We start from the raw sequence: 54,275 nt of genomic DNA on the forward strand, positions 1-54,275 counted from the left end.
GGGAGGGGTCGGGGCGGCTTGGTAACTCGTTGGTAACTAATGCCAAGGCGCGTCAAATTCTATTGCAATGCACCAAACCGCAGTCCGGCACTCGGACGCTCCCCGATATCCGGGGGCCAGGATGGTGCGGATCAGCTCAGTTCATTGCGGTAATGGTGCGCGTCGGTGCGGTAGAAGCCGCGGCGCAGCTCCATGGGTTCGTCGTTGTAGGTGTAGGCCAGGCGCTCCACGCTCAGCAAGGGATGGCCGGGGGCGATGCCCAGCAGGGTGGCGGTGTCTTCGTCGGCGCTCACCGCCTTGATCTTCTCGACCGCGCGCACCATGCGCACGCCGAACTGGGTCTCGAACAGGGCGTACATCGGGCCCTTGTCTTCCGACAGCGCCTCGATCGTCAGCCCCTTGAAGGGGCCGCCCGGCAGCCAGAGCTCCTCGACGATGGCGGGTGTGCCGGCGAAGGCCAGCACGCGCTTGACCTGCAGCACGGCGTCGCCGGTGCGCAGGGCCAGCTGGCGCGCCACCTCGGCCGGCGCGCGCAGGCGGCGGCATTCGACGATGCGGCGTTCGGACTGGCCCTGGTCTTCCAGCGTACCGGTGTCGGGCAGCAGGCGCAGGAAGCGGTACTGGATGTGCTGCTCGGCATGGGTCGCCACGAAGGTGCCCTTGCCCTGGCGGCGCACCAGCAGGTTGTCGGTGGCGAGTTCGTCGATCGCCTTGCGCACGGTGCCCTGGCTCACGCGAAAGCGCGCGGCCAGGTCGAACTCGCTCGGGATCATGTCGCCCGGTTTCCATTCGCCCGCCTGCAGGCTGCGCAGGATCAGGGTCTTGATCTGCTGGTACAGCGGGCTGAAGGCCGGCGCGGTGTTCTCGAACACCGGAGCGCCGGTCTCTGCCGGTGTCGCGTCGGAGGGATTCTGGGGTGAGGTGGCCATGCGTTTGCGGGCGCCGTCGGGAGGGCGCTCATGGCTTCAATCATATCTTATATAAGACATAAGACAAATTGACGTATCAGGGTTTGCGAGGGTACACTCACGGGCTGTCCAGGGGGCTCGCCCACCTCGTCATTTCCCTCTTCCCCAACGTCCTTTTCCGGAGTTTTCACCATGAACAAGAAGCCCGTTCGCGTTGCCGTCACCGGCGCCGCTGGCCAGATCGGTTACGCCCTGCTGTTTCGCATCGCCTCCGGCGAGATGCTCGGCAAGGACCAGCCCGTGATCCTGCAGCTGCTGGAAATCCCGGACGAGAAGGCCCAGAAGGCGCTCAAGGGCGTGATCATGGAACTGGAAGACTGCGCCTTCCCGCTGCTCGCCGAAGTGATCCCCACGGGTGACCCGCTGGTGGCCTTCAAGGACGCCGACTACGCCCTGCTGGTCGGTGCCCGTCCGCGCGGCCCCGGCATGGAGCGCGCCGACCTGCTGGCCGCCAACGCCCAGATCTTCACCGCCCAGGGCAAGGCCCTGGACAAGGTCGCCAGCCGCGATGTCAAGGTGCTGGTCGTCGGCAACCCCGCCAACACCAATGCTTACATCGCCATGAAGAGCGCGCCCAGCCTGCCGCGCGAGAACTTCACCGCCATGCTGCGCCTGGACCACAACCGCGCCGCCAGCCAGATCGCCGCCAAGACCGGTGGCAAGGTCGGCGAGATCGAGAAGCTCACCGTCTGGGGCAACCACTCGCCCACCATGTACGCCGACTACCGCTTCGCCACCATCGGCGGCAAGAGCGTGAAGGACGCGATCAACGACCAGGTCTGGAACGCCGACACCTTCCTGCCCACCGTGGGCAAGCGCGGTGCCGCCATCATCGAGGCGCGCGGCCTGTCGTCGGCCGCTTCCGCTGCCAACGCCGCCATCGACCACATGCGCGACTGGGCCCTGGGCTCCAACGGCAAGTGGGTCACCATGGGCGTGCCTTCCAACGGCGAATACGGCATCCCCAAGGACGTGATCTTCGGCTTCCCCGTCACCACCGAAGGCGGCAAGTACAAGATCGTCGAAGGCCTGGAAATCGACGCTTTCTCGCAAGAGCGCATCAACAAGACGCTGGACGAGCTCAAGGGCGAGCAGGACGGCGTCAAGCACCTTCTGTAATCGGCTGGTAACCACGCCTTGGCTCCCGTCCATCCCCGACACATCCTGCTCGGTGCCCAGGCCGGCGCGTTCGCGCTGCCGGTCTGCGACCACTACAGCGGGGTGGAAGCCCGGATGCGCAAGAGCCTGGCGCTGCAGGCCGAGATGGCCGAGGAGTTCGGCACCTGCGTCTTCGACGTCACGCTGGACTGCGAGGACGGCGCGCCCGTGGGCGGCGAAGCCGAGCACGCCGCGCTGGTGACGGTGCTGGCCCTGGCCGCGGCGCCCGAGGCGCGCGTGGCGGTGCGCGTGCACCCGGTGGACCACCCGGCGTTCGACGCCGACGTGGCCACCATCGCGGCGCGCGCCGGCCATCGGCTGGCCCACCTCATGGTGCCCAAGGTCGAATCGGTGGCCGATGTGCAGCGCGCGGCGGACGCACTCGACGCCGCCGGTGCCCGGGCCTTGCCCCTGCACGTGCTCATCGAATCCCCCGCAGCGGTGCACCGTGCCTTCGACATCGCCGCCCATCCCCGGGTGCAGAGCATCAGCTTCGGCCTGATGGACTTCGTCTCGGCGCACGGCGGCGCCATCCCGGCCGACGGCATGAGCGCCGCCGGCCAGTTCTCGCACCCGCTGGTGCTGCGCGCCAAACTGGAGATCGCATCGGCCTGCCACGCGCACGGCAAGGTGCCTTCGCATTGCGTGGTAACCGAGTTCAAGCACCTGGATGCCCTGCAGCAGGCGGCCCGCAAGGCCGCCCACGAGCTCGGGTACACGCGCATGTGGAGCATCCATCCCGACCAGATCCGCCCCATCCTGGCCGCGTTCGCGCCCCAGGCGAGCGAGGTCCACACCGCCGCCGCCCTCATTGAGCGCGCCCTGGCCGCCGACTGGGCGCCGGTGCAGTTCGAAGGCCGCCTGCACGACCGGGCGAGCTACCGCTACTTCTGGCAGGTGCTGGAGCGCGCGCACCAGACCGGCCAGCCATTGCCCGACACGGTGCAAGCCCACTTCGCCGAACCCGCCGCCCTGCGGCATTGAGCTTGCTTGTACCGTCCCCACCTGTTTTCTGCCCCACGAATTTCACTTCCCCACTGGAGAACCCCATGTCCACCTTCCTCACCGACTACCGCGCCCACGCCGCCGAACGCGCCGCGCTGGGCATTCCTCCGCTGCCGCTGGACGCCAAGCAGGTCGCCGACCTGATCGAGCTGATCAAGGCACCGCCGGCCGGTGAGGACGCCTTCCTGCTGGACCTCATCACGCACCGCGTGCCGCCCGGCGTGGACGACGCGGCCAAGGTCAAGGCCAGTTTCCTGGCCGCCGTGGCGCACGGCGACGTGAAGGTGGGCCTGATCTCCAAGTCCAAGGCCACCGAGCTGCTGGGCACCATGGTGGGCGGCTACAACGTGCACCCGCTGATCGAACTGCTGGACGACGAGGAAGTGGCCAGCGTGGCGGCCGAGGGCCTGAAGAAGACCCTGCTGATGTTCGACTTCTTCAACGACGTGGCCGAGAAGGCCAAGGCCGGCAACGCCAAGGCCCGCCAGGTGATGCAGAGCTGGGCCGATGCCGAGTGGTTCACCAGCCGCCCTGAAGTCGAAAAGACCATCACCGTGACCGTGTTCAAGGTGCCCGGCGAAACCAACACCGACGACCTTTCGCCCGCACCCGACGCCTGGAGCCGCCCGGACATCCCGCTGCACTACCTCGCCATGCTGAAGAACACGCGCGAAGGCGCGGCCTTCAAGCCCGAGGAAGACGGCAAGCGCGGCCCGATGCAGTTCATCGACGACCTCAAGAAGAAGGGCCACCTCGTGGCCTACGTGGGCGACGTGGTGGGCACCGGCTCCAGCCGCAAGTCGGCCACCAACAGCGTGATCTGGGCCACCGGCCAGGACATCCCCTTCGTGCCCAACAAGCGCTTCGGCGGCGTCACGCTGGGCGGCAAGATCGCCCCCATCTTCTTCAACACCCAGGAAGACTCGGGCGCGCTGCCGATCGAAGTGGATGTGAGCAAGCTCGAAATGGGCGATGTGATCGACATCCACCCCTACGACGGCAAGATCACCAAGGGCGGTGCCACGCTGGTCGAATTCCAGCTGCGCAGCGACGTGCTGTTCGACGAAGTGCGCGCCGGTGGCCGCATCAACCTCATCATCGGCCGCTCGCTCACCGCCAAGGCGCGTGAGTTCCTGGGCCTGCCCGCCAGCACGGTGTTCCGCCTGCCGCAAGCGCCCGCCGAAACCAAGGCCGGCTTCACCCTGGCCCAGAAGATGGTGGGCCGCGCGGTCGGTCTGCCCGAAGGCTTCGGCGTTCGCCCCGGCACCTACTGCGAACCCAAGATGACCACCGTCGGCTCGCAGGACACCACCGGCCCGATGACGCGCGACGAACTGAAAGACCTGGCCTGCCTGGGCTTCAGCGCCGACATGGTGATGCAGTCCTTCTGCCACACCGCCGCCTACCCCAAGCCGGTGGACGTGAAGACCCACCGCGAGCTGCCCGCCTTCATCAGCAACCGCGGCGGCGTCGCCCTGCGCCCGGGCGACGGCGTGATCCACAGCTGGCTCAACCGCCTGCTGCTGCCCGACACCGTGGGCACCGGCGGTGACTCGCACACCCGTTTCCCGATCGGCATCAGCTTCCCCGCCGGCTCCGGCCTGGTGGCCTTCGGCGCCGCCACCGGCGTGATGCCGCTGGACATGCCCGAATCCGTGCTGGTGCGCTTCAAGGGCCAGATGCAGCCCGGCGTGACCCTGCGCGACCTGGTGCACGCGATCCCGCTGTACGCGATCAAGGCCGGTCTGCTGACCGTGGCCAAGGCCGGCAAGATCAACATCTTCTCGGGCCGCATCCTGGAAATCGAAGGCCTGCCGGACCTCAAGGTCGAACAGGCCTTCGAGCTGAGCGACGCCTCGGCCGAACGCTCGGCCGCCGGCTGCACCATCAAGCTCAACCCCGAGCCGGTGAAGGAATACCTCACCAGCAACGTGGTGCTGATGAAGAACATGATCGCCCAGGGCTACGCCGATGCCCGCAGCCTGAAGCGCCGCATCGAGAAGGTCGAGGCCTGGCTGGCCAACCCCAGCCTGCTCGAAGCCGACAAGGACGCCGAGTACGCCGCCGTGATCGAGATCGACCTGGCCGACATCAAGGAACCCATCCTCTGCTGCCCGAACGATCCCGATGACGCCAAGACCCTGTCCGACGTGGCCGGCACCAAGATCGATGAAGCCTTCATCGGTTCGTGCATGACCAACATCGGCCACTTCCGCGCCGCGGCCAAGCTGCTGGGCGGCCAGCGCGACATTCCCGTCAAGCTGTGGGTCGCACCGCCGACCAAGATGGACGAGAGCGAGCTGATCAAGGAAGGCCACTACTCGGCGTTCGGCACCGCCGGTGCCCGCACCGAAATGCCCGGCTGCTCGCTGTGCATGGGCAACCAGGCGCAGGTGCGCGAAGGCGCGACCGTGGTGTCCACCTCCACCCGCAATTTCCCGAACCGCCTGGGCAAGAACACCAACGTGTACCTGGCCTCCGCCGAACTCGCCGCCATCGCCTCCAAGCTGGGCCACATCCCCACCGTGGCCGAGTACCACGAGGCCATGGGCGTGGTGAACAAGGACGGCGCTGCGATCTACCAGTACATGAACTTCGACCAGATCGAAGAGTACGCCGAGGCCGCGAAGGGCGTCACCGCATAAAGGGCTCCCCCCGCGCCGCCTTCGGCGTCACCCCTCAGGGGCGGCGCTGGAGGGCCGGCGGAGCCGGACCCTCGGCGCCCTGGATTCAAAAAAGCCGCTGCGTTCGCAGCGGCTTTTTTTATCCGGCCAGCGTGCGCCGGTTCCAGGGCATGTGCATCAGCACGCGGGCCAGGCCGCAGAAGCCCGACGCACCCGCGAACACCAGGCCCGCCCCGACGAAGCCCGAGAGCGCATGGAACCAGGGCGAGACGGTGGCGCCCAGCACCGCGCCCAGCACGATCAGCGAGCCCGCCGCGATCTGCACCTGCCGCTGAAGCTCCAGTGGCTGGGCGCTGTCGGTCACGACCGGAAGCCCCGCCTTCTTCCAGGCATCCAGCCCGCCTTCGAGCACATAGGCCTCGCACGCCGTGCTCGCGCCCAGCGCGGACGCGTTGACCTGCGTGCGGTTGCCCGAGCGGCAATGGAAGATGACGGCCGACGCGCCGTCCTCCAGCCGCAGGCCGCTGTTCTTCAGTTGCTCCATGGGCGCATGGCGCGCCAGCGCGATGCGCTCGCGGGCATGCTCGTCGGCGGCCCGGATGTCGATCAGGACCGCGCCCTGTTTCACGAGTGCCTGCGCGGCTTGAGGAGAGAGGGGCTTCAAGGACATGGTGGGATTTTTCAAAGCAAGGTCAGGGACAGAAGATGGACTTGAGCGTGGCGATGAGCCGGGCCACGTCGGGGTTTTCGATGCGGTAGTGCAGGGTCTGTGACTCGCGTCGGTAGGCCACCAGCCCCTCGTCGCGCATCTTGGCGAGGTGCTGGGACAGGGCGGACTGGCTCAGGGGCACCTGTTCGAGCAGCGCCCCCACCGTCATCTCCCCGTGTTCGATCAGCAGGCAGAGCACCAGCAGCCGGTGTTCGTTGCCGACGGCCCGGAGCAGGGCGGCGGCCTGGGCGGCCCCGGTCTGAAGAAATTGAGCGTCTTTGCGGGTGGCCATGGCGTTTGTATTTAAGTTGTTTCTAATTTAGCATAAACTAATAAATAGTCCAGCCCCCCATCGATGCGAGACACACCATGCCTTCTTCCGCGCAGATCCAGGCTTTCTTCGACGAAGCGACCCACACCGTCACCTACCTGGTGGCCGATCCTGCTACCCGGCAGGCGGCGGTGATCGACCCGGTGCTCGACTACGACCACCGCAGCGGCAAGGCCTCGACCGCATCGGCCGACCAGGTGCTGGCGGCGGCGCGCGAGCAGGCGCTGCAGATCGCCTGGATCCTGGAAACTCATGCCCATGCGGACCACCTGAGCGCCGCGCCGCACCTGAAGGAGCGCACCGGTGCCAAGGTCGCCATCGGCGAGCACATCCGCGAGGTGCAGACGCTCTTTCGCCCGGTGTTCAACCTCGACGATGTCTCGGGGGACGGCCGCGAGTTCGACCGCTTGCTGCGCGACGGCGAGACGCTGGCCATCGGTGCCCTGACCGTGGGCGTCATGCACACGCCAGGCCACACCCCCGCCTGCGTGTCCTACCGCATCGGCGATGCGGTGTTCGTGGGCGACACGCTGTTCATGCCCGACTACGGCACCGCGCGCGCGGACTTTCCCGGCGGCAGCGCCCGCACGCTCTACCAATCGATCCAGCGGCTGCTGGCCCTGCCGCCGCAGACGCGGCTCTTCATGTGCCACGACTACAAGGCGCCCGGGCGCGATCACTTTGCCTGGGAGACCACCGTGGCCGACGAGCGCGCACGCAACGTGCATGTGCATGACGGCGTGAGCGCCGACGAGTTCGTCGCCCTGCGCCAACGCCGCGACGCGACGCTGGCCGCGCCCACGCTGCTGTTGCCGTCGATCCAGGTCAACATCCGGGCCGGCCGGTTGCCCGAGGCCGAATCCAACGGCGTGCGCTACCTGAAGGTCCCCATCCGCCTGTCCGCCTGAAGCGGCGCGCCTTCACGCCCGCGCGGCGAGCGAACGCAGCAACGCCGCCGAAGCCTCGTCGCCCGGGAAGAAGGTCTCCAGCGCCAGCTCCTGCAGGGTGATGTCCACCGGCGAGCCGAACACCGTGGTCGTGCTCACGAGGTTCAGCACGCCATGGCCGGTGTTGAACTGGAAGGGCATCAGCACACCATGGTGCTCGCCCGGCAGGGTGCCGGCGTCGTTGCCGAACGATTCCGGGTAAGCCTTGAGCTCGGCCAGCAGCGCAGCCAGCGTGTCGTCGCCGGTGGCGTGGATCTGCTGGCGCAGGCGCTCGAACAGGTGCTCGCGCCACTGCCGCAGGTTGGCGATGCGCGGCGCCAGCCCCTCGGGGTGCAGGCTCAGGCGCAGCACGTTGACCGGCGCCTGCAGCAGCGCGGGCGAGGACCCGGCCATCAGCAGCGGCACCAGCCGGTTGGCCATCACCAGGTTCCAGTGCCGGTCCATCGCCAGCGCCGGCCAGGGCTCGTGGCAGTCCAGGATGCGCTTGACCGCCGCGCGCGCCGAGGCCATGTCGGGCGCGTCCAGCGAGCGCTCGCGGTACATGGGCGCGTAGCCGGCAGCCTCCAGCAGGGCGTTGCGCTCGCGCAGCGGCACCTCGAGCCGGTCGACCAGGCGCAGCACCATGTCGCGGCTCGGGCTGGCGCGGCCTGTTTCCACGTAGCTCAGGTGCCGCGTGGACACATCGGCCACGTGGGCCAGATCGAGCTGGCTCAGGCGGCGGCGCTGGCGCCAGTGGCGCAGGCGTTCGCCGAACGGGGAGGGGGTGGACAGGGCGTTCATGGGCGGCATGGTAGGGCACCTGGGCGCCGCCCGGCCATGACCTGCCACGTCATGGACGCCGCGCACCCGCCCACCGACCATGCACCCCGGATGCCGTGAATCCCATCCGTCCTCACCACACCAAGGAGTGCACCATGTCCCTCATCGCTTCCCTCACATCCCCCGCCGGCCTGCGCCGCGTGCTCTGGGCCGATGCCCTGTCCGGCTCCGGCACCGCCGTGCTGCACCTGGCCCTGACCGGTTCGCTGTCTACCCTGCTGGGCCTGCCCGGCGCGCTGCTCAGCGCCTCGGGCATCCTGCTGCTGCTCTACGTCGCCCTGGCCGGCGCGCTGGCCCTGCAGGCTGCGCCGTCGCGCGCGCTGCTCGGCGCGCTGGTGATCGGCAACTTCGCCTGGGCGGCGGCCTGCCTGGCCTTGCTGTTCGGCGGGCGGGTGGCGCCCACGATGCTGGGCGAGGCCTACCTCGTCGTGCAGGTGGTCGCGGTGCTGGTGCTGGCCGAGCTGCAGTGGATGGCGCTGCGGCGCCAGCGGCCGGCTGCCCTGGCCTGAGGCGTGTGCGCCAGCGCACAGATCTGCGCACCCCGAGCGCCTACGCTGGCTGTCCCGGCCTTCTTCCAAGAAAAGGACAACAACCATGACGCTCGGAACCATCCTCCTCATCATCCTCATCCTGATCCTGCTCGGGGTCTTCCCCACCTGGCCCCATAGCCGGGGCTGGGGCTACGGGCCCAGCGGCGTGCTCGGGGTGGTGCTCGTCATCGTGATCGTGCTCTTGCTCACCGGCCGCCTTTGACGGAATTCATGGCCGTCAGCACGGAATAGCGGGCTCCTGACAGAATGGACCGGTGTTTCACCGATTCCGTCAGGAGCCCCCCATGCCCACGACCAGCCATTTCGCCCATCCCTTCGCCTCCACCGTCAAGACTTTCAAGACCGCTTCGGGCAAAAGCGGCCGCTTCTACTCCCTGCCGGCGCTGGCCAAGCAGTACCCCTCGGTCAAGCGCCTGCCGGTGTCGCTGCGCATCGTGCTGGAGAGCGTGCTGCGCCATTGCGACGGCGAGCGCGTGACCCCCGAACACGTGGCGCAGCTGGCGCAATGGCAGCCCAACACCGCGCGCACCGACGAAATCCCCTTCACCGTGGCGCGCGTCGTGCTGCAGGACTTCACCGGCGTGCCCCTGCTGGCCGACCTCGCCGCCATGCGCAGCGTGGCCCAGCGCCTGGGTCAGGACCCGAAGAAGATCGAACCCCTGGTCCCGGTGGACCTGGTGGTGGACCACTCCGTGATGGTCGACCACTACGGCAACAAGCAGGCGCTCGACCTCAACATGAAGCTGGAATTCCAGCGCAACAACGAGCGCTACCAGTTCATGAAGTGGGGCATGCAGGCCTTCGACACCTTCGGCGTGGTGCCCCCGGGCTTCGGCATCGTGCACCAGGTGAACCTGGAGTACCTGGCGCGCGGCGTGCACATGAAGGGCGGCATGTACTACCCCGACACCCTGGTGGGCACCGACAGCCACACCACCATGATCAACGGCATCGGCGTGGTGGCCTGGGGCGTGGGCGGCATCGAGGCCGAGGCCGCCATGCTGGGCCAGCCGGTCTACTTCCTCACGCCCGACGTGGTGGGCTTCGAGCTCACCGGCCGCCTGCGGGAGGGCGTGACCGCCACCGACCTGGTGCTCACCGTCACCGAAATCCTGCGCCGGCACAAGGTGGTGGGCAAATTCGTCGAATTCTTCGGCGAAGGCACGGCCTCGCTCTCCCTGCCCGACCGCGCCACCATCGCGAACATGGCGCCTGAGTACGGCGCCACCATGGGCTTCTTCCCGGTGGACGAGAAAACGCTGGCCTATTTCAAGGGCACCGGCCGCAGCCCGGCCGAGATCGAGGCCTTCGAGGCCTACTTCCGCGCCCAGGGCCTGTTCGGTGTGCCCGCCAGCGGTGACATCGACTACTCCCAGGTCGTCAAACTCGACCTCGGCCTGGTCACGCCCAGCCTGGCCGGCCCCAAGCGCCCGCAGGATCGCATCGAACTCGGCCAGGTGGCGCGCCAGTTCGCCGAGCTGTTCAGCAAGCCCAACGCGCAGAACGGCTTCAACCGCCCGGCCGAGCTGCTGCACACCCGCTACCACGCGATCGACAGCGAGATCGCGCCGGTGCCGGTGCCCTCGGCCAAGCCCACGCCCGAGGGCGCGCCGCGCTTCGAGGTGGAAATGGTGGCCAACCGGCCGGTGCGCGCCAGCGCGCCGGTCAAGGAGCCGCGCGGCGACCTCACCATCGGCAACGGCGACGTGCTGATCGCCGCCATCACCAGCTGCACCAACACCAGCAACCCCGGCGTGCTGCTGGCCGCCGGCCTGCTGGCCAAGAAGGCGGTCGAAGCCGGCCTCAAGGTGCAACCGCACATCAAGACCTCGCTGGCCCCCGGCTCGCGCATCGTCACCGAGTACCTTACCCAGACCGGCCTGCTGCCTTACCTGGAGAAACTGGGCTTCGCGCTCGCGGGCTACGGCTGCACCACCTGCATCGGCAACGCGGGCGACCTCGCGCCCGAGCTCAACGCGGTCATCACGCAGAACGACCTCATCTGCGCCGCCGTGCTCTCGGGCAACCGCAACTTCGAGGCCCGCATCCACCCCAACCTCAAGGCCAACTTCCTCGCCAGCCCGCCGCTGGTGGTGGCCTACGCCATCGCCGGCAACGTCATGAAGGACCTCATGACCGAGCCGGTGGGCAAAGGCAAGGGCGGCAAGCCGGTCTACCTCGGCGACATCTGGCCCAGCAGCGACGAGATCTACCAGCTCATGAAGTTCGCGATGAACGGCAAGGCCTACCGCGAGAACTACGCGCGCGTGGCCAGTGAGCCCGGCAAGCTGTGGGAGCACATCAAGGGTGTCTCGGGCAACGCCTACACATGGCCCAAGAGCACCTACATCGCCGAGCCGCCGTTCTTCGAGACTTTCAAGCTCGCGGCCGCGGCGAGCACCGAACCGCCGGCCGTGCGCGGTGCGCGTGTCATGGCGCTGTTCGGCGACTCCATCACCACCGACCACATCTCGCCGGCCGGCAACATCGCCGAAAACTCGCCCGCCGGACAGTGGCTGCTGGCGCGCGGCGTGCTCAAGGCCGACTTCAACAGCTACGGCGCGCGCCGGGGCCACCACGACGTGATGATGCGCGGCACCTTCGCCAACGTGCGCATCAAGAACCTGATGCTGGCGCCCCTGCCCGACGGCTCGCGCGAGGAGGGCGGCTGGACGATCTACCAGCTCGACGGCGTGGGCCAGGGCCAGAAACTGAGCATCTTCGACGCCGCCATGCGCTACCAGGCCGCTGGCGTGCCCACCGTGGTGTTCGCGGGCGAGGAGTACGGCACCGGCTCCAGCCGCGACTGGGCCGCCAAGGGCACCCAGCTGCTGGGCATCAAGGCCGTGGTGGCGCGCAGCTTCGAGCGCATCCACCGCTCCAACCTGGTCGGCATGGGCGTGCTGCCCCTGCAATTCAAGGCGGGCGACTCCTGGGAAAGCCTGGGCCTGGCGGGCGACGAAACCGTCGACGTGGTGCCGCACCCCGACCTGCTGCCGCAGAGCGAGGCCCGGCTGGTGATCACCCGCGCCAACGGCGAACGCCGCGAGGTGAGCGTCATCCTGCGCATCGACACCCCGGTGGAGGTGAACTATTACCGCGACGGGGGAATCCTCCCCTACGTCCTCAGGCAATTGTTGAGCGCTTGAGCCCGATGCCGCAACGCGGCATGATGTGTTTTCGTTCTGCCCTTCGGGAGTCGCCATGCGAAAGCCTGCCTTGTACAGCCCGTCCACCCGCCCCGGGGTGCCGAAGGCGGGCGCGCAAGGCGGCGAGTCGGCCGCCGAGGCACCGGCGGCACCCGCCCCCCGCCGCCGCTGGCGGGCCGCCGCCGCCCGCTGGGCCGCCAGCCCGCGCGTCATGTGGTCGGCCCTGGCGCTGCTCGCGGCCCTGCTCGCCGCCAGCGCCTGGCAGAGCGGTGCGAACGGGCCCAAGGCCCTGACGCAGAAAGACATCGACGCGGCCGTGCTGCGCACCCTCACCACCCAGAACCTGCCGTCCCGGGCCGCGCGCGCGGCGGAGAAGATCCGCCCCGCCGTGGTGCGCGTCATGTCCTACGCCAAGGACAAGAAGGGCGAGGAGCAGGAAATGGGGGTGGGCACCGGCGTGGTGATCGTCGACAAGGGCATCATCCTGACCAACCTCCACGTGGTGCAGCACGCGCAAAGCATCAAGCTGGTGTTCGCCGATGGCACGGAATCCGGCGCCAGCATCACCGGCGTGCAGGCCCAGAACGACCTGGCCGTGCTGCAGGCCCACACCATCCCCGACGACCTCATCGCCGCCACCATGCGCTCCACCGGCGACCTGCTGCCCGGTGACGAGGTAGTCGCCGTGGGCTTTCCCTTCGGCATCGGCCCGTCCACCTCCTCGGGCGTCATCTCCGGTTTCGACCGCGCCTTCAAGTCGCCCGAGGGCGAGCAGGAGATCGGCAACCTGATCCAGTTCGATGCCGCGGCCAACCCCGGCAACTCCGGCGGACCGCTGGTCACCATGGACGGCGAGGTCGTCGGCATCGTCACCGGCATCCTCAACCCCACCAGCCACCGCACCTTCCTTGGTATCGGTTTTGCAGTGCCGATCGAGAGCGCCGCCAGCGCCGCCGGTCTGCCCCCGTTCTAGTTCCCCTTTCTTCACAGGAGCGCTCCATGGACCAAAGCACCGCCCCCGACACCGCCCAGCTCATGGAGCAGATCCTGTACGAGGTCAAGCGCGTGGTGGTCGGGCAGGACCGGTTCCTGGAGCGCGTCATGGTCGCCATGCTGGCCCAGGGCCACCTGCTGGTCGAAGGCGTGCCCGGCCTGGCCAAGACCCTCACGGTCAAGACGCTGGCCAGCGTCGTGCAGGGGCGCTTCAAGCGCATCCAGTTCACACCCGACCTGGTGCCCGCCGACCTCGTGGGCACGCGCATCTACAACCAGAAGACCGGCGACTTCAGCACCTCGCTCGGGCCGGTGTTCGCCAACCTGCTGCTGGCCGACGAAATCAACCGCGCTCCCGCCAAGGTGCAGAGCGCGCTGCTGGAGGTGATGCAGGAACGCCAGGTCACCATCGCCGGCGAAACGCACAAGGTGCCCAACCCCTTCCTGGTGATGGCCACGCAGAACCCGATCGAGACCGAAGGCACCTACCCGCTGCCCGAGGCGCAGGTCGACCGCTTCATGATGAAGGTGATGGTGGACTACCCGACGGACGAAGAAGAGTTCGTCATCGTCGAGCGCGTCACCGGCCCGGCGGTCAACGTCAACGCCGTGGCCACCACCGACCAGCTGGCCGCGCTGCAGGCGCAGTGCCGGCAGGTGTACGTCGATCCCTCGCTGGTGCAGTACGCGGTCAAGCTGGTCTCGGCCACGCGCGCACCCGAGAAGCACGGCATCAAGGACATGGCGCACCTCATCACCTTCGGCGCCAGCCCGCGCGCCACCATCGGCCTGGTGGAAGGCGCGCGCGCCCTGGCCATGCTGCGCGGGCGCACCTATGCGCTGCCCGAAGATATGACCGACCTCGTGCCCGACGTGCTGCGCCACCGCGTGGTGCTGTCCTACGAAGGCCTGTCCGAAGGCCTCACCAGCGAGGCCCTGATCGGCCGCGTCATGAAACACATTCCCGCGCCCGCCCGGCCGCTGGAACACGAAAAGAAAGTGGCCTGACCATGTTCGCGCGGCTGTTCGGCAGGAAGGGCGGGGCACCGGCGAACGCCGCGGCCGCCGCCACGCCGGTCGCGCGCCGGGCCGAGGCGCTGCTGCGCCGGCTTGAGTGGACCGTGCTGCGCCGGCTCGACGGCCTGCTGCAGGGCGACTACCGCACCCTCATGCGCGGCAGCGGCCTCGATCTTGCCGACCTGCGCGAGTACCAGCACCACGACGACGTGCGCCACATCGACTGGAACGTGACGGCGCGCCTGCAGACGCCGCACGTGCGCGTGTTCACCGAAGACCGCGAGATGGCCGCCTGGTTCCTGCTCGACCTCAGCCCCTCGGTGGACTTCGGCTCGGGCGAGCAGCGCAAGAGCCAGGTGCTGCTCGACTTCACCGCCGTGCTCGCGCGCCTGATCGGCCGCCACGGCAACCGCGTGGGCGCCGTGCTCTACGGCTCGCGCGGCCAGCCCGTGGTGGATGCGGTGCTGCCCGCGCGCGGTGGCCGCACCCAGGTGCTGCGGCTCATGCAGATGGTGCTGCAGCCGCCCGTGCACGCCGCCGCGAAGAACGGCGTCACCCAGCTCGCCGACCTGCTCAGGGCCGCCGTGCACACCGTGCGCCAGCGCGGCACCGTGTTCGTGGTGTCCGACTTCATCAGCGAGCCCGGCTGGGAGAAGCCCCTGGGCGAGCTCGCGCGCCGGCACGACGTGGTGGCCGTGCGCCTGCTCGACCCGCTGGAGCTCGACCTGCCCGACCTCGGCCTGATCCCGATCCGCGACGCCGAGACAGGCGAACAGCTGATGGTGGACACCCACGACGCCGGCTTTCGCCAGCGCTTCGCGCGCATCGCCGCGCAGCGCGAGGCGCAACTGCGCGAGAGCCTGGGCCGCGCCGGTGTCGACACCCTGGAGCTGTCCACCGACGACGACCTGGCCGAGGCCGTGCTGCGCTTCATCGACCTGCGCAAGCGCCGCCTGCGCGAGACACGCAACGGGACCGGCGGGCGCCACGTGCCCACCCAGTTGCCCACCCGGGACCGCCGCAGCCTCGTCGGTGTCCCACGCGAAGGAGCCCGTCCATCATGAACCACTGGCCCGTCACCTTTCTCTGGCCGCAGTTGCTGTGGCTGCTGCTCGCGCTGCCGCTGCTGGTGCTGCTCTACGTGTGGCTGCTGCGCCGGCGCAAGCAGGCCGCGCTGCGCTACGCCAGCCTGTCCATCGTGCGCGAGGCCATGGGCAAGGGCCCGGGCTGGCGCCGCCACGTGCCGCCGGTGCTGCTGCTGATGGCCATCGCCGTCATGCTGCTGGCCTCGGCCCGTCCCATGGCCACCATCGTGTTGCCTTCGACCCAGCAGACCATCATCCTGGCGATGGACGTCTCGGGCAGCATGCGCGCCGAAGACGTCAAACCCAACCGCCTGGTGGCCTCGCAAAACGCGGCCAAGGCCTTTCTGGCCGAACTGCCGCGCCACGTGAAGGTCGGCATCGTGGCCTTCGCGGGCTCCGCGCAGGTGGTGCAGCCCGTCACGCTCAGCCGAGAAGACCTGGTCACCGCGATCGACAAGTTCCAGCTGCAGCGTGCCACCGCCATCGGCAGCGCCATCGTGGTCTCGCTCTCCGAGCTGTTTCCCGAACAGCGCATCAACCTCGGCGACATGACCTACAGCCGCAACACCGACCCGTTCGCGCCCAAGGGCCGCTCGCTCGACCAGCCCAAGCCCGACGAGAAGACCTTCACGCCGGTGGCGCCGGGCTCCTACACCTCGGCCGCCATCATCCTGCTCACCGATGGTCAGCGCACCACCGGGGTGGACACCGCCGAAGCCGCCAAGATGGCGGCAGAACGCGGCGTGCGCGTCTACACCGTCGGCGTGGGCACGGTGGATGGCGAGATCATCGGCTTCGAGGGCTGGTCCATGCGCGTGCGGCTCGACGAGGAAAGCCTCAAGGAAGTGGCGCGCACCACGCAGGCCGAGTACTACTACGCCGGCACCGCCGAGAACCTCAAGAAGGTCTACGAGACCCTGAGCTCGCGCCTGACGGTGGAGAAAAAGGAAACCGAAATCTCCGGCCTGCTGGCCCTGGCCGCGTCGCTGCTCGCGCTGCTGTCGGCCGGTCTCTCGGTGCTGTGGTTCAACCGCATTCTCTAGGCGCCGCGCGTCAGAGGTGCGCGAAAAACGCGGGCGCGGACTGCCAGCGGTCGTTCAGGCCGTCCACGTACGTGATCGGCACCTTCGACAGCTCTTCGTCTGTCACATCGGTCAGGCAACCGAGGTTGACGCCGATCATCTGGCCGATGGGGGTGTCGTTGCCAATGCCGAAGCTGCGCACGCCGCAGTGCCTGCAGAAGAGGTGGTGGTTCTTCGTCGTGTTGAACCGGTAGAGCGTGAGCTCGGACTCGCCCGTCAGCAGGCGGAAGTGCTCGGGCGTCGTCACGGCCGGCCAGAAGCGGTTGCGGCGGCAGATCGAACAGTTGCAGCGGTAGCTGCTCTGCGTGAGGTCCAGGTCGGCCTCGAAAGTGACCGCGCCGCAATGGCAGCTGCCGTGGTAGGTCTTGAGCATGACGACTCCTTCGGCGGGAATATAGCCCTGGCCCGCACGGGACGCCATGTTCCCGGGGGGACGGCACAATCGCCCGCATGAACCAACAAGTGATCGTGGCGGGCGGTGGCATTGGTGGACTGGCCTGCGCCCTGGCGCTGGCCCGCGCGGGCGTGCCTTCGGTGGTGCTGGAACAGGCCGAAGCCTTCGGGGAGGTGGGGGCCGGCCTGCAGCTCGGGCCCAACGCGGTGCGCGTGCTGACCGAGTGGGGCCTCATGGACGCCCTGCAGGCCTGCGCGGCCTTCCCGGAGGCGCTGCGCGTGCGCGACGCGCACCGGGCGAACCAGCTCGGTCACCTGCGCCTGGGCGCCCTGGCCCTGGCGCGCCACGGGCAGCACTACGCCACCCTGCACCGGGCCGACCTGCACGGTCTGCTGCTCAGCGCCGTGCAGCGGCGCCCCGAAGTCAAGCTGCGGCTGGGCGCCCGGCTGGCGAGCTGGACCGAGACCGGCGAAAGTGTGCAGGTCGCGCTGGAAGACGGCGAAACCTTGGCGGGCGACGCCCTCATCGGCAGCGACGGCCTGTGGAGCCGCGTGCGCGCCGGCCTGCTCGGCGAACAGCCGGTGCGGGCCACCGGCCATCTGGCCTACCGGGGCCTGGTGCGCTCGGTGGACCTGCCCGCGCCGCTGCGCGCCAACCTGATCACCGCCTGGCTCGGCCCGCGCCTGCACGTCGTGCACTACCCGGTGAAGCAGGGCGACTGGTTCAACCTGGTGGCCGTGGTGCACGGCAGCCTGCCGCCCGGCGGTAACCCCCAGGGCTGGACGCACGAGGCGCATGCCGGCGACCTGCGGCGCGCCCTCGGCTCGGCCTGCGGCGAACTGTTGGCCATGATCGCGGCCGTGCCCGACTGGACGCTCTGGCCGCTGAACGACCGGCCCGCCCTGCGTGGCCCGCAGGAACACGCGCGCGGCCGCGTGGCCCTGCTGGGCGATGCGGCCCACCCCATGCGGCCCTACTTCGCGCAAGGCGCCGCCATGGCCATCGAAGACGCCTGGACCCTGGGCCGCCTGGTGCAGGACCGCGAGGCCGGCAGCGACTGGGCGGCGCGGCTCTCGCGTTATGCCCGCACCCGCTGGCAACGCAACGCGCGCGTGCAGAAACTCTCGCAGCGCAACGGCACCGTCTTCCATGCCCAGGGGATGCTGCGCTGGGGGCGCGACACGGCCATGGGCCTGCTCGGCGAGCGATTGCTGGACAATACGTGGCTCTACGACGGACCGCCCGAGCCGCAGCCCGCACCCTGAATCCTTCCAGCAACCGAGGCAGACATGACTTTCCAGAACACCCCCATCACCCGCCGCCAGGCCCTGGCCACCGCCGCCGCCCTGGCCGCCACCACCGCGCTGCCGGCCGCGCACGCCCAGGCCTGGCCGAACCGGCCCCTGAAGATCGTCGTGGGTTTCCCCGGCGGCTCCTCGCCCGACCTCACCGCGCGCCTGCTGGCCGAGCCGCTGCAACAGGCCCTGGGCCAGCCGGTGGTGATCGAGAACCGGCCCGGTGCCGGCGGCAACATCGGCGCCGCCCAGGTCGCCCGCGCCACCGACGACCACACCATCGGCCTGATGATCAACGGCAACATGACGATCGCCAAGATCCTCAACCCGGACACCACCTACGACCCCCTCACCGAACTCGCCCCCGTCTCGCTCATCGCCGTGGCGCCCCTGGTGCTCAGCGTGCCCGCCAACGTGGCCGAGAGCGGTGCGGCCTACATCGCCGCCGCGCGCGCGGCCGGTGACAAGTGGAACTACGGCACGCCCGGCGTGGGCACCGTGGCCCACCTGGGCATGGAACTGCTCAAGAGCCGTGCCGGCATCGCGCCGGTGCACGTGCCGTACCCGGGCAACCCGCAGGTGATCACCGCCATGCTCGGCGGCCAGGTGCAGATGTCGCTGTTGCCCCCGGGCCTGGTCCTGCCGCAGGTGGCCGCCGGCAAGCTCAAGGCCATCGGCGTCACGTCCACCGGCCGCAGCAGCCTGGTGCCCGGTGTGCCCAGCCTGAGCGAGGCCGGCGTGCGCGACTTCCAGCTCGAAATCTGGAACGCCGTGGCCGCCCCCACCAGCATGCCCAAGGCGCACGTCAACCGCCTGGCGACCCTGCTCACCGAGATCGTGCGGCGCGAAGACATCCGCCAGAAGATCTTCGGCCAGGGCTGGCAGGTCGCCGGCACCGGCCCCGAAGGCCTGGCGCGCCGCATCAAGAGCGACACGGCCGCCATGGCCGAGGTCATCCAGCGCAACCAGATCCGTCCGGGCTGACCGGACACCCCCGCCGGCCGGCGGGGTCTCGCGGGTGGTGGCGCAAACGCCCGCGAACTGCTAATGTGGCGCTCTCATGAGTGAACACGCTCCGCCCGCGCCCGCTGGTGTCCGGCTCCACGCGCTGGACAACCTGCGTGCCATCCTCATGTGGCTGGGCATCGTGCTGCATGTGTCGGCGGTCTACGCCACGCACCCCATGCCCAACGTCTGGCTGGACGAGCAGCGCACGGTGGTGGCCGACGCCCTGATCACCGTGATCCACGTGTTCCGCATGCCCGCCTTCTTCATCATCGCGGGCTTTTTTGCGGCGCTGCTCGCGCAGTCGCGCGGTCCGGGCGGCCTGCTGCGGCACCGGCTCGCGCGCCTGGCCCTGCCGTTCGCGATCTTCTGGCCCATCCTGTGGCTGCTGACCAGCCTTTCGGTGCTGCTCTTCCTGAACCGCCTGGCCCTCAACCAATGGGGATTCGACCTGGCCGTGGCCGCGAACGTGCCCGACAAAGGCATCAGCACCATGCACATGTGGTTCCTGTGGCTGCTGCTGTGGTTCTGCGTGATCACCTCCGTGTTGATGCGCCTGCCCCGGCGCTGGTTCGCGCTCGCCGGTGCCGTGCTCGCGTGGGTGGCGCGCCGGCCCTGGGGCTTTGCCTTGCTTGCGCTGCCGCTGCTGGCCGCCACCGCCGCCTACCCTCGCGGCTTCATCGTCAATTCGGGTTCCTTCCTGCCGCCCTGGAACGAGTGGGTGCACTACGGCGTGTACTTCGCTTTCGGGCTGATGCTCCACGGGCAGCAGGCGGTCCTGTTCGAGCAATTTCAGCGCCGCTGGACCCTGTTCGCGGGGATGGGGCTGGCGTTCTTTCTCCTCTCGGTCATGGCGACGCAGCGCCACGGCCCCCTGCTGCTGGGCGCCTACAGCTTCCACTGCGCGGCCTGGCTCTGGAGCTTTGCCTCGATCGGCCTGGCCCTGCGCTTCCTGCAGTCGCGCCACAAGGTGCTGGGCTACCTCTCGGACAGCGCCTATTGGGTCTACCTGGTGCATTTCCCCTTCACCATCCTCTTCGGCGCCCTGCTGTACCAGCTGCCGCTGCCCGCCCTGATCAAGATGGCCATCAACATCACGGCCACCACCCTGGTCTGCCTGGGCAGCTACCGCCTGTTCGTGCGGCACACCTGGATCGGCGTGCTGCTCAACGGCCGGCGCCACCCGAGGCCCTCGCCCGATCTGTCCATCACCGCCGACGGCCGGGTCTGAGGGTAGCGGTTCTATCTGTCTTTGAGAGAGGGCTGAGGTACCACGTGCTTCAGCAGAAATTGCTGCTGCAGGCACCAGCTCTTCATCTTTGCGGGTGAGGAGGATTTGGGCTCTTCCCTCAGGCACGCCTTGTATTGCAGGTGCAGCGTGCCGTCGATGCCCGATAACGCTGTTTCGGCTTTCTGGATGCCTCTTTCGTCGAACCTGTCCCATGCGCGGGACAGTTGCTTGAGGACCTCCTTGACGGCTGTGCGGGTGTCGGGGGACATGTGCATGAAGCGCTCCTTGAGCGCCTGGGCGTGCGCCGTGTCCACTGGCGTGAACTTGGCCTGCGGGAGGTCCATCCTCGGGTGCCGTGTCCAATGCCCTTCTGCCAGCAATTCTTGCTGGAGTTCTTCCCAGACCATTGCCTGATCGCCAGGCGTTCTGTCGAGGTCACTGGCTTGCACGGTGGGGCGTTGCGTTTTCCTGCCCAGGAAAGTCTGTGGCGAGGCCTCCGGCATCGCGAGGCTCCTGGCGCCCGTCTGCACAGAGCCCACGGGGATTTCCGAGCGCATGTCCTCCTCGCTGTCGGAAAGAGGGTCAACGTCATTGAAAAAAGACGGGTTGAACGAGCGGCCTGAAATGGAGTTCATCGCGGCGTTTCTGGCACCTTGGGTGCGCGTGGTGTGAAACATGTCCTAGTGCGAGTGTGGGTGCATTGGTTCGGCTCGCGTGGGATTCAGTTCATGCCATGTTGGCATGGCAACACCACTGAATTTTTCCCACGCGGGTTGCACTGAAAAAAACCAGGCATCCGCCTGGGGACTATTTCTTTGTATGACACCCCTACCGTTTTCCAGCCTGGGCATCCAGAGCCAGGCGCGCTTTACCCTTGCTCCGAATTCAGAAAAATCCATCGTTGCCGAGCTGCGGCGTGCCTGGGCCAGTGGTGCCGAAGGCGCGATTGCTCAGGCCGAGGTCAAGCTTTCAGATCGCCATCCAGGCCTGTACGCCGAATACCGTGGCTTCATCGAAGCCAACCCGAAGGCCCACCTGAAACTCAAGGCAGACCTGTGGTGCCAGCAAGAGATCGAGGGCCCACTGGACGCTTCGACCATGTCCCTCCATGGCGAGCCCATGCTGGTGTTTCACCAGAGTCCCCGCTTGTTGAAGAAGCGGCGGCGTTCTCCCGATCTGCCTGTGATCGAGCGCGCTGCGAAGGAGTTTGAGTTCAAACGGCCCAAGCCGGTGAAGCGCGCCCAACCCGAAGGTTTGAAAGCGGTCGATGCGCTGGTCCGGCGGCAGGGCGATGCCTGGGTCTTCGTGTGGCTTCACCAGGCCATGGCCTTCGAACTCGAGCAACTCCGGCACGTCGCCCAGGTGGCGAGCCAGCGGTTCATGGACCGCTTCCGCTAGGCCTGGCGTGTCGCTCGGCGCGCTGGAGGGGCGCCGATGACCGGCAAGGTCTGCTCACGATTCACGCACTTCGCTGCAATGGCGCCGCTTGCAGGCGCACACGCTGCGGCCGCTTGTAGCGCGCCAGCCGCTGTTCCACGAACGCGATCAGCTCGGCCTCGGTGGCGGTCGCGCCGGCCCGAAGCGCGCAGGCCGCGTGCACGGCTTCGCCCCACTTCTCGTCGGGCTGGCCGAACACGTAGGCCTCGGCCACGGCGGGGTGTTCGAGCAGCACTTGCTCGACCTCGGCCGGGTAGACGTTTTCACCACCGCTCTTGATGAGCTGCTTGTGCGCCGCGCGGCCGGTGAACCACAGCCAGCCGTCTTCATCGAGGCGGCCCAGGTCGCCGGTGCGGTGCCAGGGGTCGGCGGGCTTGAAGGGGCGTTGTTGTGCCGCGTCCCAGTAGCCCAGGAACACGGTCGGGCCGCGCACGGCGATCTCGCCTTCCATGCCGGTGGCCACGGGCTGGCCGGCCGCGTCCTGGATGCGGATCTGCGACGGCGGCACGGCGCGGCCGGCGGCGCCCGGGCGCTCGCTCTGCAGTCCCAGGCACACCATGCTCGACACCTCGGCCTGTCCGTAGGCTGACCAGAAGCCGGCCCCGGGGCACAGCGCGGCCAGGCGCGCCTGCGTGGCCGGCGGCTCCAGGCCCATGCCGATGCGCAGGCTGGCGAGCGAGGCGCCGCTGGCCTGCGCCGCATCGAGCAGGGCGCCGAGCATGGGTGCGAAGGTGGCGCTCACCGTGACCTGGTGCTGTTCCACCGCCGCCGCGGCGGCGGCAGGGTCGAAGCGCGGCAGCAGCACGCAGGTGCCGCCCGCGGCCAGCAGCGCGAGCGAGAGACCGATGCCGGCGGCGTGGAACAGCGGCAGCACGCCGAGCCAGCGGTCGTCCGCGCCAAGCGACCACACCTCGCCGATCTGCCGGGCCGAGGCGGTGAGCTGCGACTGCGCCAGCACCGCGCCGCGCGCGTGGCCTTCCACGGCGGCGGTGAACAGCATGAGCACGCCGAGCGCCGGCGCGTCCTGCCGCGCCACCGGCGGCGCGGTGGTGGGGCCGGCACAGGCGAGCGAGGGCCAGTTCGCCGCGCCGAGCGCCACGACGGGCACTCCGGGCATGCCCTCGGGCCAGGCGGCCTGCGTGGCTTGCCACAAGGGCGCGCAGGCGGCGTCCACCACGGCCAGCACCGGCGCAGCGTCGCGCGACTGCTGGGCCATCTCGGCGGGCGAGAGCCGCAGGTTCAGCGGCACCAGCATCGCGCCCAGCCAGGCCACCGCGCCCAGCATCACCAGCACCTCGGCGCGGTTGCCCGCGACCAGCACCACCCGATCGCCTTGCCCCACCCCCAGGGCCGACAGCGCGGCCGCCTGCCGCTGCACGGCGTCGCAGAGCATGGTGTGGGATTGCGGCGCGCCGTCGTCGATCACGGCGGGGCGGTCCGCGTGGGCCACGGCGTTGTGCGCGAGCAGGTCGATCAGCGTGGGCAGGGCGGAGGTCATGGGGTCATCCTTGAAAACGGGTGGGGCCGGCGGGTGCGAAGCCCAGGCCGCGCTGGCGCGCGGCATCGTATTGTTCGGCCAGTTCGTCCACCAGCGCGGCGACGGCTTGCACGCGGTGCACACCGGCCACCGAGTGGCCGGCGCTGAAGAGCTCGGTCCAGCGCCGGGGGCGCTGCCGGGTGTCCCGCGTGCCGTAGAGCTCGGAGGCGTCGGCCTTCAAGGCCTGGGCGTCGAGCGCATCGGGGTCCAGGCCTGCCGCCACGAGGGAGGCGCGCAGCCAGTTGACGGGCAGCCCGGTGAACGCGCTGGACGGCACGATGTCGTCCCAATCGGCGTCCACCAGCATGCGCCGGTGGGCCTCGCTCGCCAGGCTCTCGGGCGTGGCGATGAAGCGCGTGCCCATGTAGCCGAGGTCCGCCCCCAGGGCCTGCGCGGCCCACAGCGCGTGGCCGTCGCTCAGGCCACCGGCGACCACCAGCGGGCCGTCGAACAGCGCGCGCAGCGAGCGCACGCCGGCGAAGGGGCTTACCCAGCCGGTCTGCCCGCCCGCGCCCGCGCACAACAGCACCAGGCCGTCCACGCCTGCGGCCAGCGCCTTCTCGGCGTGCGCCAGCGTGGCCACGTCGGCGAAGACGCGGCAGCCCGCGCCGTGCAGCGGCCCCACCAGCGCGGCCGGCGAGCCCACGCTGGTGATCACCAGTTCCACCTTCTCGCGGATCACGCAGGCCAGGTCGTCGGCCAGCGTGGCGCTGCGCACGATGAGGTTGACGGCGAAAGGCGCGGCCTGGGCCGTGTCGCCGATGGCCTGGCGGATCTCCGCGATCCACGTGGCCAGCTCACCGTGCCGGCGGCAGTTGGCGGCCGGGAAGGCGCCGATCACGCCCGCGCGGCAGGCGGCTGCCACCAGCGCCGGCCCGGACACGTGCAGCATCGGCGCCGCGATCAGCGGCAACCGCAGGCGCGTGCGCCACTCAGCGGGCAGGGCCATGGCGACTCAGCGGCCGGTGAACGCGGGCCGGCGCCTGGCCACGAAGGCCGAGGTGCCTTCGCGCGCATCGGCGGTGCGGGCACAGGCCTTGAGCAACTGCTGCTCCAGCGAGAGGTAGGCCTGCAGCGAGAGCGCGGGGCCTTCGAGCGAGAGCCGCTTCATGGCCGCGAGCGAAGCCGGCGCCGAGGCGCACAGGCGCTGCACCAGGGCCTGCGCGGCGGCCTCCAGCGCGGCGGCGGGGTGCACCTGGTCCACCGCCCCGGCGGCCAGGCATTGCGCGGCGTCGATGGGGTCGCTGAGCATCAGCCACTGCTGCGCGCGCACCGCACCCACACGGCGCGACAGGAAGTAGGAGGCCCCCACGTCGGGCGAGAGGCCGATCGCCGCGTACCCCGTGCGCAGCTTCATGCTGTCGCTGGCGAGCACGAAGTCGCCGCACAAGGCCAGGCCCACGCCCGCGCCGCCCACCGGGCCGCCGACCACCGTGACGATGGGGCAGGTGGCCTGCGCGAGCTTGAGGTAGCCCGGCAGCAGCTCGTCGAGGATCTCGTCCACGAGTTCGTCGAGCCGGTCGCCCGCCTTCACGAACTCGCGGATGTCGCCGCCCGCGCAGAAGATCGGCCCGCGCGCCTCGATCACGATCACGCGCGGTTGCCCCGCGAGCACCTCGTCGATGGCGCGCACCAGCGCGGGCGCGTTCGACGGCCCCAGCGCGTTGTTGTGTTCGGGCCGGTTGAGCACGATGTGCCCCACGCCCTGGCCGTCCACGTTCCATTCGATGCCATTCATGTCGGCCATGTGTTCATCCCAGCCAGCGCTTGCGCCGGCGATAGTGTTTGACTTCTCGATAGTTCCGACGCTCGCCGCTGGCCTGGTGGCCCAGGTAGAACTCCTGGATGTCCTCGTTGGCGCGCAGCTCGGCGGCCGTGCCTTCGAGCACCACGCGGCCGTTCTCCAGGATGTAGCCGTGGTCGGCCAGCTCCAGCGCGGCCTGGGCGTGCTGCTCCACGATCAGCAGCGACACGCCTTCGCCGCGCAGCTTGGCGAGCAGGTCGAAGATCTCTTTCACCATCAGCGGCGCCAGGCCCAGCGACGGCTCGTCGATCATCAGAAGCCGGGGCCTGGCCATCATGGCGCGGCCGATCAGCAGCAGCTGCTGTTCGCCGCCCGAGAGGTAGCCGGCGGTGCGCGTGCGCAGCTCGGCCAGGCGCGGGATCAGGCCGTAGACCCGCTCCAGGCCTTCCTTCACATCGGCCATGCGCGTGAGCCGGTGCCCGCCCACCACCAGGTTCTGCTCGGCGGTCATGTGGCGCAGCACCTTGCGGCCTTCGACCACGTGCACCACGCCGTCGGCCACCATCTGCTCGGCGCTGGCGCCGGTGATGTCCTGGCCCAGCATGCGCACGTTGCCCGAGGCCACCCGGCCTTCCTCCACGTCCAGCATGCCGGAGATGGTCTTGAGGGTGGTGCTCTTGCCGGCCCCGTTGGGGCCCAGCAGCACGGTGCAGCCCCCCGAGGCCACGGCCAGCGTGATGCCTTTGAGCGAAAGGATCACGTCGGCGTAGAGCACCTCGACGTTGTTGAGAGCGATCAGCGGTTCCGACACGGCGCTGCTCTCGCTCACCACTTCGCCAGCTTGGGCACCGGCACGCCCTTGGCCACCGTGGTCAGCTTGCCCCCCACCACCTGGCCGATGTTGACGCGCGGGTCCTTGATGGGGAAGGGGGCCTCCACCGAGAAGTCGATGTCGCCGCCGCCGGTGAAGCCGTAGAAGTCCTTGGCCGGGAAGTGGGTCTCGATCAGCGTGTTGTAGAGCATCTCGCCGGTGAGCTTGTCGCCGCCGTTCTTCTTCGCCGCCGCCTCCACCGCGCGCACCAGCACCAGGGTCTGGTTGATGCCGATGGTGGTGATCGAGTGCCAGGGCGCCTTCACGCCGTACTTGGCCACCAGCATGTCGTAGAACTTCTTGGCCTCGGTGTCTTCGTCGGTGGCGATCACGCCGGCGTGCACCTCGTAGTCGCCGTCCATGGCCGACAGGCTGCCCAGCAGCTTCTGCAGCATGGCGGGCGAGTTCTGCAGGCTGTAGACGATGGGCACGTTCTTGCCCAGGGTCTGCATGGCGCGCTTCACCGCCACCGCCTGCTGGATGTTGGAGGGCACCAGCACCACCTCGGCACCGGCGTTGAGCACGCGGCGCAGCTGCAGCGTCACGTCGGCCGGCTGCGGCTCCACGTACACCATCTCGACCAGGGTCACCACGTTGGGGTTGGCCTTGGCGTAGGCGATGATGCCCTTGCCCATGTCGGCGAAGGTGGGCGAGGCTTCGGTGGTGAACATCGCCACCTTGGCCGGACGGCCCGGGGTCTTGGTCTTCTGGAACCAGTCGATGAAGCCCGAGACTTCATGCACGAAGGTCGGCCGCGTGGCCAGCACCCACTGGTTGGGGCGCCAGCCGAAGCCGTTGGCCGCCGAGCCCAGGATCATGGGCACCTTGTCGGTGGGCAGGCGCTGCTGCAGGGCCGAGGTGTCGGGGCCGCCGAGCGACAGGCCGATCACCGGCTTGGTGGCCAGCACGCCGGGCCACAGGCTGGCGGTCTGCGCGGTGTCGTAGCGCGTGTCGTAGGTCTTGAGCTCGAGCTTCACGCCCAGCTTGGTGCCCACCTCCGCGTTCCACCAGTTCACCACCCCTTCGCGGCCCGGGCCCACCATGGGCATGATGGCCGCGAACGGCCCCGAGTAGTCGGACAGCGCGGGGATCTGGTACACGGTCTGCGCGCCGGCGGGTGCGATGGCCGAGGCGGTGATGCCCGCCAGCAGGGTGGCTTGCGCCGCCCAGTGTTTCAGTGCTTTCATGACGTCTCCTGGTTGGTATGAAGGTCTGCGGAAAAAGCGGCTCACCACTTGCCCAGCCTGGGCACGGGCACGCCCTTGGCCACGGTGGTCAGCTTGCCACCCACCACCTGGCCGATGTTGATGCGCGGGTCCCTGGTGGGGAAGGGTGCCTCCACCGAGAAGTCGAGGTCGCCGCCGGTGAGGCCGAAGAAGTCCTTCGCGGGGAAGGTGGTCTCGATCAGCGTGCTGTAGATCAGCTCGCCCGTGAGCTTGTCGGGGCCGTGTTTCTTCGCGGCCACCTCGATGGCGCGCACGGCCAGCAGCGTCTGCGTCATGCCCAGCGAGGTGATGGCGTGCCAGGGCACCTTCATGCCGTGCTTGGCCACCAGCAGGTCGTAGAAGCGCTTGGCTTCGGTGTCTTCCTCGCTGGTGATCACGCCGCCGTGCATCTCGTAGTCGCCTTCCATCGCGGCCATGCTGCCCACCAGCTTCTGCAGCATGCCGGGCGAGTTCTGCAGGCCGTGCACGATGGGCACGTTCTTGCCCAGGGCCTGCATGGCGCGCTTCACCGCCACGGCCTGCTGGATGTTGGTCGGCACCAGGATCACTTCGGCGCCGGCGTTGAGCACGCGGCGCAGCTGCAGCGTCACGTCGGTGGGCTGCACGTCCACGAACACCATCTCCACCAGGTTCACCACGTTGGGGCTGGCCTTGGCGTAGGCCGACACGCCCTTGGCCATGTCGGCGAAGCTGGGCGAGGCCTCGGTGGTGAACATCGCCACCTTCACCGGGCGGCCAGGCGTCTTGGTCTTCTGGTACCACTCGATGAAGCCGGCGATCTCGTGCACGAAGGTGGGCCGGGGCGTGAGCACCCACTGGTTGGGCCGCCAGCCCGAGCCGTTGGCCGCCGAGCCCGAGATCATCACCACCTTGTCGGTGGGCAGGCGCTGCTGCAGCGCGGCGGTGTCGGGCCCGCCGGCCGACAAACCCACCAGCGGCTTGGTGGCCAGCACGCCGGGCCACAGGCTGGCGGTCTGCGCCGCGTCGTAGCGCGTGTCGTAGCTCTTCACCTCGATCTTCACGCCCATCTTCGCGCCCACCTCGGCGTTCCACCAGGTCGCCACCGCCTCGCGGCCGCCGGCCATCATCGGCATGATCGACGAGAACGGCCCCGAGAAATCGGACATCGCGGGCACCTGGTACACGGTCTGCGCCGTGGCCGGCAGGGCCGCCGACAGGCACAGCCCGGCCACGGTGGCGGTGCGGGCCGCCCAGCTCTTCAGTGTTTGCATGTTGTCTCCTGTTGTCGTGATGGGTGCCGCCCTCTGGCGGTCAGTACGGGAACGGCCAGAGTCGGTACGCCTGCTTGGTGATCTGCACGCGGTGCATCACGCCCTTGGGCTCGAAGAGCAGGAAAAGAATGATCACGGTGCCCAGCAGCACGTTCATGGCGGCGAAGACGAAGTCCTGCCCCACGGCGGGCACCCACTGGATGACGCTCGGGCCCAGGCTGGTCACGCCCTCGCGCGCCAGCTGGATCAGCACGGTGCCGATCAGCGCGCCGACGATGGAGCCCAGGCCGCCGACGATCATCATGGCGATCATCCAGATGGCGTTGAACAGCGTGAACTGCTCCACCGACACGTGCCGCAGCGCCACCACCCACAGGCCGCCGGCCACGCCGGCGTAGAAGGCGCTCACCAGGAAGGCGCGCGCCTTGGTGGCGGCCACGGGGATGCCCATCATCCCGGCGGCCACGTCGTCGTCGCGCACCGCCTCGAAGCTGCGGCCGTGGCGCGAGCGCACGATGCCGAAGGCCCCGATGGTCATGACCACCAGCACGATGAACGAGAAACCGTAGATCGCGCGGTCGTTGTTCAGCGAGATGCCCAGGGCCGTGGCCGACTCCACGTGCAGGCCGCCCGCGCCGCCCAGCCAGGCCTGCGGCAGGTTCAGCACCAGGAAGTGGAACAGCGCCTGCGCCGCAATGGTGGTGAGCGCGAGGTAGAAGCCCTTGATGCGCGCCGCCGTCAGGCCGAACATCACGCCGAAGAGGGCCGCGCCCGCGCCGCCGATGAGCAGCGCCGCGAGCGCGTCCCACCCGGCCGACATGGCCAGCGCCGCGCCGTAGGCGCCCACGCCCATGAAGGCCGACTGCCCCAGGTTGATCTGGCCCGCGTAGCCGGTGCAGATCTGCAGGCCGATCACGGCCACGGCGGTGATGAAGGTGGTGTAGCCGATGCTGACCCAGCGGTCCGAGGCCCACCAGGGCAGCGTGGCCAGCACCAGCAGCAGGGCCGCCAGGCAGACCCACTGCGCGCGCGTGCGGATCAGGGAGCGGTCGCCCGCGTGGCTGGTAAAGAAAATGCCGGACGGGTCCATCACACACGCTCCACATGGCGCCAGCCGAACAGGCCGGTGGGGCGCACCAGCAGGATCAGCAGCATGAAAACAAAGGGCACGATGGACGAGGCCGAGCCGCCGATCGCAGGGTCCACATACGCCGCCACCAGGGCCTGCACGATGCCGACGATGGCACCGGCCAGGATCAGCCCGCCGATGGATTCCAGGCCGGCGAGCAGCGCCACCGGCAGGGCGGCCAGGGCCACGTCGGCCGTGCCCACCGTGAGCGAGCGGCCGCTGAGCAGCACGATGGCGCCGGCCGTGGCGATCACCGAGCCCATCATCCAGGCCAGGGTGACGGCGCGCTTGACCGAGATGCCGAGCGAGATGGCCGTGGTCGGCTCTTCCGCCACCGCGGTCAGCGTGAGGCCGGCGCGGGTGCGGTTGAAGAACCACGACATGCCCACCGTCACCACCAGTGTGAGGATGGCGCCGATCACCAGCGAAGACGGGAAGATCATGTCGCCGACGATGAAGGGCGTGGGCGGCAGCAGCACCGGGAACTGGCGGTCCGCCGCGCCCCACACCACCAGCACGATGCCGCGGATCAGGATCACCAGGCCGATGGTCACCATCACCATGGAGAACACCGACTCGCCCACCAGCCGCTCGAAGAACAGCCGCTCGATCAGCCAGCCGTAGACCAGCGCGCAGACGAAGGCCAGCGGGATCGCCAGCCAGGGCGGGAGGTTGGCGCCCAGCGTGAGCGTCCACACCGCGTAGGCGCCGAGCATCATCAGCTCGCCCTGCGCGAAGTTGAACACCTTGCTGGCGCGGTAGATCACCATGAAGCCCAGCGCCAGCAGGGCGTAGATCTGGCCTTGCAGGAAGCCGTTGAAGAGGTAGTTGAAGAAGTCGGTCATGGGGTCAGGTCTCCTGGGCGCGCGCGGCCGGCACATGGCCGGTGGTCACGTCGGCGCGCAGCACGCCGGCGCGGCCGTCCTGGTAGCGCACGGGGATTTCGATGGTCGTGCCGGGCCGCTCGCCGTACATGGCGTCGATCAGCGCGCCGTAGCGCTGCTCGATGAAGTCGCGCTTGAGCTTGCGGGTGCGCGTCAACTCGCCCTCGTCGGCGTCCAGCTCCTTGGGCAGGTTCACGAAGTGCCTGAGGCGTACGGCCTCGGGCAGGGCCTGGTTGACGCTCGCGATCTCCTTCGCCACCTGAGCCAGCACCTCGGGGCGCTGCGACAGGTCGGTGAAGGTGGTGAACGACACGCCGTTGCGCTCGGCCCAGCGGCCGAACACGTCGCCGTCGATGTTCACCAGCGCGGTCACGTGCGAGCGCGTCGGGTCGCCCACCACCATCACCTCGCGGATGTAGGGCGAGAAGCGCAGCCGCACCTCGATGAACTGCTTGGAGAACAGGTGGCCGCCCTGCAGCCGGTTCATGTGCTCCACGCGGTCGTAGTAGATGAGCTCGTTGCCGCTGGGGCCCTGGCCCACCGCGTCGCCGGTCTGGAACCAGCCTTCGTTCATCTTCTCGGCGCTCTTCTCGGGCTTGCCCCAGTAGCCCGAGAAGCCCGCACCGCCGCGCACCTCCAGCCCGCCGCCGTCGGTCACGCGCCACTCCATGGGAACGCCCCAGGGGCTGGCCATGGCCACGGTCTCGCCGATGGTCTCGGCGTTGACGCGCTCGCCCTGGTGCACCGTGATCAGGCCGAACTCGCTGCAGCCGTACACGTTGCGCAGCATCACGCCCATGGCCGCGAACAGGCGGAAGATGTCGGGCGCCACCGCCGCGCCGCCGGTGAAGGCGATGCGCGCGCGTTTCAGGCCCAGCTGCTCGCGCAGCGGGCGCAGCACCAGCGCGTCGGCCAGCGGCAGCTGGGCGCGCACCCACCACGAACGCGCGCGGGTGTCCATCTGGTCCGCGCGCGCCAGCTTGCCGATGCGCAAGCCCCAGTCCACCACCTTCTGGCGCCAGGGCGCGGCGTCGAGCATGCGGGCATGCACGCGCGCGGCCAGGCTCTCCCACTGGCGCGGGCCGAAGAACACCATCTCGCAGGCCAGCTCGCGGATCGCTTCCTGGATCTGGTCCGGCCGCTCGGCGAAGTTCACGCGCAGCGGGCGCATCAGGCCCATGGTCACGCCCACCCACTGCTCGGTGGCCCACGAGAGCGGGATGTACGAAAGGTACTCGCCGCCCTCGGGCACCTGCATGGTCTGGCCGATCAGCTCGGCGTTGTGCATCAGCGAGGCGTGCGTGGTGATCACGCCCTTGGGCGCGCCGGTGGTGCCCGAGGTGTAGGACAGCACGGCGATGTCGCTGGCCTGGCCCTGCATCACCGCCTGCTCGAACCAGGCCGCGTCCTGCGCCGGCGCGCGGAACGCGTCCCAGCCCAGCAGGCCTTCGTGCCGGTACGACCACAGGCCGCCCGACTCCCACCACACCACGGTGTGCAGGCCGCCGTGGCGCGCCATCACGGGCAGCACCTTGTCCACCTGCTCCTGGTCTTCGGCGAACACGCAGACCGCTTGCGCGTCGGCCACGATGTAGTCCACTTCCGATTCGGCCGCGTCGGGGTACAGCGCCACCACCTTGGCGCCCACCGCCATCGCGGCCCACTCGGCCCAGTACAGCTCGGGCCGGTTCTCGCTCAGCAGCACCACAGTCTGGCCGCGCTGCACGCCGCGCGCGCGCAGGCCCAGGGCCAGGGCGCGCACTTCGTCGCGCACGTCGGCCCAGGTGAATTCGTGCCACACGCCGTCGCGCTTGTGGCGTTGCGCCACCTCGCTGCCGCGCGTGGCGGCGTTGTGCAGCAGCCATTGAGGCAGGGTCTGCGGGGTCTTGTTCAGGGTCGCGCTCATGCGTGGGCCCCCAGGTAGGCGGAGATCACGTTCTCGTCCTTCTGCACGGCGGCGGGCGAGGCGTCGGCGATCTTGCGGCCGAAGTTCAGCACGATCACGCGGTCGGCGATGTCCATCACCACACCCATGTCGTGCTCCACCAGCACCACCGGGATCTGGCGCGATTCGCGGATGTCCAGGATGAAGCGCGCCAGGTCTTCCTTCTCTTCGGTGTTCATGCCGGCCATGGGCTCGTCCAGCAGCAGCATGCGCGGCTCCATGGCCAGCGCGCGGCCCAGGTCCACGCGCTTGCGCATGCCGTAGCCCAGCGTGCCCACGGTGTGGTGGCGCAGGTGCTCGAGTTCGAGAAAGCCCAGGATCTCCTCGGCCACGGCGCGGTGCGCCACCTCTTCGCGGTGCGCGAACGGGTAGTAGAGGAAGGCCGTGGTCAGCGTGCTCTTCATGTGCATGTAGCGGCCCACCAGGATGTTGTCGAGCACGCTCATGTGCGGCAGCAGGTGCGTGCCCTGGAAGGTGCGCGCCAGGCCGGCCTGGGCCACGCGGTGCACCGGCCAGCGGCCGATGTCCTGGCCCTCGAAGCGCACCGTGCCGGTGCTCGGGCGGTAGAAGCCCGAGAGCACGTTGAGCAGCGAGCTCTTGCCCGCGCCGTTGGGGCCGATGAGGGCCACCAGCTCCTGGTGGCCGATGTCCACCGAAATCTCGGACAGGGCGGTGACGCCGCCGAACTTCAGCGTGAGGTCGCGCGCCTCCAGCATGGCGGCGTTGGCACGCCGGGCTTCAGTCATGGGTGTGGGCCCCTTGCAAGGTGGTGAAACGGGGTGCGGCGCCGGTGCGGCGTTCGCCCGACGGCGTCGGCGCGTACAGGCCGCGCACCACGTTGTGCGGGTGGCGGGCGGCCTCGTCCAGCGAGAGCACCGGGGCGAAGCAGGCGTCCGTGCCTTCGAGCAGATCGCACCAGTGCTGGCGCGGCTGCGCGAGGAAGAGGGTGCGCAGGCGCTCTTTCAGGGCCGGCCAGGCGGCGGTGTCGAACTGGGCGGCCGGGTCCACATCGGTGAGGCCGAGCTTGTGCACCAGCAGCGCGTAGAACTGCGGCTCGATCGCACCCAGCGTGATGAAGCCGCCGTCTGCGCAGCGGTACACGTCGTAGAACGGCGAGTCGTGGAACACGCTGGGCTTGGGGCCACCCAGGCCGCCGGTGCCGGCGATCCATTGCGCCAGGCCACCCAGCATGGCGACCACGTCCACGATGGCGGCGTCCACCACGCAGCCCTGGCCGCTCTGGCGCGCCTGCAGCACGCCGCTCACGATACCCAGCGCCAGGCCGAGCGCGCCGCCGGCATCGCCCAGCACCGTGGGCGGCGACACCGGCACCTGGCCGTGCACCGCCGACAGCGAGAGCATGCCGCTGAGCGCGACGTAATTGATGTCGTGCCCGGCCGCCTGGGCCAGCGGGCCCTGCTGGCCCCAGCCCGTCATGCGGCCGTAGACCAGCTTTGGGTTCACCGCCGCGCAGGCCGCGGGGCCCAGGCCCAGGCGCTCCATCACGCCCGGGCGGTTGCCTTCGATCAGCGCGTCGGCGCTGGCCACCAGGCCCAGGGCCTGGGCCACGTCGTCGGCGTGCTTGAGGTTGAGTTCGACGACGGTCTTGCCTTCGCGCAGCGGCGGTTGCCCGCCGCCCGAGAGCTTGTCGACCACGGAGGAGGTGCCCGGCCGCGCGATCACGGTGACGCGCGCGCCCAGGTCCGCCAGCACCCGGCCGCACAGCGGGCCGGGGCCGATGCCCTCGAACTCGATCACATGGAGGTGGTTCAGCGGTTGCATCAGCCGAGCACCTTGCGCGCGATCAGGTCTTTCATGATCTCGTTGGCGCCGCCGTAGATGCGCTGCACGCGCGAGTCGGCGTAGAGCCGGGCGATCGGGTACTCGGCCATGTAGCCGTAGCCGCCGAAGAGCTGCAGGCATTCGTCCGTCACCTTGCCCTGCTGCTCCGAGCACCACCACTTCGCCATGTAGGCGGCCTCGTTGTCCAGCGTGCCGTCCAGCTGGCGCTGGATGCAGTCGTTCACGAAGGTGCGCACCACGTGCGCCAGCGTGGCGCACTCCGCCAGCTTGAAGCGCGTGTTCTGGAAGTCGGCCAACGCCTGGCCGAAGGCCTTGCGCTGTTGGGTGTAGTCCACCGTGAGTTCCACTGCGCGCTCGATCACCGCCGCCGCGTTCACCGCGAGCAGCAGGCGCTCGTAGGTGAGCTGGCTCATCAGCTGCTTGAAGCCTTCGCCTTCCTGGCCGCCGAGCAGTTGCGAAGCCGGCACGCGCACGCCGTCGAACGAGAGTTCGGCGGTGTCCGAGGCGTGCTGGCCCAGCTTCTCGAGCCGCCGGCCGACGCTGAAACCTGGCAGGTTCTCGGTTTCCATCACGATCAGCGACACGCCCTTGGCGCCCGCCTCGCCCGTGCGCACCACCACCACCAGCAGGTTGGCGGTGAAGCCGTTGGTGATGAAGGTCTTGGCGCCGTCCACCACGTAGTGGTCGCCGTCGAGCCGGGCCTTGGTGCGGATGGCCTTCAGGTCCGAGCCGGCGCCGGGTTCGGTCATGGCGATGCCGGCCAGCATCTCGCCGCTGACGAGCCTGGGCAGCCAGCGCTGCTTCTGTGCTTCGGTGCCGTAGTCCAGGATGTAGTGCGAGGCGATGGAGTGCACGCCGGTGTTGGCCGGGATCTCCTGCTTGGAGAGCTCGTCCTGCACCACCAGCTGGTAGGCGATGCTCGCGCCCGGGCCACCATAGGCCTCGGGCATCTCGGGCAACAGGAAGCCCAGCTCGCCCAGGGAACGCCAGGACTCGCGGGGGATGAAACCCTGGCGGCGCCAGGCATCGAGCTTGGGTGCGAGCTTGTCCGCCACGCAGCGGCGGACCTGCTCGCGAAAGCCTTCGATGTCGGCATCCATCCAGGGATGCTGGTGCAGGCGCGGCAGCATGCTCACATGCCCGTCAGGCCGCCGGAGCAGATCAGCGTCTGGCCGCTGACGTAGTCCGACTCGGGGATGCAGAACAGGTACACCGAGCCCGCGGCTTCTTCCGGTGTGCCGCCACGGCCCAGGGGAATGGTCTGCTCCATCATCGACAGCAGGCCGGGGTTCACGCCCACCTTGATGTCGCGCCCGTCGATGTTCGTGGTGGCACCGTCGGCGGTGCTGCCGGTCAGCCGCGTCTTGATGAGGCCGAAGGCCACGCAGTTCACCGTCACGTTCATGCGGCCCCATTCCTTGGCCAGCGCCTGCGTCACGCCCATGATGCCGGCCTTGGCGGCGGAGTAGTTGGTCTGGCCCACGTTGCCGAACACACCGGCCATGGACGAGATGTTCACCACCTTGCGCACCTTGCGCACGCCGCTGTCCGTCTCGGCTTTGGAGAGGGCACGGATTACCGGCTGCGCCGCGCGCAGGATGCGGAAGGGCGCGGTGAGGTGGCAGTCCATGATGGCGTACCACTGCTCGTCGGTCATCTTCTGGATCACGTTGTCCCAGGTGTAGCCGGCGTTGTTGACGATGATGTCCAGGCCTTTGAAGTGCTCCACGGCGGTGCCGATGAAGCGCTCCGAAAAGTCGGGCGCCGTCACGCTGCCCACGCAGGCCACGGCCTCGCCGCCAAGGGCCTTGATGGCCTCCACGGTTTCCTGGGCCGGATCGGCGTCGAGGTCGTTGATCACCAGGCGCGCGCCGTCCTTGGCGAGCTTGAGGGCGATTTCACGGCCGATGCCGCGCCCCGAGCCCGTGATCAGGGCCACCTTGCCGTCGAGTTTCTTGCTCATGCTGTGTCTTTCCTCTTGTTGGGGTGTTGGTTCAGGCCAGGGCGACGATGGCCTCGCCGACGATCTTGTTCTGGCCGTATTGATTGGATGAACTCACGGCCACGCGCGCGCAGGCCTCGCCGTCGAGGTCCATCAGCTCCACCACCTCGCCACTGCAGGTGATGGCGTTGCCCAGGTGGGTGATGCCGGCGAAGCGCGCGTCGTACCGGCGCAGGCGCGACTGCGGCGCCCATTGCGTGATGAGCCGGCCCACCCAGGCCATGCCCAACATGCCCTGCGCGAACACGTCGGGCATGCCCGAGCGGCGTGCGAAGTCCAGGTCGATGTGGATGGGGTTGTGGTCGCCCGAGGCGCCGCCGAAGAGCGCGAGCGTGGCGCGGTCCACCGGCGGGAGTTGCAGGGCGGGCAGGCGGTCGCCGACCTTGATCGATGCGGTCATGGTGTTCTCTTCCCTTTCAGTGGCGGACCACGAGCACGGTGCGCAGCTCGGCGACGAGTTCCTCGCGCTGGTTGGTCACCTTGGAGTCCTTGACGGCGAATTCCAGCTTGCCGCCCTTCTTGTCGTAGATGTCGGTGATGGTCGATTGCACGGTCACCGTGTCGCCCGCGCACACCGGCTGGAGGTAGCGGAACGACTGCTCGCCGTGCAGCAGCTTGGCCAGCGGAATGTCCAGATCGGCGAGCAGTTGGTCGTTCGCGCCACTGTCGAGCTCGGCGGCGAACAGGAAGGTGGGTGGTGCCGGCACGTCGGCGTAGCCGGCGGCCTTCGCGGCGGCCGGGTCCACGTAGACCGGGTCTTTCTCGCCGATGGCCTTGGCGAAGAACTGCAGGCGCGTTCGGTCCACCGTGAGCACCGAAGGCTTCAGCTGATAGCCGATGAATTTCCTGTCGATCATGCGGCCACCTTTTCGTACATCGTGATCACGCAGGCGCCGCCCAGGCCCAGGTTGTGCTGCAGCGCGATGCGCGCGCCTTCCACCTGGCGCTTCTCGGCCTGGCCGCGCAGCTGCTGCACGAGCTCGGTGCATTGCGCGAGACCCGTGGCACCCAGCGGGTGCCCCTTGGACAGCAGACCGCCCGAGGGGTTGGTGACCACCTGGCCGCCGTAGGTGTTGTCGCCGTCTTCCACGAACTTCTGCGCGCCGCCGCGTTCGCACAGGCCCAGGGCCTCGTAGCTCAGCAGCTCGTTGTGCGCGAAGCAGTCGTGCAGCTCGACCACCTGCACGTCGCGCGGGCCCAGGCCCGCTTCGGCGTACACCTGCTCGGCGCAGGCCTTGGCCATGCTGAAGCCCACCACCTCGCGCATGTCCTTGGCCTCGAAGGTGGCGGGGCCGTCCGTCGTCATGGCCTGCGCGCGGATGCGCACGGCCGTGTTCAGGCCGTGCTTCTTCGCGAAGGCTTCCGAGCACACGATGGCCGCCGCCGAACCGCAGGTGGGCGGGCAGGCCATCAGGCGCGTCATCACGCCCGGCCACATCACCGGCGCGTTCATCACCTCTTCTTCCGTCACCACGGTGCGGAACAGCGCCAGCGGGTTGTTCGACGCGTGGCGGCTGGCCTTGGCGCGGATCTTGGCGAAGGTGTTCAGCGGCGTGCCGAACTCCTGCATGTGCGCCAGGCCCGCGCCGCCGAAGTAGCGCAGCGCCAGCGGAATCTCGCCATGGCCCACCAGGGCTTCGGTGGCTTCGTCGAAACGCTCGAAGGCGCTCGCGCGGTCCTTGAACACCGAACCGAGGGCGCCCGGGTTCATCTGCTCGAAGCCCAGTGCCAGCACGCAATCCGCCGCGCCGCTCATCACCGCCTGGCGCGCCAGAAAGAGGGCGGTGGAACCGGTGGAGCAGTTGTTGTTCACGTTCACGACGGGAATGCCCGTCATGCCCACCTCGTACAGCGCGCGCTGGCCGGCGGTGGAGTCGCCGTACACATAGCCCACGTAGGCCTGCTGCACCTTGGCGTAGTCCAGGCCCGCGTCGCGCAGCGCCGCGTTCACCGCCTTGGCCGCCATCTGCGGATAGGGCTCGCTCGCCCCGGGTTTGGTGAACGGCACCATGCCGACCCCCACGACATACACGTCTTGCTTCATGAACGGTCCTTTGTGCGATGGGCCGATGGCCCCGAAAAAAATTGTGCGGAAGACGGGGCGGATGCTAGGCTCCGCCCCATTTCCAAGCGATAGCCGAACACCCTGAAACCATGGCAAAAGACCTCAAACGCCGAAAACCTCGGGAAAACCCTGGGGCCTTCATCGCCCCTGTTTTCGTCTTCGGCATGCTCTCCGGGCCGGAAAGCAAGGGCATGAACATGGATGGCTATCTACGTCAAGTCGGGGTAGACCCGCATGCCCTGCGGCAACCCGGTTACCAGGGCGTTACGCCGATGCAATACGTGGCGCTTTTCTATGCCTTGCTCAACGACATGAAGGACGAGTGCATGGGCCTGTTTTCGCGCCCGTTCAAGCCCGGCAGCTTCGCGCTGACGGCGCGCGAAGGCCTTTCGGCGCAGGACCTGCGCAGCGCGCTCAAGCGCATGAGCGCGGCCCTCAACCTGCTGCAGGACGACATCTTTTTCTCGCTGCAGGTCAACGGTGAAGAAGCCGGCCTGCACATGCAGACCGTGGACCCCGAGCACCCTTCCCCCGTGTTCGCCCAGGAAACCATGGTGCGCGTGCTGTGGCGCCTGGCCGCGTGGCTGCTGAACGCGCCGCTGCCCATCCGCCACTTCGACTTCAGCTACCCCGAGCCCGACGGCCAGGAGGGCTACAACCTCGTGTTCCCCGCGCCCCGGCGCTACGGGCAGGCGGCCTTCGGTTTCTGGTTCAAGGCCTCGGAACTGCAGACGCCGGTGAGCCGCGACGAGCCGGCCCTGCGCGTGTTCCTGACCGATGCGTACACGCAGGTCATCTCGCCGCCGCGCGACTTCGGCGCCGTGGCGCAGCGGGTGCGCAACCACCTCATGCGCAGCTACCCGCAATGGCCCTCGCTGGAAGACGTGGCCGAGCACCTGCACACCTCGCCGTCGAGCCTGCAGCGGCACCTCTCGGCCGAACACACCTCGCTGCAATGGCTCAAGGACGACCTGCGGCGCGACCTCGCGATCTCGCGCCTGTCGTCATCGCGCGTGTCGCTGGTGCAGCTGGCGAGCGAGCTCGGCTTCAGCGACAGCCCCACCTTTCAGCGCGCGTTCAAGAAATGGACGGGAAAACACTGCGGGGCCTATCGGCGGCGCTGAAGTCGCGTCTATACTTCTTTCGTCGTACAAAAGTGCGATCAGGATTGGCGTCCTGCTGACAGCTTGCGTTTTGAGATGGCTGCAATGTTTCGGCGTTGCGGCCATCATCTTCTTCGTCTGTGCTTTCCTGTTTATGGTGGCCCGGATGGGGAGACGCAAGTCTCGCCGATGGTGCAAGCTGTCTCGGTACGCCAACCTGTTCGGGCCACCGCCACCTCACAAGGGTGGCGGTGGAACTCATCGCAACAGGAAGGCCCATGAAGCAAGCACCGTTCTTTTTCCCCCGACCGCTCCGACTCGCGTTGCTGATCGACGCCGAGAACATGAGCTGGACATGCTGCGAACCCCTGATGAAGCTCGCGGCCGAGCGCGGCAACGTCGTCATCCGCCGGGCCTACGCCGACTGGACCAACCCGCACGTTGCTTCCTGGCGCAAGGTGCTGGAAGCCCACGTGATCCGCCCGGTCCAGCAGTTCCACTACCGCCACGGCAAGAACGCCAGCGACTCGGCCTTGATCATGGACATGATGGAGATGCTGCACGCCCGGCAACGCAAGGTGGACGGCTTCTGCATCGTGTCATCGGACAGCGACTACACGGGCGTGGTCACCCGTGCGCGCGAGGCCGATGTGCCGGTCTATGGCTTTGGCCGACAAGATGCCGCGAAGAGTTTTGTGGCGGCTTGCAATGGGTTTGCGTTTCTGGATCACGGGCCGATGACAGACACGATGCCGCTCGCTCGCCCAGTGCGAGCTACAGCGACCCGCCCGCCCAGTTCTCCTGAAGAAATTCCAGCAGCGCCTTCACCCGCGCCGTGCCCATCTTCCTGCGCGGCACATAGGCCTTGAACCAGTTCTCCTGTGGCTCGTGCCTGGGCAGCAAGGGCACAAGGGTTCCCTTGGCCAGCTCGGCCCCCGCGATGTAGCGCGGCAGCAGCGCCACGCCCAGGCCTTGCAGCGCGGCCCGCAGCACGGTGCGGTTGTCGTCGGCGAGCAGGCGCGGGTGCACATCGACCGTCACCACGCCGCGCGCGCTCTGAAAGGCCCAGCTGGTGCCGGTGGGCGCGAAGGCGATGCAGGCGTGGTCCGCCAGGTCCCGCGGGTGCGTGGGTGTGCCGCGTTCTTTCAGGTACGCCGGCGACGCGCACAGCACCGGCTGCACGGGGCACAGCGGCACGTCCACCACGCCTTCGTAGCTGGCGGCGCGCCCGCTGATGGCGAGGTCGAAGCCGGCCTCGGCCGGGTTGGTGGACCGATCGACCAGCGACAGTTCCAGCGTGATGCGAGGGTGCGCGGCGAGGAAGGCGCAGAACACGCCGCCCAGCTGTTCCACGGTGAGCGTGGTGGGGGCCATCACGCGCAGGTGGCCTTCGGGTTTGCCTTCGTCGCGCCGCACGGCGTGCAGCAGGTCCTCGAACTCGGCCACCACGCCGGCGGCGCGCAGGTGCAGCCTTTCGCCGGCGTCGGTCAGCGTCACCTTGCGCGTGGTGCGCTCGAACAGCCGGGCCTGCAGTTCGGCCTCCAGCTGGGCGATGCGCTTGGCCACCACCGAGGGCACCACACCGAGCTGCCGGGCGGCTTCGGAGAAGCCGCCGCAGCGCACGACCTCGACGAAGGTGCGGATGTGGGTGGTGGTGTCCATTTGTTCTTTATAGAGTCAAGTGATAACCAAAATTGAGTTCAATTATCTTTTATTTAGATCAATAAAATTCGCCTGCCCCATTCGAATCCCAGGAGACAGACATGAAGAGACACCAGTTCCTCGGCGCGTTGCTGGCAGGCGCCGCCGTTCACCTGCTGCCCGGTGCCGCGCTGGCGCAGAGCGGCTACCCGGCCCGGCCGATCCGGATCGTCACGCCGTTCCCGGCGGGCCAGGGGCCGGACGTGCTGTTGCGCAATCTGGCCGAGAAGCTGGGCCCGGTGCTGGGCCAGCCGGTGCTGATCGAGAACAAGCCGGGTGCGAGCGGTTTCGTGGCCTTCCAGGCGGCGCGCCTGGCGCCGGCCGACGGCTACACGCTGGTGCACATGGACAGCTTTCACATCGGCACGCAGCCGCACCTGTTCAGCAAGCTGCCCTACAGCGCCACGCAAGACTTCGATCCCGTCACGCCGCTGGTGCGCAACTACTTCTTCGTGGTGGTGCCCACCGCGTCCAAATGGCAGACCATGGGCGACCTGATCGCCAGCGCCAAGGCCAAGCCCGATGGGGTGACGTATGGCTCCTGGGGCGTGGCCAGCCCGGCGCACCTGGGCGGCCTGATGCTGGAGTCGGCCACCGGCACGCGCATGACGCACGTGCCGTACAAGGAGTCGTCGCAGCTCTACACCGGCGTGGCCAATGGCGAGCTGGACTGGGCGATCGGCTCGGCCGCTTCGGCCGGCGCGATGCTGCAGGCGGGCAAGGTGCGCTTCCTGGCCGCCGCCGCGCCCACGCGCATCGCGGGTTACGACAAGGTGCCGACCGCCGCCGAGACCGGCGCCCCCGCGCCGTGGGCGGTGGGTGGGTGGAACGGCCTGCTCGCGCCCAAAGGCACGCCCAAGGACATCGTGGCGAAGCTCAACGAGGCCATCGCCAAGGTGATGCAGTCACCCGACATGCGCAGCAAGCTCACGCTGTTCACCTACGAGCCCTACACCATGTCGCCCGCCGAGATGGGCAAGCTGATGGAGCAGGAGGTGGCGGCCTGGGGCCCGCTGATCCAGAAATCCGGCATCAAGCTCGACTGAGGCTTCGACCATGGCACGGCCCAACTTCGACGTGCAGGTCAGCGCCGTGCGGCAGCTGACCGACCGGGTGCGCGAGTTCCTGTTGACCCGGGTGGACGGCAGCCCGCTGCCGTCGTATGCCGCCGGGTCGCACATCGCGCTGCACACGGTCTCACCCGAGCGCGGGCTGATCGTGCGCCACTACTCGCTGGTGGGCGGCGCGACGCTGGACGACGATGCGCGCCACACCTACCGCATTGCGGTGCAGCGCGAAGACCACGCCCGGGGCTCGGCGCACATCCATGCCACGTTCGAGGTGGGCACGGGCCTGCGGGTCGGCCCGCCGGTGAACAACTTCCCGCTCGACCGGCGCGACCAGAACGTGTTGCTGATCGCGGGCGGCATCGGCATCACGCCCATCTTCTCGATGGCGCGCAGCCTGGCCCGCCGCCGCTGCGACTACCGCGTGTTCTACGCCGGCCGCGAGGCCAACGGCATGGCCTACCGCGACGAATTGGCGCAACTCGCGGGCGAGCGCGTGCGCTTCCACCACAGCGACGCGCAGGGCACGCCCGATCTGCAGGCGCTGCTGCAGGCCCAGCCCGCGGGCACCGCCGTGTACGTGTGCGGCCCCAAGCCGATGATCGATGCCACACATGAAGCGGCTGCCGTTCTCGGGTGGGCGCCGCAGCGGGTGCGCAGCGAGCGCTTCACCGCTGCGATCTCGGGCGACGCGAAGCCCTTCAGCGTGCACCTGCAGCGCACGGGCAAGACCGTGCAGGTGGGGCCCGACGTGAGCATCCTGGATGCCCTGCTGGCCGAGGGCATTCCCGTGTTGTGGGACTGCCGGCGCGGCGAGTGCGGGCTGTGCCCTTTGCCGGTGTTGAAGGCCGAGGGCGGCATCGAACACCACGACCACTACCTCACCCCCGAAGAGAAGGCCGCTGACGAATCGCTGTGCATCTGCGTGTCGCGCGCATGCGGCTCGTCGCTCGTGCTGGACGCCTGAACGCTGGAAAGACATCCCATGGACATGATTGTTGAACGCCCCGTCGAGTTCGAGGTGGAGCACCCGCGCGAGTTCGTGCCGGGCGGTTTCGCCGACCACACCACGCCGCTGGTGCGCAACTGCTGGTATGTGGCCGCGCTGGCCGGCGAGGTGACGCGCGAGATCATCAGCCGCCGCCTGCTGGGTGTGGACGTGGCGCTGTACCGCACGCTGGCCGGTGAGCCCGTGGCGGTGCGCAACCGCTGCCCGCACCGGTCGTTTCCGCTGGCCAAGGGCCAGCTGGTGGGCGACGTGCTCATGTGCGGCTACCACGGCATGCAGTTCGACCCCTCGGGCCGCTGCGTGCACATGCCGGCCATGCCCATCGTGCCGACGAACGCCAACGTGCGCAGTTTTCCCACGGTGGAGCGCGGCACGCTGATCTGGATCTGGATGGGCGACGCCGACCACGCGGACGAATCCCTGGTGCCCGACACCGGCTGGCTGGGCAGCCCCGAGTGGAAGACGGTCAGCGGCGGTTTCCATCTGAAATCCGACTACGTGGCCATGCACGAGAACCTGCTGGACCAGACGCATTTCCCGTTTCTGCACCCGGGCGCCATTGGCACGCCGGAGTACGCGCGCTCGCGGCTGAAGGTGCGCGAAGAGGGGGGCATGGTGGTCATCGACCGCGAGCTGCGCGACTCGCCGCCGCCCGGCGTGTACGCGATGCCCACGGGCCTGACGGGACAGCCGGTGGACCGGTTCTCGGACGCGCGTTTTGTCTCGCCCGCGCTGCACACGGCGTATGCGCGCATCGTGGACCACCGCGACCCGAGCGGGCAGCCGCGCACCTACCGCTTCAACATCAGCCACATCTTCACGCCCGAGACGAACCACTCGATCCACTACTGGTGGTTCTGCAGCCGCAACTTCAAGCTGGACGATGCCGCCATCGACGAGCACCTGCACAGCGCGTCAACCAAGGCCTACCAGGAAGACGTGGACGCGCTGGAGTGGATCATGGATGTGGTGCGCAACGACAGCGAGCCGCAGTTCGACCTGAACTTCGCGCCGGACAAACCGGGCCTGATGATGCGGCAGATTCTGTACCGCCTGGCCGCGGCCGAAGCCGGTGCGAAGCGCTGAGGCTGTGCTTCAAAGATCGGTGCGCAGGCGCCAGATTTCCGGGAACAGCACCACGTCGAGCATCTTGCGCAGGTAGCTCACGCCGCCCGTGCCGCCGGTGCCGCGCTTGAAGCCGATCACGCGCTCCACCGTGGTCACGTGCCGGAAGCGCCAGAGGCGGAAGGCGTCTTCCAGGTCGGTGAGTTTTTCGCCGAGCTGGTACAGGTCCCAGTGGTTCTTGGGGTCGCGGTACACCTGCAGCCAGGCCTGTTCGACGGCGTCGTTGGCTTCGTAGGGCTGGGTCCAGTCGCGCTGCGTGTGGCTCGCCGGCACGGCCAGGCCGCGCCGCGCCAGCAGGCGCAGGGCTTCGTCGTAGAGCGAGGGGGCTTCGTAGGCGGCCTGCACGACGGCCAGGCGCTCGGGGCTGTGCGCGTGCGGCTTGAGCATGGCCGCGTTCTTGTTGCCCATGGCGAATTCGATGCAGCGGTACTGGTGGCTCTGGAAGCCGCTGGACTGCGCGAGGTAGGGCCGCAGCGCGCTGTATTCGGGCGGGGTCATGGTGGCGAGCACATCCCAGGCATGCACCAGCTGTTCCATGATCTTCGAGGTGCGCGCGAGCATCTTGAAGGCGGGTTGCAGTTCGTCTCTGGCGATGCTGTCGATGGCGGCGCGCAGCTCGTGGAGCATGAGCTTCATCCAGAGCTCGCTGGTCTGGTGTTGCACGATGAAGAGCATCTCGTCGTGCGCGGGCGAGAGCGGTTTCTGCGCGGTGAGGATGGCGTCGAGCTGCAGGTAGTCGCCGTAGCTCATGTCGCGGCTGAAGTCGAGCTGGGCGCCTTCCTCGCGCACGATGTCTTCGGGCTTCGAGGCCGGGTCGGTGTGGTGCGGGCACATGGTCAGGTCACCGCGTGTTGGGTGTTGAATTCGGCGCGCCGCCACTCGCCGGTGTCCAGCACCTGGCGCAGCTGTTCGGCGGCGTTCCACACGTCTTCAAAGCCGATGTAGAGCGGCGTGAAGCCGAAGCGAAGGATGTCTTTGTGGCGCCCCCCGTTACCCGCGCGGAAGTCGCCCACCACGCCGCGCGCGATGAGCGCCTGCACGATGGCGTAGGCGCCTTCGTCCTTGGTCAGACACACTTGCGAGCCGCGCTCGGCCGGGTCCAGCGGCGTGGCCAGGCCGATGCCGTGGCCCTGGCAGCCTTCGTCCACGAGTTCGATGAAGAGGTCGGTGAGCGCGAGCGACTTGGTGCGCAGCGCGGCCATGCCGCCATGGGCTTCGGCGGCGAGCAGGGTGTCCACGCCGCATTCGAGCGCGGCCAGGCTGATCATGGGCTGGGTGCCGCACTGGTAGCGCGTGATGCCGGGCGCGGGCCGGTAGTCGGGCGTGAATTCAAAAGGCGTGGCGTGGCCCCACCAGCCGGCCAGGGGCTGCCAGAAGCGGTCGGCGTGGCGCGGGTTGACCCACACAAAGGCCGGCGCGCCCGGGCCGCCGTTGAGGTACTTGTAGCCGCAGCCCACGGCGTAGTCGGCGCCCGCGCCGGTCAGGTCCACCGGCACGGCGCCCGCGCTGTGCGCGAGGTCCCACAGCATGAGCGCGCCGGTGGCGTGCGCGGCGGCGGTGATGGCGGGCATGTCGTGCATGGCGCCGGTGCGGTAGTTCACGTGGGTGAGCATGAGCACGGCCACCTCGGGTGTGAGGGCGGCGGCGATCTCTTCGGGCTCCACCAGCACGAGCTCGAAGCCGTGCTGCTGGCACAGGGCTTCGGCGATGTAGAGGTCGGTCGGGAAGTTGCTGCGCTCGCTCACGATGCGCCGGCGCTTGGGGTGATCGACGCTGGCGAGGTCCATCGCGGCCGAGAGCACCTTGAAGAGGTTGACCGAGGTGCTGTCGGTGGCGACCACGGTGCCGGGTTCGGCGCCGATGAGGCGCGCGATCTTGTCGCCCACCTTTTTCGGCTGGGCGAACCAGCCGTGCTTGTTCCAGCTCTGGATGAGGTCGGTGCCCCATTCCTGCGTCACCACCTCGGCCACGCGCGCGGGGGCGCTGCGCGGCATCGCGCCGAGCGAATTGCCGTCGAGGTAGATGGTGCCTTCAGGGAGGAAGAAGAGGTCACGCAGGGCGCGCAGCGGGTCTTGCGCGTCGAGCGCGCGGCAGTCGGCGAGGGTGGGGGTGTTGGCGTTCATGGGAGTGGGCGCAGCACGGCGCGCACGGGGCTGGCGTCGGCGGTGGTGAGTTTGAGGGGCAGGGCGATGAGTTCGTAGTCGCCTTCGGGCACGCCGTCGAGCAGCAGGTTCTCCAGCACGCGCAGGCCGCGCCGGCGGATGGTCTGGTGGCTGTCGAGCGTCTTGCTGCTGGCGGGGTCGATGCTGGCGCTGTCGATGCCGATGAGCAGCACGCCGAGGTCGGCGAGCTGTTCCACCGTTTCAGGCGCGAAGGCGGGCAGGGCGTCGTCGAAGCGGTCCTGCGGCTGGCGTTCGTACACGCGCACGAGCACGCGCTGGGGAAGGTCGGCGAGGGCGTGCGCGATGTGCTCGGGTTTCACCAGCGGGCCGCAGCCGATGGCGTGGATCACGCGGCAGGGGCCGAGGAAGGCGTCGAGCGAGACGTGGCCGATGGCGGCGCCGTCGGCGTCGTAGTGCAGCGGCGCGTCGGCGTGCGCGCCCACGTGGGGCGAGAGCGTGATGGCGCTGACGTTGACCGGGCAGCCCGGGCCGATGGTGGCGGCCCACTGCTGGGTGTAGGCGGTGTCACCCGGAAAAACCGGGGCGCCGGCATGCACCGGCGGGGAGATGTCCCAGAGCTGTTTCATGGTGCATGGAAGGTAGCACCCTGAAAAAATCCGTGGTGTCGGTTATTGCCAACAGACCCGGAAAATAGTTGAGGCCTGAATCAAATAAGGGCCGGCAGGCCGTGCCGCTGGCGGGCGCGGGCGCAGGCGTCGCTGCCTTCCTCGAACTCGCGGCAGGGGGAGGGCCGCCATTCGTAGATACCGCAGACCGCTTTCTGGCCGACCTTGCCGGTGAGGGCGGCGCAGCGGGGCGGCGAATGGTCGGTGCCGCGCAGGCGGGCGGTGTGGTCGGTGACCTCGACCGCCAGCCCGGCGGGCACGCTGCCGCCCATGTCTTCCGTTTCATGGACGGAAAAATCGACCCGGAAACAGGCGCAGCAGGCGCCGCAGCTGGTGCAGGCGCTCATGCTGCTCTGGGCGCGAGCGCCGGCGCGCGGTAGACCAGCACCTTGAGCGCGCGCTCGGGCGAGGCGTCGGCAAAGGCTTCGGGGTTGGGCAGGCGCTGCTCGAACACCAGCTCGGGCGCGGCTTCCTGCATCTGTTGTTGCAGAAAGGCGGTGTCGAGCTCGGGCGCGTTGAGGCAGAGCAGCACCCGGCCGTCGGGCCGCAACAGGTCGGGCAGGCGGCGCATCAGGCGCAGGTAGTCCTTGGTGGCGACGAAGCTGCCCTTCTGGAAGCTCGGCGGGTCGACGATGACCAGGCCGTAGGGGCCGCTGCGGGTGATCTTGCCCCAGGTCTTGAAGATGTCGTGCGCGAGGAAGCTGGCACCGCCGGCCAGGCCGTTGAGCGGGTGGTTCTGCTGGCCGATGGCCATGGCGCCGCCGCTCATGTCCACGTTGACCACCTGTTTCGCGCCGCCCTGCAACGCCATCACCGAGAAGGCGCAGGTGTAGGCGAACAGGTTGAGCACCTTCTGGCCCTGGGCCTGCTCGCGCACCCACTGGCGGCCTTCGGCCATGTCCAGGAACAGGCCATGGTTCTGGCCCTTGAGCACGTGCACCAGGAAACGCGCGCCGCGCTCGCTCACCACGTGGGGTTCGGGCACGGCGCCGGCCATCAGGCGGGTTTCGGTCTGGCTGTCGTGCCGGCATTGGAAGACCCAGTTCAGCGGTTCGCCGGGCGCCACCTGGGCCCAGCGCCCGGCCAGCGCGGTGTGCAGCACGGCCAGGGTGGCGTCGTCCACGGGTTGGAAACTGGTCAGGACCCAGACCGGGGGGAAGGCGTCCAGCGCCCACTGCTCGCAGCCCGGGTGCAGGCCGCCCCGGCCATGGAAGACCCGCCGCGCTTCGGCGGCGGGTTCGAGGCGCGCGATGGCGTCGAGCAGGGCTTGCATCAGGCCAGGCGGCCGAGCAGCAGGTACTCCATCAGGGCCTTCTGGACGTGCATGCGGTTCTCTGCCTCGTCCCAGACGACGGACTGCGGGCCGTCGATCACCTCGGCGCTGACCTCTTCGCCGCGGTGCGCGGGCAGGCAGTGCATGAAGAGGGCATCGGGCTGGGCGGTGCGCATCATGTCCTCGTCCACGCACCAGCGCTTGAAGGCGGCGCGCCGCACCTCGTTTTCGGCCTCGAATCCCATGCTGGTCCACACGTCGGTGGTGACGAGGTGGGCGCCTGCACAGGCTTCGAGCGGGTCCTTGAAGACCTTGTAGCAGTCCGGGTTGCGGATGCCGGCGAGCACCGGGTCCACCTCGTAGCCGCTGGGGGTGCTCACGTGCACCGTGAAGCCCAGCAGTTCGGCGGCCTGCAGCCAGGTGTTGGCCATGTTGTTGCCGTCGCCGACCCAGGCGACGACCTTGCCCTGGATGGAGCCGCGCCGTTCGATGAAGGTGAACAGGTCGGCCAGGATCTGGCAGGGGTGGAACTCGTTGGTCAGGCCGTTGATGACCGGCACGCGCGAGTGCGCCGCGAAGGCTTCGATCTTGCTCTGCTCGAAGGTGCGGATCATCACGATGTCGACCATGCGGCTGATCACGCGCGCGCTGTCTTCGATGGGTTCGGCGCGGCCGAGCTGGCTGTCGCCGGTGGTCAGGTGAACCACCGAGCCGCCCATCTGGTACATGCCGGCCTCGAAGCTCACGCGGGTGCGCGTGCTGGCCTTCTCGAAGATCATGGCCAGCGTGCGGTCGGGGTCCGCGAAGGGCTGGTACTTCTCGACCGCCTTGAACTTGCGCTTGATGAAGGCCGCGCGCTCGAACAGGTAGGCGTAGGTGGCGGCGTCGAGGTCCTTGAACTGCAGGTAGTGCGGGATCGTCATGGCGGGGGCGGCGGTCATTCGGCCAGGAAGGCGTGGATCAGCGGCAGCAGGATGGCGGCCACCTCGTCGGCCTCGGCCGTGGTCATGATCAGCGGAGGCACCATGCGGATCACGCTGTCGGCCGTGACCGAGAGCAGCAGGCCGGCGTCGGCGGCGCGCTGGGTGATCACGCCGCAGGGCTTGGTGAGCTCGATGCCGATCATCAGGCCCTGGCCGCGGATCTCTTTCACGCCGGCCTTGCCGATCAGGTCCTTTTCCAGCAGGGTGCGCAGGTGCTGGCCCACGCGGGCGGCGTTGTCCAGCAGGCCTTCCTCTTCCATGATGCGGATGGTCTCGACCCCGGCGCGCATGGCCAGCGGGTTGCCGCCGAAGGTGGTGCCGTGGTTGCCGGGCTGGAAGATGTGGGCGGCCTTGGGGCCGGCCACCACCGCGCCGATCGGCACGCCCGAGCCCAGGCCCTTGGCCAGCGGCATCACGTCGGGCACGATGCCGGCCCACTGGTGGGCAAACCACTTGCCGGTGCGGCCCATGCCGCACTGCACTTCGTCGATCATCAGCAGCCAGTCGTTGGCGTCGCACAGGGCGCGCACCTCTTTCAGGTACTGCGCGCGCATCGGGTTCACGCCGCCTTCGCCCTGGATGGTCTCGAAGAACACGGCGACCACGTTGGGGTTGCCGGCCGTGGCCTGCTTGAGCGACTCGATGTCGTTGAGCGGCACGCGGATGAAGCCTTCGACCAGCGGGCCGAAGCCGGCCTGCACCTTGGGGTTGCCGGTGGCCGAGAGGGTGGCGATGGAGCGGCCGTGGAAGGCCTTGTCGTAGACCACGATCTCGGGGCGCTCGATGCCCTTGTCGTGGCCGTACTTGCGGGCCAGTTTGAGCGCGGCCTCGTTGGCCTCCAGGCCGGTGCTGCAGAAGAACACGTTGGTCATGCCCGAGCGTTCCACCAGCATCTGGGCGAGCCGTTCCTGGTCGGGCACATGGTAGTAGTTGCTGGAGTGGATCAGCTTGGCGATCTGGTCCTGCAGGGCGGGCACCAGTTTGGGGTGGCCGTGGCCCAGGGTGTTGACGGCGATGCCGCCCAGCGCGTCGAGGTACTCCTTGCCGTTGGTGTCCCACAGGCGCACGCCTCGGCCGTGTGACATCGCGATCGGCAGGCGGCCGTAGGTGTTCATCACGTGGGGCGAGGCGACGGGCTTGAGGGCGGCGTTCATGCAGGGACTCCGGTGGGAAGGGCCAAAAAGAAAGCGGCTCAACGAAGGTTGAGCCGTTGAAGCGCGATTTTAGGGGCAGCGGGCAGGCATCATCATTGCTTGTTGGGCATTGCTGAAATGCGCCCGGTGTACGCTCAGGGGTCCGGGTTATCCCTCGTTCCAAGTCTTATATAAGATAGAATACCTGCCTCCTTCCCCGGCGAGCGATCCTCGTTCCGGCGGTGGTCTTTTTCCAGTCGAGCCCTCCATCCGAAGGCCTCTCCCCCCGATGGTTTCACCGACAGCCAAACAAGTTTTCATCCAGGGTGTCACGAAGGACGGCCGCACGTTCCGTCCCAGTGACTGGGCCGAGCGCCTGGCCGGGGTGATGAGCTCGTTCCGCCCCGGCGGCGCCACGCCTGGCAGCCACCTGAGCTATTCCCCCTGGTGCGTGCCCAACAACATCAACGGCGTCAAGTGCGTGGTGGTGCATACCGACCTGCGCGAGTCCGAGCCCATGGCCTGGGATTTCTGCATGAACTTCGCGCGCGACAACGGCCTTCAGGTGGTCGAAGCCTGCCTGCTCCCCGATCCCCCGTCCAAGACCTGATCCCCCCGCTTTTGGCGCGGGCAACAAAAAAGCCGTCTTGCGACGGCTTTTTTGCTTTTGCTGGCAGCGCACCCGTTTCAAACGGCGGGCCCTGGGGGCCCGGGCTGGTGGTCTGGCGGGGCCAGACCGGGGGAAGTTCAGGCAGCGGCGGCTGCGAGACCCTTGACTTTGGCCGACAGGCGGCTCTTGTCGCGTGCGGCCTTGTTCTTGTGGAAGATGCCCTTGTCGGCGACGATGTCGACGACCTTCTGCATCTTGGCGAACAGTTCGGTCGCCTTGGCCTTGTCGCCGGTCAGAACGGCTTTTTCAACGTTCTTGACGGCGGTGCGGTATTTGGAGCGCAGCGAGGTGTTGGCTGCATTGATCTTGACGTCCTGGCGCACGCGCTTGCGGCCAGACGCCAGACGGGGGTTCTTTTTCTTCGGCTTGGTTGCCATGGTGAGTTCCTTCGGTGTTTGGGGATGATGCCAGCAAAGCCCGCAATTTTAGCACGGGCCGCCGGTCTGGCAAACCCGGCCCGCCGGGCGGGGGAGGGGGCGACCCCGGTCGTTACACTCGCCGCGTGACCCTGTTCAAGTCCGCCTCCCTCGTTTCGCTGCTCACGCTGGCATCCCGCATCACCGGCCTGGTGCGCGAATTGCTGATGGCAGCGATGTTCGGCGCCAGCGCGCTGACCGACGCTTTCAACGTCGCTTTCCGCATCCCCAACCTGCTGCGCCGGCTGTTCGCCGAGGGCGCGTTCAGCCAGGCTTTCGTGCCGGTGCTGGCCGGCGTGCGGGAAAAGGAGGGCGACGACGCCACCCGGGTGCTGGTGGACCAGATCGCCACCGTGCTGGCCTGGGCGCTCACCGTCACCTGCGTGCTGGGCGTGGTGGGCGCACCGGTGCTGGTCTGGGCCATGGCCAGCGGCCTGGACGACCCCGGTTTCGACGCCGCCGTGTTCATGACGCGCTGGATGTTCCCCTACATCGCCTTCATGTCCTTCGTGGCGCTGTCGGCCGGCATTCTGAACACCTGGAAGCGCTTTGCCGTGCCGGCGGCCACGCCGGTGCTGCTCAACGTGGCGATGATCGCCGCCGCCGGCTGGGGCGCGCCCTGGTTTGCTTCGCTGGGCATCGAGCCCATCTACGCGATGGCCGGGGGCGTGCTGCTGGGCGGGGCCCTGCAGCTGGGCGTGCAGATCCCGGCGCTGCGCCGGCTGGGCCTGCTGCCGCGCGTGAGCCTGCGCTGGTCGGCCCTGAAGACGGCCTGGCACCATCCCGGCACGCAGCGGGTGACCACCCTCATGCTGCCGGCGCTGCTGGGCGTGAGCGTGGCCCAGATTTCCCTGCTGATCAACACCCAGATCGCCTCGCATCTGGGCGCCGGGAGCGTGAGCTGGCTGACCTACGCCGACCGCCTGATGGAGTTCCCCACCGCCATGCTGGGCGTGGCGCTGGGCGTGGTGCTGCTGCCGCAGCTGGCGGCGGCCAAGGCGTCCGACGACACCGACCGTTACAGCGGCCTGCTGGACTGGGGCCTGCGCCTGGTGGTGCTGCTGGCCGTGCCCTGCGCGGTGGCGCTGCTCACTTTCGCACAGCCCCTGGTGGCCGTGCTGTACCACTATGGGGCCTTCACCGCCGCCGACGTGCAGCGCACCGCGACCGCCCTGATGGGCTACGGCGCGGGCCTGATCGGGCTGGTCGCCATCAAGGTGCTGGCGCCGGGCTTCTATGCGCGGCAGGACATCCGCACGCCGGTGAAGATCGCCATCGGCGTGCTGGTGCTCACCCAGGTGCTCAATTTCCTGCTGGTGCCCCGGCTGGCCCACGCCGGGCTGGCCCTGGCGATCGGCATCGGTGCCATGGTCAATGCCCTGTTCCTGCTGGTCGGGCTGATCCGCCGGGGCGCCTACAAGCCGTCGCCGGGCTGGGCCCGCTTCGGCATGCAGGTGCTGGCGGCCAGCGCCTTGCTGGCGGTGTTCCTGATGTGGGTGGCGGCGCGCTTCAACTGGCTGGGCTTCGAGGGCCAGGCCCTGCAGCGCGTGGGCCTGCTCACGCTGTGCGTGCTGGGCGGGGTGTTGGTCTATTTCCTCACGCTGCTGCTGGCGGGGTTGAACCTGAGGCAGTTCGTCAGAAAATGACGTAATCTGCGGAAACCGGATTTCCCCACCATGCCGACCGCGTACGAATACCCCGCGCCGACCCCCCTGGGCTACTTTGCCGCTCTGGTGGGGGATGACGACGCCTTGCCGCTGTTCGAGGCGGCCACGGCCATCGCCCAGGACGAGTACCCCGATCTCGACGTGCAGCAGGTGCTGGGCGACGTGGACCAGATGCTGGCCCGCGTGCGCCGGCGCTGCGCCGCCGATGCCGGCCCGCTGCAGCGGCTGCGCACGCTCAACCAGTTCTTCTTCCGCGACATGGGGTTCGGCGGCAACGTCAACAACTACTACGACCCCGACAACAGCTTTCTCAACGCCGTGCTGCGCACGCGCCGGGGCATCCCCATCACGCTCGCCGTGCTCTGGCTGGAGCTGGCGCAGGGCCTGGGCCTGAAGGCGCGCGGGGTCAACTTTCCCGGCCATTTCATGGTCAAGGTCAACCTGCCCAACGGCCAGGTGGTGATCGACCCCTTCACCGGCCAGTCGCTCAGCCGCGAAGACCTCTCGGAGCGGCTGGAACCTTACAAGCGCCGCAACGGCCTGGTGGACGACTTCGACGTGCCGGTGGGCCTGTACCTGCAGGCCGCCACGCCGCGCGAGATCCTGGCGCGCCTGCTGCGCAATCTGAAGGAAATCCACCGCACGCAGGAAGACTGGCTGCGCCTGATCGCCGTGCTGGACCGCCTGCTCATCCTGCTGCCCGACGCCTGGATCGAGTACCGCGACCGGGGGCTGGCCTGGGCCGAGATGGGCGATGTGCGCTTGGCCGTGGGGGACCTTGAAACCTACGTCGAGCACGCCGACGACACGCTGGACCGCGACGCCATCGACCAGCGCCTGCAGGAACTGCGCCGCGCGCTCAGCTGAGGGCGCGATCGCCGGCACGGGCCGGGATGTGTCGCCATGTAATTCCGTTTGACGCAAGCGGTTGGCACAGGGACCATGCGCGCCAACCCCCGCCGATCCGGCGCCAATAAAAAGCGATTGCATGAAACAACTGATGCTGGTGGGCGCCACCGGACTCGTGGGCAGCCACGTGCTGCAGAAGGCCCTGGCCGACCCGGCCATCGAGCGCGTGGTCGCACCGACGCGCCGGCCGCTG

The 54,275-nt window shown here is 68.7% G+C and carries 55 protein-coding genes (1 of these 55 running past the window's edge); 24 read left to right on the forward strand and 31 right to left on the reverse strand.

Going from position 1 to position 54,275, the window contains the following annotated elements; translation table 11 throughout:
* Positions 1-131: 131 nt before the first annotated feature.
* Positions 132-929 (reverse strand): GntR family transcriptional regulator, encoded by a 798-nt coding sequence (locus tag AC07ZS_RS17320; RefSeq protein WP_494799766.1) that lies wholly within the window; start codon positions 927-929, stop codon positions 132-134.
* A gap of 171 nt (positions 930-1,100) precedes the next feature.
* On the opposite strand from AC07ZS_RS17320, the gene AC07ZS_RS17325 reads away from it, so the two are divergent.
* From AC07ZS_RS17325 to acnB, 3 genes are all read left to right on the forward strand, one after another.
* On the forward strand, positions 1,101-2,087 hold the full coding sequence (locus AC07ZS_RS17325) for a malate dehydrogenase (RefSeq protein WP_494799767.1): 987 nt from the start codon (positions 1,101-1,103) through the stop codon (positions 2,085-2,087).
* 18 nt (positions 2,088-2,105) lie between these two features.
* Complete coding sequence (locus tag AC07ZS_RS17330; protein WP_494799768.1) at positions 2,106-3,110, forward strand: HpcH/HpaI aldolase/citrate lyase family protein; 1,005 nt, start codon at positions 2,106-2,108, stop codon at positions 3,108-3,110.
* Positions 3,111-3,175: 65 nt separating this feature from the next.
* Positions 3,176-5,776: a bifunctional aconitate hydratase 2/2-methylisocitrate dehydratase gene (gene acnB / locus AC07ZS_RS17335; protein ID WP_494799769.1), complete on the forward strand. Its 2,601-nt coding sequence runs from the start codon at positions 3,176-3,178 to the stop codon at positions 5,774-5,776.
* Positions 5,777-5,894: 118 nt separating this feature from the next.
* On the opposite strand, the gene AC07ZS_RS17340 is transcribed toward acnB, so the two are convergent.
* Together AC07ZS_RS17340 and AC07ZS_RS17345 are read right to left on the reverse strand one after the other, a co-directional pair.
* Positions 5,895-6,425 (reverse strand): rhodanese family protein, encoded by a 531-nt coding sequence (locus AC07ZS_RS17340; RefSeq protein ID WP_494799770.1) that lies wholly within the window; start codon positions 6,423-6,425, stop codon positions 5,895-5,897.
* A 22-nt stretch (positions 6,426-6,447) separates the two neighbouring features.
* Positions 6,448-6,756 (reverse strand): ArsR/SmtB family transcription factor, encoded by a 309-nt coding sequence (locus tag AC07ZS_RS17345; protein WP_494799771.1) that lies wholly within the window; start codon positions 6,754-6,756, stop codon positions 6,448-6,450.
* Positions 6,757-6,833: 77 nt separating this feature from the next.
* On the opposite strand from AC07ZS_RS17345, the gene AC07ZS_RS17350 reads away from it, so the two are divergent.
* Positions 6,834-7,703: an MBL fold metallo-hydrolase gene (locus tag AC07ZS_RS17350; RefSeq protein ID WP_494799772.1), complete on the forward strand. Its 870-nt coding sequence runs from the start codon at positions 6,834-6,836 to the stop codon at positions 7,701-7,703.
* A gap of 12 nt (positions 7,704-7,715) precedes the next feature.
* Here AC07ZS_RS17350 and AC07ZS_RS17355 read toward each other — a convergent pair whose 3' ends face one another.
* Complete coding sequence (locus tag AC07ZS_RS17355; RefSeq protein WP_494799773.1) at positions 7,716-8,522, reverse strand: MmyB family transcriptional regulator; 807 nt, start codon at positions 8,520-8,522, stop codon at positions 7,716-7,718.
* 134 nt (positions 8,523-8,656) lie between these two features.
* Between AC07ZS_RS17355 and AC07ZS_RS17360 the strand changes: the two genes are divergently transcribed.
* The 7 genes from AC07ZS_RS17360 (at position 8,657) to AC07ZS_RS17390 (ending at position 16,399) form a co-directional block, all read left to right on the forward strand.
* Positions 8,657-9,070, forward strand: coding sequence for a hypothetical protein (locus AC07ZS_RS17360; RefSeq protein ID WP_494799774.1), 414 nt, complete (start codon positions 8,657-8,659; stop codon positions 9,068-9,070).
* A gap of 85 nt (positions 9,071-9,155) precedes the next feature.
* Complete coding sequence (locus AC07ZS_RS17365; RefSeq protein ID WP_494799775.1) at positions 9,156-9,314, forward strand: DUF3309 family protein; 159 nt, start codon at positions 9,156-9,158, stop codon at positions 9,312-9,314.
* An 82-nt stretch (positions 9,315-9,396) separates the two neighbouring features.
* Positions 9,397-12,261, forward strand: coding sequence for an aconitate hydratase (locus AC07ZS_RS17370; RefSeq protein ID WP_494799776.1), 2,865 nt, complete (start codon positions 9,397-9,399; stop codon positions 12,259-12,261).
* A 55-nt stretch (positions 12,262-12,316) separates the two neighbouring features.
* A complete protein-coding gene (locus tag AC07ZS_RS17375) occupies positions 12,317-13,234 on the forward strand; it encodes a S1C family serine protease (protein WP_494799777.1) in 918 nt (305 codons plus the stop codon).
* Positions 13,235-13,260: 26 nt separating this feature from the next.
* Positions 13,261-14,262 (forward strand): AAA family ATPase, encoded by a 1,002-nt coding sequence (locus AC07ZS_RS17380; protein WP_494799778.1) that lies wholly within the window; start codon positions 13,261-13,263, stop codon positions 14,260-14,262.
* Positions 14,263-14,264: 2 nt separating this feature from the next.
* Complete coding sequence (locus AC07ZS_RS17385; protein ID WP_494799779.1) at positions 14,265-15,335, forward strand: DUF58 domain-containing protein; 1,071 nt, start codon at positions 14,265-14,267, stop codon at positions 15,333-15,335.
* Complete coding sequence (locus AC07ZS_RS17390) at positions 15,332-16,399, forward strand: VWA domain-containing protein (protein ID WP_494799780.1); 1,068 nt, start codon at positions 15,332-15,334, stop codon at positions 16,397-16,399. Before AC07ZS_RS17385 ends, AC07ZS_RS17390 begins: the two co-directional genes overlap by 4 nt.
* A gap of 10 nt (positions 16,400-16,409) precedes the next feature.
* Here the strand turns inward: AC07ZS_RS17390 and AC07ZS_RS17395 are convergent, their stop codons facing one another.
* Positions 16,410-16,811 carry a GFA family protein gene (locus tag AC07ZS_RS17395; protein ID WP_494799781.1) on the reverse strand — a complete coding sequence of 134 codons (402 nt, stop codon included), beginning with the start codon at positions 16,809-16,811 and terminating at the stop codon, positions 16,410-16,412.
* 77 nt (positions 16,812-16,888) lie between these two features.
* Between AC07ZS_RS17395 and AC07ZS_RS17400 the strand changes: the two genes are divergently transcribed.
* The 3 genes from AC07ZS_RS17400 (at position 16,889) to AC07ZS_RS17410 (ending at position 20,363) form a co-directional block, all read left to right on the forward strand.
* On the forward strand, positions 16,889-18,097 hold the full coding sequence (locus tag AC07ZS_RS17400; RefSeq protein ID WP_494799782.1) for an FAD-dependent monooxygenase: 1,209 nt from the start codon (positions 16,889-16,891) through the stop codon (positions 18,095-18,097).
* Positions 18,098-18,121: 24 nt separating this feature from the next.
* Positions 18,122-19,111 carry a Bug family tripartite tricarboxylate transporter substrate binding protein gene (locus tag AC07ZS_RS17405; protein WP_494799783.1) on the forward strand — a complete coding sequence of 330 codons (990 nt, stop codon included), beginning with the start codon at positions 18,122-18,124 and terminating at the stop codon, positions 19,109-19,111.
* Positions 19,112-19,187: 76 nt separating this feature from the next.
* A complete protein-coding gene (locus AC07ZS_RS17410) occupies positions 19,188-20,363 on the forward strand; it encodes an acyltransferase family protein (RefSeq protein ID WP_494799784.1) in 1,176 nt (391 codons plus the stop codon).
* Between the two features lie 11 nt (positions 20,364-20,374).
* Here AC07ZS_RS17410 and AC07ZS_RS17415 read toward each other — a convergent pair whose 3' ends face one another.
* On the reverse strand, positions 20,375-21,040 hold the full coding sequence (locus tag AC07ZS_RS17415; protein ID WP_494799785.1) for a hypothetical protein: 666 nt from the start codon (positions 21,038-21,040) through the stop codon (positions 20,375-20,377).
* A 64-nt stretch (positions 21,041-21,104) separates the two neighbouring features.
* Here AC07ZS_RS17415 and AC07ZS_RS17420 point away from each other — a divergent pair, with 64 nt between their 5' ends.
* Entirely contained in the window at positions 21,105-21,761 is a 657-nt protein-coding gene (locus AC07ZS_RS17420) for a hypothetical protein (RefSeq protein ID WP_494799786.1), read from the forward strand.
* Positions 21,762-21,822: 61 nt separating this feature from the next.
* On the opposite strand, the gene AC07ZS_RS17425 is transcribed toward AC07ZS_RS17420, so the two are convergent.
* The 16 genes from AC07ZS_RS17425 to AC07ZS_RS17500 are packed head-to-tail and all read right to left on the reverse strand — an operon-like array spanning position 21,823 to position 38,217.
* The gene (locus AC07ZS_RS17425) at positions 21,823-23,298 is read right to left on the reverse strand and encodes an AMP-binding protein (protein ID WP_494799787.1); all 1,476 of its coding nucleotides are present in this window, start codon (positions 23,296-23,298) and stop codon (positions 21,823-21,825) included.
* 4 nt (positions 23,299-23,302) lie between these two features.
* On the reverse strand, positions 23,303-24,286 hold the full coding sequence (locus tag AC07ZS_RS17430; RefSeq protein ID WP_494799788.1) for an NAD(P)H-dependent flavin oxidoreductase: 984 nt from the start codon (positions 24,284-24,286) through the stop codon (positions 23,303-23,305).
* 6 nt (positions 24,287-24,292) lie between these two features.
* A complete protein-coding gene (locus AC07ZS_RS17435) occupies positions 24,293-25,084 on the reverse strand; it encodes an enoyl-CoA hydratase-related protein (RefSeq protein ID WP_494799789.1) in 792 nt (263 codons plus the stop codon).
* Positions 25,085-25,088: 4 nt separating this feature from the next.
* Positions 25,089-25,910 carry an ABC transporter ATP-binding protein gene (locus AC07ZS_RS17440; RefSeq protein WP_494799790.1) on the reverse strand — a complete coding sequence of 274 codons (822 nt, stop codon included), beginning with the start codon at positions 25,908-25,910 and terminating at the stop codon, positions 25,089-25,091.
* On the reverse strand, positions 25,907-27,139 hold the full coding sequence (locus AC07ZS_RS17445) for an ABC transporter substrate-binding protein (RefSeq protein ID WP_494799791.1): 1,233 nt from the start codon (positions 27,137-27,139) through the stop codon (positions 25,907-25,909). Before AC07ZS_RS17445 ends, AC07ZS_RS17440 begins: the two co-directional genes overlap by 4 nt.
* Positions 27,140-27,180: 41 nt before the next feature.
* Entirely contained in the window at positions 27,181-28,410 is a 1,230-nt protein-coding gene (locus AC07ZS_RS17450; RefSeq protein WP_494799792.1) for an ABC transporter substrate-binding protein, read from the reverse strand.
* A 40-nt stretch (positions 28,411-28,450) separates the two neighbouring features.
* The gene (locus tag AC07ZS_RS17455) at positions 28,451-29,500 is read right to left on the reverse strand and encodes a branched-chain amino acid ABC transporter permease (RefSeq protein ID WP_494799793.1); all 1,050 of its coding nucleotides are present in this window, start codon (positions 29,498-29,500) and stop codon (positions 28,451-28,453) included.
* Positions 29,500-30,384 carry a branched-chain amino acid ABC transporter permease gene (locus tag AC07ZS_RS17460; protein WP_492435819.1) on the reverse strand — a complete coding sequence of 295 codons (885 nt, stop codon included), beginning with the start codon at positions 30,382-30,384 and terminating at the stop codon, positions 29,500-29,502. The genes AC07ZS_RS17455 and AC07ZS_RS17460 overlap by 1 nt, the downstream gene beginning before the upstream one ends.
* A gap of 4 nt (positions 30,385-30,388) precedes the next feature.
* Entirely contained in the window at positions 30,389-32,329 is a 1,941-nt protein-coding gene (locus AC07ZS_RS17465; protein WP_494799794.1) for an AMP-dependent synthetase/ligase, read from the reverse strand.
* A complete protein-coding gene (locus AC07ZS_RS17470) occupies positions 32,326-33,114 on the reverse strand; it encodes an ABC transporter ATP-binding protein (RefSeq protein ID WP_494799795.1) in 789 nt (262 codons plus the stop codon). Before AC07ZS_RS17470 ends, AC07ZS_RS17465 begins: the two co-directional genes overlap by 4 nt.
* Entirely contained in the window at positions 33,107-34,150 is a 1,044-nt protein-coding gene (locus AC07ZS_RS17475) for a CaiB/BaiF CoA transferase family protein (protein WP_494799796.1), read from the reverse strand. The genes AC07ZS_RS17470 and AC07ZS_RS17475 overlap by 8 nt, the downstream gene beginning before the upstream one ends.
* A complete protein-coding gene (locus tag AC07ZS_RS17480; protein ID WP_494799797.1) occupies positions 34,150-35,301 on the reverse strand; it encodes an acyl-CoA dehydrogenase family protein in 1,152 nt (383 codons plus the stop codon). The genes AC07ZS_RS17475 and AC07ZS_RS17480 overlap by 1 nt, the downstream gene beginning before the upstream one ends.
* 2 nt (positions 35,302-35,303) lie before the next feature.
* Complete coding sequence (locus AC07ZS_RS17485) at positions 35,304-36,134, reverse strand: SDR family NAD(P)-dependent oxidoreductase (protein WP_494799798.1); 831 nt, start codon at positions 36,132-36,134, stop codon at positions 35,304-35,306.
* A gap of 31 nt (positions 36,135-36,165) precedes the next feature.
* The gene (locus tag AC07ZS_RS17490) at positions 36,166-36,573 is read right to left on the reverse strand and encodes a MaoC family dehydratase (protein ID WP_297397169.1); all 408 of its coding nucleotides are present in this window, start codon (positions 36,571-36,573) and stop codon (positions 36,166-36,168) included.
* Between the two features lie 16 nt (positions 36,574-36,589).
* Positions 36,590-37,030, reverse strand: a complete 441-nt coding sequence (locus AC07ZS_RS17495) for a MaoC family dehydratase N-terminal domain-containing protein (protein WP_494799799.1) — start codon at positions 37,028-37,030, stop codon at positions 36,590-36,592.
* A complete protein-coding gene (locus AC07ZS_RS17500) occupies positions 37,027-38,217 on the reverse strand; it encodes a lipid-transfer protein (protein WP_494799800.1) in 1,191 nt (396 codons plus the stop codon). Before AC07ZS_RS17500 ends, AC07ZS_RS17495 begins: the two co-directional genes overlap by 4 nt.
* Before the next feature lie 110 nt (positions 38,218-38,327).
* Between AC07ZS_RS17500 and AC07ZS_RS17505 the strand changes: the two genes are divergently transcribed.
* Both AC07ZS_RS17505 and AC07ZS_RS17510 read left to right on the forward strand, forming a co-directional pair.
* The gene (locus tag AC07ZS_RS17505) at positions 38,328-39,362 is read left to right on the forward strand and encodes an AraC family transcriptional regulator (protein WP_494799801.1); all 1,035 of its coding nucleotides are present in this window, start codon (positions 38,328-38,330) and stop codon (positions 39,360-39,362) included.
* A gap of 257 nt (positions 39,363-39,619) precedes the next feature.
* On the forward strand, positions 39,620-40,210 hold the full coding sequence (locus AC07ZS_RS17510) for an NYN domain-containing protein (protein WP_494799802.1): 591 nt from the start codon (positions 39,620-39,622) through the stop codon (positions 40,208-40,210).
* Here the strand turns inward: AC07ZS_RS17510 and AC07ZS_RS17515 are convergent.
* On the reverse strand, positions 40,116-41,003 hold the full coding sequence (locus AC07ZS_RS17515; RefSeq protein ID WP_494799803.1) for a LysR family transcriptional regulator: 888 nt from the start codon (positions 41,001-41,003) through the stop codon (positions 40,116-40,118). The two genes, AC07ZS_RS17510 and AC07ZS_RS17515, sit on opposite strands and share 95 nt — an antisense overlap.
* 101 nt (positions 41,004-41,104) lie before the next feature.
* On the opposite strand from AC07ZS_RS17515, the gene AC07ZS_RS17520 reads away from it, so the two are divergent.
* Genes AC07ZS_RS17520 through AC07ZS_RS17530 form a run of 3 tightly spaced genes read left to right on the forward strand, consistent with a single transcriptional unit; the run spans position 41,105 to position 44,204 of the window.
* Complete coding sequence (locus AC07ZS_RS17520; RefSeq protein WP_494799804.1) at positions 41,105-42,088, forward strand: Bug family tripartite tricarboxylate transporter substrate binding protein; 984 nt, start codon at positions 41,105-41,107, stop codon at positions 42,086-42,088.
* Positions 42,089-42,098: 10 nt separating this feature from the next.
* A complete protein-coding gene (locus AC07ZS_RS17525; RefSeq protein ID WP_494799805.1) occupies positions 42,099-43,076 on the forward strand; it encodes a PDR/VanB family oxidoreductase in 978 nt (325 codons plus the stop codon).
* An 18-nt stretch (positions 43,077-43,094) separates the two neighbouring features.
* Positions 43,095-44,204, forward strand: a complete 1,110-nt coding sequence (locus tag AC07ZS_RS17530; RefSeq protein WP_494799806.1) for a Rieske 2Fe-2S domain-containing protein — start codon at positions 43,095-43,097, stop codon at positions 44,202-44,204.
* A gap of 9 nt (positions 44,205-44,213) precedes the next feature.
* On the opposite strand, the gene kynA is transcribed toward AC07ZS_RS17530, so the two are convergent.
* The 7 genes from kynA to AC07ZS_RS17565 all read right to left on the reverse strand — a co-directional run bounded on the left by kynA (position 44,214) and on the right by AC07ZS_RS17565 (position 50,441).
* The gene (kynA, locus tag AC07ZS_RS17535) at positions 44,214-45,077 is read right to left on the reverse strand and encodes a tryptophan 2,3-dioxygenase (RefSeq protein WP_494799807.1); all 864 of its coding nucleotides are present in this window, start codon (positions 45,075-45,077) and stop codon (positions 44,214-44,216) included.
* A gap of 2 nt (positions 45,078-45,079) precedes the next feature.
* Positions 45,080-46,366: a kynureninase gene (gene kynU / locus AC07ZS_RS17540; protein WP_494799808.1), complete on the reverse strand. Its 1,287-nt coding sequence runs from the start codon at positions 46,364-46,366 to the stop codon at positions 45,080-45,082.
* The gene (gene kynB / locus AC07ZS_RS17545) at positions 46,363-46,992 is read right to left on the reverse strand and encodes an arylformamidase (protein ID WP_494799809.1); all 630 of its coding nucleotides are present in this window, start codon (positions 46,990-46,992) and stop codon (positions 46,363-46,365) included. The genes kynU and kynB overlap by 4 nt, the downstream gene beginning before the upstream one ends.
* A gap of 80 nt (positions 46,993-47,072) precedes the next feature.
* The gene (locus AC07ZS_RS17550; RefSeq protein WP_494799810.1) at positions 47,073-47,378 is read right to left on the reverse strand and encodes a YkgJ family cysteine cluster protein; all 306 of its coding nucleotides are present in this window, start codon (positions 47,376-47,378) and stop codon (positions 47,073-47,075) included.
* Entirely contained in the window at positions 47,375-48,304 is a 930-nt protein-coding gene (locus AC07ZS_RS17555; RefSeq protein WP_494799811.1) for a class I SAM-dependent methyltransferase, read from the reverse strand. Before AC07ZS_RS17555 ends, AC07ZS_RS17550 begins: the two co-directional genes overlap by 4 nt.
* Complete coding sequence (argF, locus tag AC07ZS_RS17560) at positions 48,304-49,245, reverse strand: ornithine carbamoyltransferase (protein WP_494799812.1); 942 nt, start codon at positions 49,243-49,245, stop codon at positions 48,304-48,306. Before argF ends, AC07ZS_RS17555 begins: the two co-directional genes overlap by 1 nt.
* Positions 49,242-50,441 carry an aspartate aminotransferase family protein gene (locus tag AC07ZS_RS17565; RefSeq protein ID WP_494799813.1) on the reverse strand — a complete coding sequence of 400 codons (1,200 nt, stop codon included), beginning with the start codon at positions 50,439-50,441 and terminating at the stop codon, positions 49,242-49,244. Before AC07ZS_RS17565 ends, argF begins: the two co-directional genes overlap by 4 nt.
* Before the next feature lie 268 nt (positions 50,442-50,709).
* Here AC07ZS_RS17565 and AC07ZS_RS17570 point away from each other — a divergent pair, with 268 nt between their 5' ends.
* Complete coding sequence (locus AC07ZS_RS17570) at positions 50,710-51,030, forward strand: DUF3579 domain-containing protein (protein ID WP_494799814.1); 321 nt, start codon at positions 50,710-50,712, stop codon at positions 51,028-51,030.
* Between the two features lie 137 nt (positions 51,031-51,167).
* On the opposite strand, the gene rpsT is transcribed toward AC07ZS_RS17570, so the two are convergent.
* The gene (gene rpsT, locus AC07ZS_RS17575) at positions 51,168-51,467 is read right to left on the reverse strand and encodes a 30S ribosomal protein S20 (RefSeq protein ID WP_291120948.1); all 300 of its coding nucleotides are present in this window, start codon (positions 51,465-51,467) and stop codon (positions 51,168-51,170) included.
* A gap of 125 nt (positions 51,468-51,592) precedes the next feature.
* Between rpsT and murJ the strand changes: the two genes are divergently transcribed.
* The 3 genes from murJ to AC07ZS_RS17590 form a co-directional block, all read left to right on the forward strand.
* Entirely contained in the window at positions 51,593-53,152 is a 1,560-nt protein-coding gene (murJ, locus tag AC07ZS_RS17580; RefSeq protein ID WP_494799815.1) for a murein biosynthesis integral membrane protein MurJ, read from the forward strand.
* A 30-nt stretch (positions 53,153-53,182) separates the two neighbouring features.
* Entirely contained in the window at positions 53,183-54,040 is an 858-nt protein-coding gene (locus tag AC07ZS_RS17585; protein WP_494799816.1) for a SirB1 family protein, read from the forward strand.
* A gap of 121 nt (positions 54,041-54,161) precedes the next feature.
* Positions 54,162-54,275: the start of an NAD-dependent epimerase/dehydratase family protein gene (locus AC07ZS_RS17590; protein WP_494799817.1), read on the forward strand. 519 nt of this gene lie beyond the right edge of the window; 114 of the gene's 633 nt are visible here — the first part of the coding sequence; the start codon lies at positions 54,162-54,164; its stop codon lies off the right edge, out of view.

Source organism: Hydrogenophaga sp. GW456-12-10-14-TSB4, from assembly GCF_059424305.1.

Excerpts from the sequence above, each read along its gene's own strand:
- AC07ZS_RS17425 (WP_494799787.1), bottom strand. The coding sequence starts at position 23,298 with ATGACCTCCGCCCTGCCCACGCTGATCGACCTGCTCGCGCACAACGCC.
- AC07ZS_RS17395 (WP_494799781.1), bottom strand. The coding sequence starts at position 16,811 with ATGCTCAAGACCTACCACGGCAGCTGCCATTGCGGCGCGGTCACTTTC.
- AC07ZS_RS17365 (WP_494799775.1), top strand. The coding sequence starts at position 9,156 with ATGACGCTCGGAACCATCCTCCTCATCATCCTCATCCTGATCCTGCTC.
- AC07ZS_RS17555 (WP_494799811.1), bottom strand. The coding sequence starts at position 48,304 with ATGCAAGCCCTGCTCGACGCCATCGCGCGCCTCGAACCCGCCGCCGAA.
- AC07ZS_RS17410 (WP_494799784.1), top strand. The coding sequence starts at position 19,188 with ATGAGTGAACACGCTCCGCCCGCGCCCGCTGGTGTCCGGCTCCACGCG.
- AC07ZS_RS17360 (WP_494799774.1), top strand. The coding sequence starts at position 8,657 with ATGTCCCTCATCGCTTCCCTCACATCCCCCGCCGGCCTGCGCCGCGTG.
- kynA (WP_494799807.1), bottom strand. The coding sequence starts at position 45,077 with ATGTGCCCGCACCACACCGACCCGGCCTCGAAGCCCGAAGACATCGTG.
- AC07ZS_RS17525 (WP_494799805.1), top strand. The coding sequence starts at position 42,099 with ATGGCACGGCCCAACTTCGACGTGCAGGTCAGCGCCGTGCGGCAGCTG.
- AC07ZS_RS17490 (WP_297397169.1), bottom strand. The coding sequence starts at position 36,573 with ATGACCGCATCGATCAAGGTCGGCGACCGCCTGCCCGCCCTGCAACTC.
- AC07ZS_RS17570 (WP_494799814.1), top strand. The coding sequence starts at position 50,710 with ATGGTTTCACCGACAGCCAAACAAGTTTTCATCCAGGGTGTCACGAAG.
- AC07ZS_RS17585 (WP_494799816.1), top strand. The coding sequence starts at position 53,183 with ATGCCGACCGCGTACGAATACCCCGCGCCGACCCCCCTGGGCTACTTT.
- AC07ZS_RS17530 (WP_494799806.1), top strand. The coding sequence starts at position 43,095 with ATGGACATGATTGTTGAACGCCCCGTCGAGTTCGAGGTGGAGCACCCG.
- AC07ZS_RS17320 (WP_494799766.1), bottom strand. The coding sequence starts at position 929 with ATGGCCACCTCACCCCAGAATCCCTCCGACGCGACACCGGCAGAGACC.
- kynB (WP_494799809.1), bottom strand. The coding sequence starts at position 46,992 with ATGAAACAGCTCTGGGACATCTCCCCGCCGGTGCATGCCGGCGCCCCG.
- AC07ZS_RS17485 (WP_494799798.1), bottom strand. The coding sequence starts at position 36,134 with ATGAGCAAGAAACTCGACGGCAAGGTGGCCCTGATCACGGGCTCGGGG.
- AC07ZS_RS17500 (WP_494799800.1), bottom strand. The coding sequence starts at position 38,217 with ATGAAGCAAGACGTGTATGTCGTGGGGGTCGGCATGGTGCCGTTCACC.
- argF (WP_494799812.1), bottom strand. The coding sequence starts at position 49,245 with ATGACCGCCGCCCCCGCCATGACGATCCCGCACTACCTGCAGTTCAAG.
- AC07ZS_RS17420 (WP_494799786.1), top strand. The coding sequence starts at position 21,105 with ATGGCAACACCACTGAATTTTTCCCACGCGGGTTGCACTGAAAAAAAC.
- AC07ZS_RS17340 (WP_494799770.1), bottom strand. The coding sequence starts at position 6,425 with ATGTCCTTGAAGCCCCTCTCTCCTCAAGCCGCGCAGGCACTCGTGAAA.
- AC07ZS_RS17470 (WP_494799795.1), bottom strand. The coding sequence starts at position 33,114 with ATGACTGAAGCCCGGCGTGCCAACGCCGCCATGCTGGAGGCGCGCGAC.
- AC07ZS_RS17400 (WP_494799782.1), top strand. The coding sequence starts at position 16,889 with ATGAACCAACAAGTGATCGTGGCGGGCGGTGGCATTGGTGGACTGGCC.
- AC07ZS_RS17325 (WP_494799767.1), top strand. The coding sequence starts at position 1,101 with ATGAACAAGAAGCCCGTTCGCGTTGCCGTCACCGGCGCCGCTGGCCAG.
- acnB (WP_494799769.1), top strand. The coding sequence starts at position 3,176 with ATGTCCACCTTCCTCACCGACTACCGCGCCCACGCCGCCGAACGCGCC.
- AC07ZS_RS17465 (WP_494799794.1), bottom strand. The coding sequence starts at position 32,329 with ATGAGCGCGACCCTGAACAAGACCCCGCAGACCCTGCCTCAATGGCTG.
- AC07ZS_RS17495 (WP_494799799.1), bottom strand. The coding sequence starts at position 37,030 with ATGATCGACAGGAAATTCATCGGCTATCAGCTGAAGCCTTCGGTGCTC.
- AC07ZS_RS17415 (WP_494799785.1), bottom strand. The coding sequence starts at position 21,040 with ATGTTTCACACCACGCGCACCCAAGGTGCCAGAAACGCCGCGATGAAC.
- AC07ZS_RS17380 (WP_494799778.1), top strand. The coding sequence starts at position 13,261 with ATGGACCAAAGCACCGCCCCCGACACCGCCCAGCTCATGGAGCAGATC.
- AC07ZS_RS17405 (WP_494799783.1), top strand. The coding sequence starts at position 18,122 with ATGACTTTCCAGAACACCCCCATCACCCGCCGCCAGGCCCTGGCCACC.
- AC07ZS_RS17505 (WP_494799801.1), top strand. The coding sequence starts at position 38,328 with ATGGCAAAAGACCTCAAACGCCGAAAACCTCGGGAAAACCCTGGGGCC.
- AC07ZS_RS17520 (WP_494799804.1), top strand. The coding sequence starts at position 41,105 with ATGAAGAGACACCAGTTCCTCGGCGCGTTGCTGGCAGGCGCCGCCGTT.
- AC07ZS_RS17370 (WP_494799776.1), top strand. The coding sequence starts at position 9,397 with ATGCCCACGACCAGCCATTTCGCCCATCCCTTCGCCTCCACCGTCAAG.
- AC07ZS_RS17375 (WP_494799777.1), top strand. The coding sequence starts at position 12,317 with ATGCGAAAGCCTGCCTTGTACAGCCCGTCCACCCGCCCCGGGGTGCCG.
- AC07ZS_RS17455 (WP_494799793.1), bottom strand. The coding sequence starts at position 29,500 with ATGGACCCGTCCGGCATTTTCTTTACCAGCCACGCGGGCGACCGCTCC.
- AC07ZS_RS17450 (WP_494799792.1), bottom strand. The coding sequence starts at position 28,410 with ATGCAAACACTGAAGAGCTGGGCGGCCCGCACCGCCACCGTGGCCGGG.
- AC07ZS_RS17510 (WP_494799802.1), top strand. The coding sequence starts at position 39,620 with ATGAAGCAAGCACCGTTCTTTTTCCCCCGACCGCTCCGACTCGCGTTG.
- AC07ZS_RS17565 (WP_494799813.1), bottom strand. The coding sequence starts at position 50,441 with ATGAACGCCGCCCTCAAGCCCGTCGCCTCGCCCCACGTGATGAACACC.
- AC07ZS_RS17460 (WP_492435819.1), bottom strand. The coding sequence starts at position 30,384 with ATGACCGACTTCTTCAACTACCTCTTCAACGGCTTCCTGCAAGGCCAG.
- AC07ZS_RS17550 (WP_494799810.1), bottom strand. The coding sequence starts at position 47,378 with ATGAGCGCCTGCACCAGCTGCGGCGCCTGCTGCGCCTGTTTCCGGGTC.
- AC07ZS_RS17475 (WP_494799796.1), bottom strand. The coding sequence starts at position 34,150 with ATGCAACCGCTGAACCACCTCCATGTGATCGAGTTCGAGGGCATCGGC.
- AC07ZS_RS17345 (WP_494799771.1), bottom strand. The coding sequence starts at position 6,756 with ATGGCCACCCGCAAAGACGCTCAATTTCTTCAGACCGGGGCCGCCCAG.
- AC07ZS_RS17430 (WP_494799788.1), bottom strand. The coding sequence starts at position 24,286 with ATGGCCCTGCCCGCTGAGTGGCGCACGCGCCTGCGGTTGCCGCTGATC.
- AC07ZS_RS17390 (WP_494799780.1), top strand. The coding sequence starts at position 15,332 with ATGAACCACTGGCCCGTCACCTTTCTCTGGCCGCAGTTGCTGTGGCTG.
- AC07ZS_RS17385 (WP_494799779.1), top strand. The coding sequence starts at position 14,265 with ATGTTCGCGCGGCTGTTCGGCAGGAAGGGCGGGGCACCGGCGAACGCC.
- AC07ZS_RS17480 (WP_494799797.1), bottom strand. The coding sequence starts at position 35,301 with ATGCTGCCGCGCCTGCACCAGCATCCCTGGATGGATGCCGACATCGAA.
- AC07ZS_RS17445 (WP_494799791.1), bottom strand. The coding sequence starts at position 27,139 with ATGAAAGCACTGAAACACTGGGCGGCGCAAGCCACCCTGCTGGCGGGC.
- rpsT (WP_291120948.1), bottom strand. The coding sequence starts at position 51,467 with ATGGCAACCAAGCCGAAGAAAAAGAACCCCCGTCTGGCGTCTGGCCGC.
- AC07ZS_RS17515 (WP_494799803.1), bottom strand. The coding sequence starts at position 41,003 with ATGGACACCACCACCCACATCCGCACCTTCGTCGAGGTCGTGCGCTGC.
- AC07ZS_RS17355 (WP_494799773.1), bottom strand. The coding sequence starts at position 8,522 with ATGAACGCCCTGTCCACCCCCTCCCCGTTCGGCGAACGCCTGCGCCAC.
- AC07ZS_RS17435 (WP_494799789.1), bottom strand. The coding sequence starts at position 25,084 with ATGGCCGACATGAATGGCATCGAATGGAACGTGGACGGCCAGGGCGTG.
- AC07ZS_RS17350 (WP_494799772.1), top strand. The coding sequence starts at position 6,834 with ATGCCTTCTTCCGCGCAGATCCAGGCTTTCTTCGACGAAGCGACCCAC.
- kynU (WP_494799808.1), bottom strand. The coding sequence starts at position 46,366 with ATGAACGCCAACACCCCCACCCTCGCCGACTGCCGCGCGCTCGACGCG.